This window comes from Pseudovibrio sp. Ad26 (assembly GCF_001623285.1).
Classification (GTDB): Bacteria; Pseudomonadota; Alphaproteobacteria; order Rhizobiales; family Stappiaceae; genus Pseudovibrio; species Pseudovibrio ascidiaceicola.
In genome coordinates, this window is sequence record NZ_LMCE01000047.1 from 1 (window position 1) to 57,501 (window position 57,501).

Genomic DNA, 57,501 nt, shown 5'->3' on the forward strand with positions numbered 1-57,501 from the left:
TCAGACAAACCTGAGATCTTCAACGTATGTTTTGCAGCAAACACAGTCGCAAAAATCGACTTAACATCATAACATGACCGTCACCCATGTCCCCGAACAAACGTCAACCATCTCTCCGGGACAAACACTCGGGGGCCCAGGTGATGGCTTGCACGCTTATGGGTAATCCTGTTCTCACGGATTTCCTTTTGCTTGAGCCAGTCGAATACAGCTTCCCAGCGATAAAACATCCGCCGTCGAGTGCGCGCACATGGTAGACCAATACGCATGGTCTGCCTGCGGCTCAGCGTATTGACACAAACGTCGAGTTCCTTGGCAAGCTCAGCCCGTGTCATCCAACCATCGAGGATGGCCCTGAGTCGTGTCTGTTGAGGTTCGAGTTCCGGGGTAGGGATGTTGTCTTCCATGTGCTCCTCCAAAGCAGAACCGCTCGGGCTCAAACAGTTTGCGGAAAAGCTCAGCATGGAGGGCAAATGGGCGTATAGGCGTTCATAGGTGCTCAAACATTAAGGCAACGCCTATTGAGGACAATCGAACCGCTTCCTGAAGGTGCTCCCCGGCACCCTCCCTGATGTATCGGTGGCCTCAAACCAAGGGATGCAACTGCTCCTGCAAGTACTTGAGAGTCTGAAATATCTCATAGGTATCAATGGCCAGTTTTAGAGATCGAGTTACAGCAAGAACTTTCAGTGTTTCAAAATATCGATGCCCAGGTCAAATCAACTCTGCTGGACTTACTAATTAGAGAAGTTGGCCTGTTGTTAGTCGGTAAAGGTTTTAAGTTTTTCTGGAAATAGCCTGACCTATACGGCAGGCTGAATGCGAACTATATGCGGTGATGTGTTCTTTGATGGGGCCCAATAGAAGCTGGATGCCACAGGAGGGAAACCAATGATGCTGCCATCAAAGGAGTATTTCACAGTTTTTGAAGCCGAGGCGCGTTGGGGCGTTCCTGTTGCCACCATTGCAGGCTGGGCGGACGTGGGCGATTTCGTCTCGTCACCAGCGCGCCAATGGTTGTGTGCGGGGCACAAAAAGTGTGTGGAAGGGTGGAGTTGTGCGGATCGGATTTGTTCAAAATTCTGGGAACCGCGGGGGTGCCTGCTTTGTGCACTGCATGATCCCTTTGCGCAAGAAAGGTGCCGAACTGCTTTATGTTACGTGCCCAAGGTAGCCTGGCGGTACAGCTGATGAGCTTTGGATTTCAGCGACTGATCTTTATCGTTTTGAAGAAAAGCTTGTTCTTGGTCAGCGTGATGGCAGGTATGGTAATCGGGGTGGACGTGAACTGAAGTATGACCGGGAAGGGATGTGGGTACCGCTTTATGTCCATATGTTTGCGCAAGGCCTCCCAAATACCCTGAATGAGCTCGCCAGCGCGATGCTGGACTGGCTTATTGGGGTCTCTCCAGCCGGAGAGGTGCCTGATATGAGTACTATCCGTCGCCGTATTCAGCCTCTTTGGCATACACTGAAAACGGCTCGGGAGAACTAGCAGTCAAGGTTGGTGCAAAAAAGACAGCTTGCTGCGTGTGTCGGCGCGACTTGGCGGTCTTCTAACCTGCAACTGCATTGACGCTTTCACGTAATGGAGATACTATAAGAAAGGCATAACGCTGTGTAGTATTCATCTGAGTATGGCTTAAGAGCCTACCGATCACCCCCAATGAAGCGCCTCCAGACACAAGAAGAGACGCAAACGTATGGCGCAGATCATGAATGAGGACATCGCAGATCTCTGCCTGTTTCAAGATGCCTTGCCAATAACGTCGCATTTCATGAACGGGTTTGTCTGGAACGTCTCCCGGAAACCGCCAGGGGCAGGGTTTTGGTACGACAGATGCCGCCTGACGACTAAATCCGCGACTTCAGGAGATATGGGCAGGCGGTGGCTACGCTTCTGCTTGGTATAGGTAGCTGGTTTGAACCAGGTCAGCAGTTCGAGGTTGAACTGCTCAAAATGGGTAAATCTTACTTCGCAAAGATGTGAGCCTGTGAGAGGGCAGAGGCGGATCACATCAGCCCCGCGTTTGTCTTTGCTGTTCTCAAGAGCTTTTGGCAGACGGTTGATCTCGTTAAAGGATAGAAAGCGCACGCAGGCATTCTCGGTCCTCTTGTGGAACCCTTGCGTAGGGTTGTCGATACGCATCTTCCATTGCACCGACAAATTAAACATTTTTTGTAGGATCTCGCCAAGACGATTGGCGCGGCTCGGTGTGGATTTTGGTTTGCTTCGGCGTTTTGCTTTTTTGCAGGACGATGTCGCCCAGCGGCCACTACGCTGAGCAGCTTGTTGACGTTCGCAGATAAAATCCCGTGCACCAGAAGGTTCTTCCACTGTGGCAGCACCAATTTATTCAGCATGAAAATTTGGTCTGTCTGATTGCGAGCGGCAAGTTTGGGTAGGTGCCCTTCTATGTAACGCTCAATTAGATCACTCACACGCTGGATAACACGTTCTGCTTCCTGGTTGCCCAGCGGGTCACAATCGAGTTCAATCTCTCGGCGGATTTTTTTTGGCTCGCTCTCGTGTTGCAACCACACTCCATGCAGGCCATTGGCCGATCGTGTAACGATGCTGGCGGCCATTGACGCGGTAGGACACGTTAAACGTCTTGGTGCCGGACTTGTAAATTACCAGGCACAGCCGGGCACCACGCTGTCAAACAGCTGGTACTGACGAACTCCACGGGTGGCATTGCGGGCGATCTTTTCTGTAAGGCGATGTCGGCGTGACACTCTTCCCCCCAATAAGGCTGACAGTAATGCGAGGTGTGCCAGAACGTGCAAGATCAGAATTTATTAGTGTTGCATGTAGGCAGGTTCAGAGAGTGTGGAGTACGGAGTTTTATGCGTATAAGCGTTCAAAAGTAGTCAAAGATGTTGGAAGGTGAGTGGGCTGTATAATTGAAGGGAGGATGGCGAAGATACGAGGCAAGAGAAGCACTCGAGGGTGTGCAATCATATTGCTAGCAGGAGGGTAATGCGTGCCTGAAACAGCAAAAATCACTGGAAATGCAATCAGGATGATATGTGTCGACAATGACCCTGAAAATGTTAATGAAACCATGCTGTCCGGTCTTGGCAAAGTCTATTTCAAAAAGCGCATCTATTCTCAGAATCAGTTGCTTAACTAATGGGATGTCAAAATTAGCAGTGCGTACTTCTTAAAAGCTATTTTAGAGAGTTGCCACGCTATAGTGATGTTTCCAAATGTAATGAGTCAAAACATAAAGGCAATTAGCGATGCCATTGTGAGGGCCGCCCTTCCGCGCTATTGTCTTTTCATTGCTTGTACATATTGTAAAGTGTCCTCGAAGTTTGTTGTTTTGCCCGTTCCAGGATTCAGGTAGATGGCTCCTTTCAGATACGCTGCGTAGAATACTTCCTCAACACTGCGTGCTTTCTTGCGGCGGGGATGTTCCTCTAAGTCTTGCGTGATGCCCCATCCAGCATAGAAAGGGGAGCCTGCAACGCGAACTTTTGCACCTCTGATTGCAGCTTCAAAACCTGCCAACGAAGTGATCACATAGACTTTGTCAAACTTAGGTAAGTGAAGCCAGACAGGGTAATCGCTTGGTAGCAATTGGATTCGATCAAGGTATGGGGTGACATCTGATTTAGAAGGTCTAAGCCCAGATGTAATATCAGGGTGTTCACGATAGATGATTGCAGCGTCAGGATTTTCGATTAATGCCAGATCAATCAAATCGGTGTTCAGTTTAAATTGTCCTCCTCCATATTTGAGGGAGGCGTCCCCTTCAAACTGACCAAACACCAAAATTAGCGGTTTGTCCGGTAGTTTTACGTCCTTGCAACCATTTTCACTCAAGTTGTATTTGGTGATGTTTTTAGATGTTACTTCAGCTATACAATTGCGAGCAAATTGTCGCTGCTCTTCTGAAAAAATAGTGTCGTTCAGAATTCTTTCCACTTGAGACGGCACTCGGGGGTCAAAGTAAAGCCCACCAGTCTTGTCCAGTATAAAGCTGGCGAGAGGAGCATATTGAACGCCCAAACCGACAGATCGGATAAACCCGTCTTCCAGTCGCCAAACTTCCCATTTCTTTTTCTTAGCTGCTTTCAACAGATGCTTGTTGCCACCATAGCCCCATACAGCGACTATTGGCTCGGTCTTGTCGCGAAGAAAACGCTCAATATCTATCTTAGAGGTATTATTTTCGACAAAATGAATAGTTTGATCAAAGTTATCGAGAAAGTATTCGGCTATGGCACGTCGTTTCCATTGTAGAACGTTGGTCAGGATAATATGTTGGCGCGGTGCTACTTTATTAAGGCGTCGCTTCAGCAGGCGCAGTTTTACCGCGAAATATTGTGGATCGGTATACGAAATATACCAGTTGTTCAGGCGTTTCCGCCATTTTCTTCTGACTTTCAGCGAGAACAGCAAAATCTTGTCACTCCTAGAAGCAAGAGGATCTAGTGGCTCAATGTATGAGTATTGTTAAAGGGGTTTTTGTCAGAACTGGAAGGTTCCTAGAATGTGCTCTGCATAATTAGGGTTATTAGGCTGGTCTATTTCAGTAGGAAAGTTACGCTTACACGGTTTGAAGTCACAAATATCTTTCCGTAGAAGTGTGAGTTCCATTGTGGTGGGGATTGGGTAGCCGCCAATTATTCTGAGTTCAGAGTTGTTATTTGCATGAACATGAACAACTTGATGCGTCTTTGCCAGTTTCTCCAAACCAGGCAGACGAGTTCGTTGCCATACGAGTTTGTCTACATCTTTTAAGCCATGGATCTCTACTAAAATTTGGGAAAAGCAGCGAATATTGTCTTCTGCAATGTCGTTAAACACGCTCCATTCATGCCCTTCTATATCCATTTTTAGAATCATTTCTGTTTCATTAAAGTGATCATTTTCTTTTATTTGTCTTGATAAAGATGAAAACATTCCGTGGGCAGATGTTTCGCCAGTAATACCTTGCTTTCGGAAATTAAAGCAGGGATGTTCAAAAGGTAAGGCATCAATCGTATGATCGTACTGAAAAATTTTGTACCCGCGTTCAACCATGCCGATATCCCAGGAAACGTCTGCCTTGATACCAAGTGAATAAGCAATCCCAGATTCGGCATAGTGCTTTGCCATCACATAGCCTCCGTCGAGGTTTCTACCAACCCGTTCAAAAAACAAGCCAACGGGGTCCATTGGGGTTAAGTGTTTGCAAAAATTTTGAACCATAGAGCGCGCGCGTAAACTTGTTTCAGGCGAATATTCTTGCTTATATTTGCGCTCTAGTTGACGAACTCGTTTTTCTAAATCGTTCAGTCGTTCAGTGGTCTTTTCTCCGGACCACGTTTCATCCGCGCCTGAGGCTGACTTCAGTGAAGTTTCGGAGTTTTTGCTCAATGTCAACATTGCTAACTTATGCCCTTTAAGTGAACTCCAAATAAATATATTCTAGTTCGATATAAAACGCTCATACGATCCTGTAATTTAATTGGTGTCATCATATTAGGATGAATTTTCATAGTAACTACCGCGATTTATATTGGCTTATTGCTATCAGCTTTATTTCGCGGGTTGAGCATAGGCAATACGGCAACTAATCAAGTTGTGGCGTTTCACTGTTTTTTATATTTGGGGGGCTCGTCGTGGGATTTCAGATGAATGTTGCTCCTATCTTTGTTGGATTTGATCCCCGAGAAGCAATAGTCTTTCATGTGCTTAGCCAGACCATAATTCAAATTTCAACTATACCAGTCGCGCTCGTACCCATTGCATTGTCGCATTTGAAAGACGGAAATTGGTGGGAAGTACATCCCCCTAAAGTCAACGCAGTTTTCGTTCAGTCGGTTCTTGGGTCCTTATCTCTCTCAATATGAAGGATGGAGAATTTTCATGGACTGCGACGAGACATTAGAGATTTATGGGGGCTACGCGGCGATAAATATGCGGTTATGTTCTGTAAGCATGATTATACGCCATCAGAAAAAATAAGGTTTCTGCAATCCCGCAGACACGATATGAGAAAAAATGGTCGAGTGTAATGCTGTTCAATAACACGAAATATGGGAATCTTACTAAGGAATATGTTAACATACGTAATGGTTTAGAGTTGCATCAGTTCAAATGGCTATTAAGTGATGATGACATTGGTGCTTTGCCTCTGGAATGGAACCATTTGGTGGGCGTTTACGAGAAGAACCCAAATGCCGCCTTGATCCATTACACTATAGGTGAGCCTTATTTCAGTACATATGAGAATACTGATTGGCTTAAATACAAACAGCAAATGCTTTTCGCAGTTGATGAGGAGCCAGCTAATGTGGCTTAGTTCTATCAAGAAGAAACGAATAGCCAGTTTTGCAGCAGTGACAACGTTTAATCGACAAGGATATGAGAAATACGGCAAGAATTTTCTACGTAGCTTTATTAAATACTGGCCTCAGGAGGTGAAACTATTTGTGTATGCTGAAGGTGCCAAGGTAGAATTTGATGCGCCGAATGTTGTTGTTTTCAATCAGCGTAAAGTGCTCAATGATCTTGTCTCTTTCAAAGAAGACTACTCTCGCAATAAGTTTGCGAATGGCATCAATCCGGTTGCGCCCGACATGGAGAAGAGTTTCAGATGGGATGCAGTGAGGTTTTCGAACAAAGTATTCGCAATTCATGATGCCATCGAGCGATCAATAGACATCTATGATCACTTGATTTGGCTAGATGCAGATATTGTAACCCATGACGCCATTCCTCTCACTTTTCTGGAAAAGCTATCCCCTTTAAAGAGGGAGTTGGCTGCTTACCTGAACCGGAAAGGGTGCCCCGAATGCGGATGGGTCGATTTCAACCTCCGTCATCCTCAAATCAAGAATTTTGCAGACTCTTTCAAGAAAATCTACTCAGATGGTTTATTCCTGCGTTTTAAGGAGTCTCACGACAGTTACGTGTTTTGGGAACTAGTGAAGCAATTTGAGCGCCAAAAACGCGTACGGTTTAAGCATCTCGGATCGCGATGGGCATCAGGCCACGTCTTCGTGAATTCTGAGCTCGGACGCTACATGGACCATCTGAAAGGTACTCGGAAGGATGTTGGGCATAGCAAATCTTCAGATCTCTATCGAAAACGTTCGGAGGTTTGGTGGCAAATAGCCAGCTAACTCTTAGCGAATTAGTTAGATCCCTTTACGTCGGGAGTATGCAAACATGTCGCTTCGTCGATACGGCTTTGATAATCAAGATCACTCCTTTTGGCAAATTCTTGTTGTTTGTAGTGGTCAGGAGTTCAAAGACCATGCAAAGGAGTTTATCGCATTCTGTGAAGCAAATTCTCCAGGATTACGACTTGTTTTTTTGCTAACAGATCAGAGCGAGGAAGCGCGATTACACTTGAAATGTTTCAGTGAAAATCTTCTCTCGACAATTCTATATGTGCTTGATCTGGATGTGTCTAAACACAAACTCTCCAAAGAAGTAGTCGCGTATCTTGGGGTCGAGTGGTTGATAAGAAACACCTTACTTTCTGTCGTATTATTGGATCTGAAGTGTAGAGTGGTTCGTGATTTAACGATTTTACCGATAGAGTTTCAAAGAACTCACCTTTCTTTTCCCAACATACAAAATCTAGAAGATGTTTACTCCCCAACTCGGCCTATGTGGTTCCAAGCAAGCGTCAAGGGGGCCAAGTTTGCCAGAGCCTTGGTATCAAAGCTTCCAGATGGTTGCGATAGCTGGTCTTCTGAGGATCACCGTGCTTTTCTTATGAAACAACTCAAGTTGATCGCACCAAGCCCCAATGTTGTCGACTTTCCAAGAAAATATTGGGACGAAAATGCGGTATCCCCCTACATTTCGTCTCCCCATGCTGCCAACTCTCACTCATTAAGTCTTGTTAATGACTTAGACTGCAAGCCATCTGTGATTGTTCTGATGTTGCGTCAGGACATTGAGACAAAAACGCCGTTTGCCAATAGTAGTTCCAAAATCAGAGTAGAACGTCTTTCTAAACTCCATCGTATGGGATGGCGATATGCAACAGCTTTACTCGCGGATACAAGCCGTCAAGAACATCAAAATGTCAGAGTGGTACCCTTATCTCTATGGGAGATCAATGATCAACTTATTGCCCGTCTCGCATTTGCTAAGAAAATATTCGTTCCGCATAAAACGCGCATGCAACTTTCTGATCCAAGATTGTGGTTCTATATGCAAGAGTTTTTGCCATTACTCTTCACCACTTCAAAAGAGGGATGGGGAGCTTCCGCATTGTGGAATGGTTCCGGAGCTTATAGCAATGTGAAGGTTGACCCGAGGCTAGCACTATTCAAAACTCAATTTAAGAAAGCCAAAATCACGAAAGGGCCACAGCGAAAAATTGCTGAAGCTAGAATACCGAGTTTTGAGATCTTGGTCCCTTTGCAGATGCCTGGCGATGAGGCGTTGGAATTACACGCCAACTGCTCACAAGAAGACTTTGTCGCGCAAGTTGCTGAGTTTGCAGAGCGTCGGAAAATTCCTATCTTGGTTCGGCCTCACCCATTAGACCGAACGAGTTTCTATGCAACTTTGAAAGAAAGGTGGGCAAGTGACTACGTGTATTTTCGAAGATCAGGTCACATTCACGATCTTATTAATAGAGCACAGGTAGTCGCTGTGATTAACAGCGGTGTTGGCTTTGAAGCAATGTTACTCGAAAAGCCAGTTATGTCCTTTGGAAAAGCTGTATACGACGAAGCTGTTACACCCGTATTGGGGGACAGGGAAATTGATACTGCTTATGATTCACTGCTGCGCGAGCCGCGAGATAAATATCTTAAGCGCTATGATAAGTTCTTGTCCTGGTATCTTTATGATATCGGGCTCAAACTCGATGAACCTATGGTAAAGGACCGTCTTCACGCAACTGCCGACAGATTGCTCGAAAACAAAGTACAGTCGTCTCTTCTTGAGGAGTTATCGATTGGAAAGAAAGGATTACGTAGCTCTAGAGCTGTCAAAAAAGGAGCCGCAAGTTCCATCAAACAGGTGATTGGTGCGATTACAGGGGGGTATGATGTTACCCAAAATCGAGTGAAGAAGGTAACTAGAAAACACATAGCGCAAGTAGTGGCTAGAGCAATAAATAAGCGGCTTTTACCCGTTTTGGATGAAAATATCTTTTTAGATAAACGTGTTATCCTAGTTGGGAATGCATCAAGCCTTCTTCGGCACAAACTTGGCTTGTTCATCGATGGTCATGAAATTGTTATTCGTATGAACCTTGGATGCCCGTATCTTGTTCGTTCTGATGCAACAGCTGCAATGTTTCCGAAAGAACATGTCTATGGAGAATTTACGGATCAACGATCAAGCGGTTTAGAGAAATATACTGTTTTATCGCCCGATGCACCCCAAAGTACTCTGGAAAAACACACAGCTATTCAAGCTACAGGTGGCAAGACTGATATATGGTCTTGTTCAACAGCAGATCAGTCACGTCAGCATTTTTTTGCAAATGCATTTCCTGGTGCGTTGCCGGTTGCGTGTCATTCAAGCCTTCATTTTCTTTCGCACAAATTCATCATGCGACATGAAGTCAAGCGACTAGAGGGAAGCATTACCGGGGAACTGAGGCGAAGACTAAAGTCGGAGCCAACCTCGGGCTTGATCTGGATTGAGTACCTAAGCAAACAACAGTTTAGCGAGTTATCCCTTGTTGGATTTGATTTTTTTCAGTCTGGGCATACGATACGTGCGGCACCGGGTTCGATGGATGCTGCTGGCCGTTCTAGACACAAACCCCAGATTGAAAGAAATTATGTTATCAATTCCATCTTATCACAGGATCCAAGAATAAAATTAGTTCAGTATGAAAATACACATCTCGCTCCTAAGAGGGAAGCAGGCTTAAAGGCTTATCATACCGAAAGTGCTTAACTCGTATTTGAAGTACATCTGCCCGCAAGCGCAAAATTTCTATTACTAGATTGCAGCTTTCCGCTCCTTTGCCTCCTTATAGAAGAGCGATTTCCTTTGTCAGCTAGTTTATTTATAAATGTGATTTCTTGTAGGAGTTTCAAGATACTTGAATGTCGAACATTCTGCGTCAACATTACGTCAACCGCCATACGCATTTTGAACTGCAGAAGATGTCGTTTAATCTCGTATACTTCGTTACCTTTTGTGAGAGTTGCTGCACTGTATCAAGCGCTTGTGGGCTAAGTCGCTGATAAATACTTTATCGCAGACTTTTCTAAATTAGGCTCATAACCTGAAGGTTGTAAGTTCAAATCCTACCCCCGCAAACAAATATTAAACCCGCTAAACCAAAAGCTTAGCGGGTTTTTTGTTGCCTAGATTCTGAAAACATTACAACACGTATAATTGCAGCCTAGCTGTCCTTTCTGAATGACTTGTCGCCATAGACGAAGTGGGGGCCACGGCCGTAGCTGGAGGCGGCGTCGCCAGCGTTGTAAAGCTCGCATTTGTCCAGAGACAGGCAACCGCATCCCATACAGCCTTCCAGCTGCGATCTCAAACGCTCCATGCGGGCGAGGCGCTCGTTCTGATGTACCTTGAATTGCTGGCTCAGCCGTCGCCATTCAGCTTTGCTCGGCGTCCGGCCCGGCGGAAGCGTCCCAAGCTGCGTCGCGATCTCCTTGTTGGTGAAGCAGAACGTCTAAGTGATCAACGCAAATGATAGGCAGCGGATGTCTGCGCATGAAGCGGCGTAGTACAGTATGTGTAGTACTAAACGCAGTCGAAATGGTGTTACGTTCTTATCTGCGTTCGTTTGTGTTATTGGAGTTGAGATTGCGTTTTTATGTCTGTCGGATAACTTCAGCAAACATCGGCTCTGCACTCAAGCCACAAAAGGGGATAGAAAAAATCTATCCCCCTACCTCGGATGGTGTTGTTGAAACGCTATGTAATGCACTCCGAGGATAAGTGATTTGAGCTTTTCAAATCTCGGATGCTGTTATCAAGCAACTGCCCAACTCCATCTTGCCAGTTTTTGAGTTCCTCACACTTGCTGAAGTTACTTAGTGCCGTCCTAATACGCATTAAAAGCAACTGCTGTGACTATCCTGTTACACTCAAGAGGCGAGGCTTACTGCGCCCAGAACCTTAAGCTCTCACAAGTCATTTATCACACGTCAGTAGCTAGGAACAACCAGCCATACCAAGCAACTTGCCGAACACCCCAACAAACCCGGGGAGCACCCCGCAGTTACATCCCTTACCCAAACATGTCCGCAGTCATGCCAGCGTACCAGCCGAGGCTTTCCTCAAAGGTTTGCTTGCGCAGGGCGTCGTCCTCGTTGTTTTGGGAGATGAAGCCATCCACTTTGGCGATCTTCTCATCCGTGGCCACATAGCTTGCACCAACCTTCACGCCGTTGTCTGGTGAGATCAGCGACCAGCAGGTGTTGGAGAACCGTGGTTTGAACGCGCGGGAGCCGGTAAGGGCATGACGGATCGCCATGGCGGCAGCTTTGGCCTGGCTGTTGGCAGAATAGCCGGACTTGGGCATATCACCGTTCTGGGTCGCATCACCAAGCACATGAATGTTTTCATCCATCTGGCTTTGCAGTGTTGCCGGAACGATCGGACACCAACCTGCCTCGTTGGTCAGGCCTGCCTGATGTGCGATGCTACCAGCCTGCATCGCCGGGATCACGTTGCAAACATCCGCTTTGATGGTCTCGTCTTCCAGCACAATTTCCATGGTGTTCGGGTCAACACGCTGAACACCTCCGGTAAACTCGTCGGTCAGCCAGTCCACCATACCTGTGTAGTGGTTCTCCCAGCCTTCCATGAACAGGCCTTGCTTGGAGAACTTCTCCTTTGGATCAAGAATGAGGATCTTGGCAGTCGGGTTTCGCTGTTTCAGCACATGAGCAACCATGGAGACGCGCTCATAAGGGCCGGGAGGACAGCGGTACGGGTTGGGCGGAGCGACCATGGCAAAGGTGCCACCTTCCGGCATGGCCTCAACCTGCGCCTTCAGCAGCTGTGTCTGTGTACCAGCTTTATAGGCGTGAGGCATCTTGGTCTGGGCAGTCACATCCCAGCCTTCAATCGCCCCTTTTACAAAGTCGATACCCGGAGACAGGACAAGGCGATCATAGGAGATGGCATCGCCGCCTGCGAGCCGAACCACCTTTTTCTCACGGTCCACGTCAGAGGCCCAGTCATGCACGACGGTTACACCATACTCGCTGGCCAACGTGCCGTAGGAGTGTGCCAGCTTGGACATGGGCTGGAAACCGCCAATGGCCAGGTTGGAGAAGAAGCAGGTGTAGTAAGTACGGGAGGGTTCAATGAGGATCACCTCAATCGCACCATCGGAATCCTTGGCAATGTAGCGGGCAGCAGTTGCCCCGCCAGCACCGCCGCCAATGACGACCACACGGGGCCGTTTTTGCCCCAGGGCGATAGGAGAGGACAAGAGCGCCGCGCTTGCCGCTGCAGTCCCTAAAAAACGACGTCGGTTCAGTCTCATATGTCAATTCCTCCCCTAAAGCGTATGCCCGGAAATATCTCCGGTTTTGATAGGAATACGCGTGAAAACAATTATTTGAGCAAAGCCAGTCAAAGAGGCCCCGCTCTAATGCAATTCTTTAAAATAAGCCGCCAGCGCAGCAATCTCCTCCTCCGAGAGCCGTTTGGCGATCATCTGCATGACGGGATGAGGCCTATGTCCCTTTTTGTAGGCCCGCAGCGCAATCACAAAGTCTGGTTGCGACCAACCCGTGATGGAAGGGATCCCTTTGTCCGCTCCGCTGGATTGATGGCAACTGGTACATTCACCTGATAGATATTCGCCATATTCAGCATCTCCATCCAGATAAGTTTCTTCGTGAAGACTTGGAGCATCCTGCTGCAAAAGGCTGGCAGAAGCCTCTGGAATGTTGGCAGGGCTCACGGAAAACTGGCGCAGATAAGCGAGCAGATCAGAGCGATCCTTTTCCTTTCTCATACCCCTGTAGTTCATGCGTGTACCGGAGACGAGATTCTTAGGGTTTTGAATGTAGATGTTCAGCGTGTCGATTGTCCAGCGCAGGCCATCAGCGCCCGCACGCTTCATGGCCTTTGAGTATGTCGCGCCTTCAATCGTTGCAGCCTTCCGGTCAAACACGCCATTCAGGTGAGGGCCAATGCGGTTCTTGGCATCCTTGCCAACATCGTGGCATCGCAAACAGGCATTGAACAGGCGTTCCCCGCGTGCAATATCCTGAGCAGAGGCGACCGAAGTTGCCCCTGACAGAAAGCCAAGTGTGAGGACGAGGGCAGGTATCAGTGCTCTCATTGGGAGTGACTCTTCAGGAATTCGATGAGCGCAATGCGGTCTTTTTCCTTCTTCAAACCAGCGAATGTCATTTTGGTGCCCTTCACAAACTTTTTCGGCTTGGTCAGGAAAACATCCAGATTTTCGTCAGACCAGACAAGGCCGTCGCCATTGAGCTTTTGCAGGGCCTTGGAGTATTTGAAGCCGGAAACCACAGCCGCCTGCTGACCGATGATATCGTTCAGGATCGGGCCAACCTTGTTCTTGGCTTTCTCTCCAACCTGATGGCAGGCCTTACATTTTTTGAAAACCTTGGCGCCCTTCTTGATGAGTGCATCATCAAGAACAACGGGCTCCGGAGCAGGCTCTGCAACTGGTGCTGGTTCTGCGGCAGCCACAACGTCGGCTTTGGGTTCTTCAGGTGCTGCTGCTGCTTCCTCAGCTGCTTTCGTCTCTTCCGGTGTCACATCCAGAACCTGAGCCCGTGCGGTGATCTTGACTTCCGCTTTGCAGTCTTTCATGCAGACATCGCGTTTCTTGAAGACCGGCGACTCTTCGCGATCATCCATGTAAAAGCCGTCTTCATTTGGCAGGCGAACGGAGGTGAAGTTCTCCTGGCTCAGCTCAAAGTCATCCTCAACAAGATCGTTGGCGTAAAGCAGGAAGGCCGTGATGGCGTAGACTTCATCTGGCTTCAACGACTGCGCCTCGCCAAACGGCATGGCGCGGTTCACATAGTCAAACACGGTTGAGAGATACGGCCAGTAAGAGCCGATGGTCTTAACCGGGCGATCGGATGTCAGTGTACCGTCCCCGCCGGAAAGAACCGGCCAGCGATCAACACCCTCGGCGAAGTCTCCGTGGCACACGGCACAGCGTTCGGCAAAAATCTCTTCGCCTTGCTCCACGTTTCCACGCCCGGCAGGCAATCCCTGTCCATCAGGGCGTACATCAATATTCCATGCGGCCACTTCAGCAGGGGTGGCTGCACGGCCAATATTGAAAGAACCGGCTGTCGCCGCGTTGGTGAGCAGCAGCGTTCCAGTCGCAAGAACACTAAGAAATTTCAACATTTTCCGCCTCACCATTTTCGCTAACGTACCAGGTGTGGATTCCGTTGTTGTGGTAGATGGAGTTTTCGCCGCGAACAGCGCGAAGTTCGTTTTTCGTTGGCTGGATGTAGCCTGTGGAATCATGCGCACGCGATTGCAGCAGCAGAGGCTTTCCATCCCAGTCAAACTCGAAATAGAAGCGATGCATGGACTTGTCGAAGCTCAGGCCATCCATACGGGCAGCATGCCAGTTCTTGCCGCCGTCCAACGTGATGTCCACGCGCGGGATAGTGCCGCGACCAGACCATGCCAGACCAGTCAGGACCGTATGACCGCTCTTGTGCAAAATAGGGGCCTGAGGGCTTGGATTGGTGATGATGGACTTACAGTCCATTTCCCATGTAAACCGTCGCGCCTTTCCGTTTTCCATCAGGTCAGTGTATTTGGAGGTCTCTTCCCTGTGGTGCCACGGCTCGTCGCCCACCTCGATGCGGCGCAGCCACTTGATCCACATATTGCCTTCCCACCCCGGAACCACCAGTCGCAGCGGGTAGCCTTGCTCGGGACGCAACGCCTCACCGTTCATCTTAAAGGCGACAAGGCAGTCATCCAAAGCCTTTTGCAAAGGAATGGAGCGGGTCATGGCAGAGGCGTCAGCGCCTTCCGGCATCAACCACTTGGCGTTGGTCTTCAGGCCAGCTTCTTCCAGCAGCAACCGCAGTGGAACGCCGGTGTACATCACGTTATGGATCATGCCATGGGTGAACTGACAGCCGTTAAGCTGCGCCCCGCGCCACTCCATGCCGGAGTTAGCCGCACATTCCAGAAAGTAGATCCGGTTCTCCCGTGGGAAGCGCAGAATGTCCTCCATGGTGAACACAAGCTCTTTGTCCACCAGACCGTTGATCATCAAACGATGCTGGGAAGGGTCAATATGAGCAGCCCCGCCATGGTGCCGCTCAAAGCACAGGCCGTTCGGTGTGATGATTCCGTCCAGCTCATGCAACGGCGTAAAGTTGATCGAACTCACGCGGTCAGCCGTCAGCCATTCCACAGTGCGCCGTTTCACATGCGCTTCATATTGCGAGGGCACGCCATAAGGCATGGCATCAACACCGTCTCCCAGCTCCTGCATCCACGGCTGCAGATTGGTGATGGCAGGGTCATTCGCCCTTGCCGGAAGCGCAGCGCCAGTCAAGGCAGCTCCACTCAGCAAGGCCCCGCCTTTCAGGAGGTTTCGGCGGGTAGGTGACTTTAGTCTTTCACTCATGTCAATTACTCGTCATCTCAAAATCCGTAGGGGTTCGCCTCACACGCCTGTGACGCGAACGGTAGAATTGGGGTCCATTGTGATGGTGCCTTTGCGGCTGATGTAATCTTCAACCACTTGCCAGATCTCAGGCCCCTCGGTGTCCTCTCCAACAGAGGCCCAGCCCGAAACCACATAGGTCTTGGCAGGATCAATGGTCTCGCCGGTTTTCAGCAACGTCATGTTGGTCACGCGCTCACCCACTGGCTTGGAAACGTCGATGGAGTAGCCCATGCCGCCCACACGCACCATGTCGCCACCCTGCTGGTAGTACGGGTCCGGGTTGAACAGGTTGTCGGCTACATCCTCCAGAATTTCATGCAGGTACTGACCGGTCATCTCTGAGCGGTAAGCATTCGGGTAAGTCATGCTGGTGGCGTTGTGGATGTCTTCGCGAGTGATATTGTCACCCGGCAGCAGGGAGGGCCCCCAGCGGAAGCCCGGAGACAGCGCAATGTCCGCTTCCCGCTCCTCAATCAGCGCCTGACAGATCAGGTCATCCCACGTGCCGTTGAAGTTGCCACGGCGATAAAGCAGGCTGTCGGTCGTGCCGATGATTTCTTCCAGCTCCTCCTTGAACGGCGCGCGTTCTTGATCAATCAGCGTTGCCATCTCAGGGTCGGGAGCAATCACATCAGCGAACACCGGGATCAGCTTGTAGGTGAAGTCTTTGATGCCGTTCTTGTCCACGTCCAGATCCAGACGTGACACAAACTTGCCGTTGGACCCGGAGGCAATGATCATGGTCTCATCGACCTTCACCGGCTCCGGCACCGCATCATGGGTATGACCGCTCAGGATCACGTCAATGCCGGAAACCTGCTGCGCAACCTTGCGGTCCACGTCAAAGCCGTTGTGGCTGAGCAGAACGACAACATCAGCGCCTTCCTGCTTCACTTCCGCAACCATCTCCTGAATCCGAGCTTCACGAATGCCGAAGGAAAGGTTCGGGAACATCCAGCCCGGATTGGCAATCGGCATATACGGGAAGGCCTGACCGATCACAGCAATCTTGGCACCGCCACGCTCGAAAATCTTGTAGGGCTCGAACGCTGGTTCGTCCCACTCATTGTCAAAGATGTTGGCTCCCAAAAACGGGAAGGGCAGCTCCTCGACGATCTCGTTGACGCGATCAATGCCGTAGGTGAATTCCCAGTGGGAGGTCATGGCATCCGGCTTGAGTGCGTTCATCAGGTTGACCATATCCTGACCTTCAGTGCGCAGCGCAGTCATGGACCCGTGCCACGTATCACCTCCATCAAGGAACAGCGCATCAGGACGTTCTGCTCTAATCGACTTCACGATGGTCGACACCCGGTCCAGCCCGCCCATCTTGCCATAACTACGGGCCAGCGAGACAAAATCCTCAGAGGTGAGGGCATAGGCTTCCGGCGTTCCGGTCTGGTAGTTGAACGCCTTCAGCAGGTCCTGACCAGTGATGTGCGGCAGCAATCCCTTTTGGGCACCCACACCAATATTCACGGAGGGCTCACGGAACCAGACCGGCTTCACCTGAGCATGACAATCCGTAAAGTGGATGATGGTCACGTTGCCGGTGGTTTTGAAGTCTAGAAGTTGGTTCTGTGTCAGGGACTGGCGTGCGGCCAGCACTGGAAAATTCCCAGCCCCAAAAATAGCGGCTGCAGCGACACCAGCCTGCAAGAAATCACGGCGCGAGATCATCTCCGCACCCTCCGTAGGTTATTAGAATTTCGAAAATTGTTTTAGATCAGGAGGTTGCTATAAGTGAGCAACCTCCAAAATCACTTAGTTACGAACAGATGGGGTCTCGACTGAAAGTCCCATCCCGCGAGATGTTACATAAGCTTCCAGAGCAATGAACTCATCACTCCCGCGCTTGTAAGGCTCAGCTCGCACCTGATCCATGCAGCCTTTAAACCGGCGGTGAATGGACCCAAGCCCACCCCATTTCAGACGATACACCGGGAACCCGTTGATCTGACCCTGACTCAAATGGTCAGCACGGATCATGTTGCCGTAATTGTCTTCATGGCAGTTGGCACAGGCCATATTCAGCAGGCCAACACGGGTGTAGTAAAGCTCTTCACCCTTCTTGACCCAGTCTGCAATTGGTCCGTCGGTCTTTATAGCGACTGGCATGCCACGGGATTGCAAACCGATCAGAGCCGTCATGGCCAGCATCTCGGCGCTCTCCCACTTCCACGGCTCTGCTCCCTGATGTGTCTCGATAGACGCATTGATCAGCATTTCCATGGTGGCTGGCTTGCCCATCTCGTCATTCCAGCGCGGCAACTTGGTTCGCAAACCGGTAAAGTTATCCGCATCTCCATGACAATCCGCGCAGGATTGATTGGATTTTCCGGCGGGCGTTTCCCAAATTTCCTCTGCATACTCAATGGCGACAAACGCTGGATTCTCGAAATCATCCATTTGCAGTGCCTGAGTTTCAGCAGAGCGAAAACGCCAACCTGAAATCAGCTCGTCCAGTGGATGGTCATCCGCCGGAACAGCAGTGGTTGCAATTGTTTCGCCGTCGATGACAAGTTCGCGTCCGTCATCTGCAAGCGCAGCAGTGCTAAGTGTGCCGAAAAGAAGCCCCCCAGCGAGTATTGAAACCGTCCTTTTCATACCCTTCTCCTCCCAAAGAATGGCTGCCTAGGCGACCGTGATTTTCTTTTCCATGTCGTAGACCGAGCCGTCATCATCGGTCCATTCAAACCGAACCGCTCCAGACTCTGGAATCCGCATCTGAAACTCGATGTAAGGATTTGCAGAAACAGAAGGTTCAATATCTGCCATGAACACGGGCTCGCCATTGAAGCTGGCAGCAAACTTATTGATGATCTTGCGTGGAATGGTCTCGCCGGTTTTCTTGTCCTTGCGCTGACCAGATTCCATCGGATGCGAGATCAGTGTCTTGATGGTCACGACCTCGTTTACGCTTGCCTTTTTAGGCACTTTGACGCGTGGTTTTACCTTTGCCATGTGTTTCTCAATGCCTTTTCTGATTAACCGCCACAGCCACCGATGGTGACCTTGACACTACGCTTTGTCATGATGGCGGACCCGTCCGGCATCTTTGCAATGGCGACAATGTCCTGCGTTTTCGCAAGGCGAATACGGGTCTTGGCTTCCTGAGCACCGGAAAGAGCGCTGAAGTGGAATGTCGCAACACCTGGGCTCGGGTTGCCTGCTGCAAGCAGCATGATGGAGGCTGCACCCGGCGCAGATACTTCAATCGGAACAGTGTTCCCGTTTTCAGCAATCTCTGGCGCACCAATGGTAATGTCACCGCTTCCCGGCTTTGCGCCGCCAGTGAACTCCACAATTGCATCTTCAACAGCATTGCCTGCTGCAAACGCCGGCGCGGTAAAACGCAGTGTCGTCAGAGCGGCTGCGCCTCCCACTGCCAAACCAAGCGCTTCACGTCTGGTAACAGTCATTAAAAATCCTCCTTGGAGCGTATCTCCCCAACAGGCGCTGAGCACTCTTTGGGAAAATACGCTTAAGCAATAATTCTGAGCGTGATGCGGAACCGGTCAGCAACGCAGCACGCTCAAGGCAAACGCGCCTATTCTTTCAAAGTCGCCAGATAAGCGACGATGTCTTCAACTTGTTCTGCTGAAAGAATGGTCTTTCCCGCAAACTTCTTTGCCACGCGGTTCAAACCTTCGCTCTTGTAGAAGGCAGGCATAATGGTCGCTTCCCCGAAGACTTCCTTCGAGTTGACAACAATCGCCCGCAATTCCGCTTCGGTATAGGTGTCTCCGATACCCTCAAGGTACGGACCTATCTCTCCGTGGAACTGCTCTTCAGCAAGATCATCATTCGCGTGACAGGCAAGGCAGTTTCCCAGTTTCCGGTTGGCGAACCATTCCCGTCCTTTGGCTGGGTCACCAACCGCACCGGTCAAAGACACCGGCACAGCCGCCTCGACAAATTGAACGTCACCTGGAGCAACAACTCCGGCAACGGCACTTCCTGAAATTAGCAGCGTTGCAGCCGCTATAGTTTTGGCAATCGCCTTCATTGCTCCCTCCCAATTACAGCGATTCAATATTTTTATGCTACTCAGATACGTAGAAACACTCAACTTAAAATTCACATAATTGAATATGTTAATATATCGACCTTAGTCTAAATAGTTGAGTGAAAACGCTATTCTGAGGCTGCTTTTTGTTTCAAAAATTCACGTGCATGAAATTTTTGAAAATGTTCTTCGCCCTCATAGCCCTTCTGTTTGACCCAGCGGAGCATGTTGAGGGTGGTCCATTTTCCAAATGAACCAGGCATGGTCTGCACAGAGGCAGTCCCTGCTGTTTTGCCAGTCCCAACCTCTTCAGGCAGGAACAGGAAGGTGGGCGTGAACACAACGCCCCAGCGACGTGCGATGTTCTTCTCGGTTTGAACTTCCCCGTCGAAGTCCGTCACCTCTTCATCGCCAAACAGGTTCATCTGAACCACGAAGTAGTTGTCTTCAATGAATTTGCGAACCTCCGGGTCGCTGAAGACATTCTTATGCAAGCGCGAACAGTAAATGCAGCCGCGTTGCTCAAAGAGAATGACCATGCGTTTGCCTTCTTCATTGGCAGCGGCAAGGTCCTCTCTAAGGTCTTTGAAGGTAAGGCGAAGCCATGGCTGTTTGTGGAGACCGTCCTCTCCAACCTCAGCAAAGCTCAGTGTCATGCTGGCGAAAATCATCGCTGCAGCAAGCATTAATTTTTTAAGCATCGATCCCTCCCATAACGCACCGCTCCCAAGAACCCCTCTATGGTTTCAGGACGCGGAAACGCCTCAGCTTAAAGATGTCAATCCTGGCGCATACTCAATCATCTGCTCTGCAATCCAGGAAACGGTGTTCGTCCCAATCAACACCGCGAAAATAATCAAAAGAACGCCCATGCCTTTTTCGATGGCACCAAGGTACTTTCGAAAACGGCCCATGAAACTCAGGAATGGCCTTGAGAAAACAGCTGCCAGAATGAACGGCAACGTCATGCCAACCCCATACGCAAACAGCAGCAACATGCCCTGAGAAACATCATCACTGGCACCAGCCGTGAACAAAATAGTTGCCAGAACCGGACCAACACAGGGCGTCCAGCCAAAGGCAAAAGCCAGTCCCACAAAGTAAGCGCCAATGATTCCAGCTGGGGCCGAAGAGCTGTCGAGCCGGGCTTCTCTCAGCAGCAGGTTGAGCCGGATGATGCCGACAAAGTGCAGGCCGAGAATGAAGATGACAGCAGCGGCCATGTAGCGCAGCACATCAAACCAGTCTCGCAGCAACTGGCCGAAAACCGTTGCCGTTGCACCAAGGCCGACAAAGATTGTGAGAATACCGGCAGCAAAGAAAAACGACGTAAAAACAACACGTCGCTGGATGGCAGGAGTAACCCCGTCACCGGAAAGCTCGTTCATTCCAATGCCTGCAATATAGCAAAGGTAGAACGGCACAATTGGTAAAATACAAGGCGATAGGAACGAGAGTAACCCCGCGCTCCCCGCCGCAATGATAGTTAGATCTGGATACATATGGGCACTTGCTAAAAACACATTCTATTATTAGAATATTTAGATATCATAGATTTTAAAATGTCAATCGTGGATATCATGAGCAATTTTGGTTGGATCTCATTTGTCATTTTCGCCCTTCTTTTCAGCAGCGCTCAAGCGGCTGGTTCGACCATGAAATTGCTCATGGTCGAGGACGAAATCTGTCCTTGGTGTGAACGCTGGGAAGAGGAAATTGGTGGCGCCTACGGCAAAACAGAGGAGGGGCAAAAAGCCCCTTTGATGCGGATGGATATTGATGATCCGATTCCCAAAGACGTGACCCTGAAAGGAAAGGCGCGGTTTACACCAACCTTCATCCTTTTAATTGACGGCGCCGAAGTCCAGCGGATTGAAGGTTACCCGGGAGAAGACTTCTTCTACCCCGCCCTGAACCAGATGCTTCAGTCTGCTCAATAACAATATTGAAAAGAAATTCATCTTTCCCGGCCAGTCCGGGGCATAATTCAGTTGGGAGAACTCCATGAAATCATTCATCACAGGGGCGGCATTGCTCGCAATGTCCGCAGGCTTCAGCGTTGCGCAGGCAGAAGATGAATCCGCCTTTGTCAGCTTCAAATCTTTGAAGCCGGAAATCGCCATGAAGCTCGCTGTTGCCACCATGGAAGCTTGCCGCGAAGGCGGATATCAGATCTCTGCTGTTGTCGTCGATCGCTTCGGCCAGACACAAGCAGCAATCAGAGATCGTTATGCTGGCGTTCATACAGTCGACACAGCACGCGGAAAAGCATGGACAGCCGTCAGTTTCCGTGGCTCTACACTGGAAATTCAGCAGGAGATCAAGGCAGGAAATCTGTCGGCAGGTCTGCGTGACATCCCGGGCGCTGTGGCATTGGGTGGTGGCCTCCCAGTCGAATCTGCAGGTGCAATTGTTGGTGGAATTGGTGTCTCCGGTGCGCCCTCTCCAAAAGTTGATGAGGAATGCGCCCAAAGTGGCCTAGAGGAAATCGCGGATTTGCTGGACTTCTAAAAGGTATTCGCGGTGCAATGGTTGAAAAATGATTGCATTCAGCGTATGCCACCACTTCAAAGGTGTGCTGTAAGGTCAGCTGTAATTTATTCAACTTTAACTGACCTTGCTCACTCCGTTCCAAATGGTCTGCAGGATTTGGTTTAATGGCTATACCCATGATTGAACGTGGGATGAAAGAAGAAGACATCGAACGCATGGTCGGCCATGCCAAGGATGCAACTGATTTCCTGAAAGCATTGACACACGAAGGCCGATTGATGATCCTGTGTCATCTCGTTATGGGCGAAAAGTCAGTAACAGAGCTGGAGCAGCTTCTGTCGTCTCGTCAGTCTGCGGTCAGTCAGCAACTTGCACGTTTGCGCTTGGATGGTCTGGTAAATTGCCGAAGGGACGGCAAGGCAGTCTATTACAGCCTCAAGGATGAACGCGCAGCTCGGGTCCTGGACCTGATTTTCGAGTTGTTCTGCACCGAAGAAAACAGCGATAAGTAATATTTAAGCTCCGGCGTTTTGGTCTTGGGAGGGATCAAATGTCCGAGGATATTCTGGCGGCACTCGCAGGCCTTGCGGGTGGTGTTTTGCTTGGCCTTGCTGCACGTCTTGGCCGCTTCTGCACACTTGGCGCGATTGAAGACGCCCTTTATGGCAAAGAATGGCTGCGCATGCGCATGTGGGCCTTCGCCATTGCCATATCCATCGCATCGACGTTTCTGCTGGCGGATCTTGGTCTGATCGCGCTGGACCAAACCATCTATCTCACCCAAAGCTGGAACCCGCTCGCCTGCATCGTCGGTGGCCTGATGTTTGGCTATGGCATGGCAATGGCTGGCTCCTGCGGTTTTGGCGCTTTGGCACGCTTGGGCGGCGGGGATATGCGGTACTTCGTGCTCTCTCTGGTGATCGCCATTTCAGCGGCCATGGCCGTGGGTGGCCCAACAGCTTACTTGCGTGTGTTCCTGTTCCCGACTGAACTCTCGGAGGCAAGCTCAACAGGCATCGCGCACGCTCTTGCCCAACGACTGGAGCTTTCCGAACTGACAATTGCCCTGGTCATTGCCGGAGCCATTGGCCTTTTCGCTGTCAGCAACAAAGAGTTCCGCCAAAGTCCAAAGGCCATTATCGCTTCATTGACAGTTGCTCTTGCGATCCTCCTCGGCTGGGTTGCAACCAGCTATCTCTTTGAAGAAAGCTTTGAAGAAGTTGCAGTGGCCAGTCACTCCTTCACAGTCCCGGTGGGCGATACCCTCATGTATCTCATGACCGCATCTGGTGGTGGCCTGTCTTTTGCCGTGGGCTCGGTCATCGGCGTTCTCAGTGGGGCGTTTCTTGGCTCACTCGTCAAAGGCCATTTCAGATGGGAAGCCTGTGACGACCCGCGCGAACTAAGACGCCAGATCCTCGGAGGTTTTTTGATGGGCACTGGTGGCGTGATTGCTCTGGGCTGCACCATCGGGCAGGGCATATCGGCCTTCTCGACACTCGCAATCAGCGCGCCAGTGGTCATGCTCTCAATCATCGCCGGAGCCGCTATCGGCCTTCGTCAACTCGTTGTCGGTTTTCAGTTCGCCTTCTGGAAGCAGTCATCCTGACGGAGTACCCGCAGTGACTTGTGCATAAAGATGCCCTTGGAGTAAGGCGGCTAAGACACACATTGCCTAAATTATAGATTTTACCTCTGGTTGCGGATTAATCCCGCATATTTTGCTTGAGTTTGGCGGAGATTATCGCAATATTTCGCGCTGGCCACTTCGGTGTATCTAAACGTCCTCGCATTTTGCTCTGCGAAACTCATACAGGACTACTCATCGCGAACAGGAAGCAACCATGACACGACCGACAAACGAAGCTCTGATTATGATTGATATTCAGAACGATTTCTGTTCGGGCGGAGCTCTGGCTGTGAAGCACGGTGAGCAGATCGTCCCCTTGGTCAATGAGCTGCAAAACGAGTTTGCCGTCAAAGTGTTGACGCAAGACTGGCACCCGCAGCATCATAAATCCTTTGCGGACAATCACGATGCCAAGCAGCATTATGATATGACCGATATGCCTTATGGTCCTCAGGTCCTCTGGCCAAACCATTGCGTGCAGGGCACAAACGGCGCAGCGTTTCACAAAGACCTGAAGACCGACAGCGCCGACCTCGTCCTGCGCAAAGGCTTCCGTCCGCACATCGACAGCTACTCCGCGTTCTTCGAGAACGACCACACCACCCCAACCGGCCTGTCAGCTTACCTGCGCGAGCGCGGTGTCGATACGCTACACATGGTTGGTCTGGCCACGGATTTCTGCGTCCGGTTCTCAGCCGTGGATGCAGCAAAGCTGGGGTTCAACGTGATTGTACATCTGGATGCCTGCAGAGCGATTGACCTGAACGGATCCCTGAAAGAGGCTTTGAATGAGATGCAAAGCCACGGCGTCAAATTCTCTGGCGAGATGGTTGCACAATGATTGATATTGCCTCCCGCGTTTATAACCACAATTGGAAAATCGATCCGATTGTTCGTTCCCTGATCGACACCGACTTCTACAAGTTGCTCATGGCGCAGTCGGTCTTTCTGAAAAAGCCGAACACGCAGGTCACTTTCAGCCTCATCAACAGAGCGCAGCACATTCCGCTGGCAAAGCTCATTGATGAAAAGGAACTCCGCGACCAGCTGGACCACATCCGCACGCTCTCCCTGTCTCGCGGGGAAAGCACATGGCTGCGCGGTAACATGTTCTACGGCAAGCGGTCCATGTTCCGCGCCGAGTTTCTGGAGTGGTTTGAAAACCTGCGCCTGCCGCCCTATCATCTGGAAGTCAAAGACGACCAGTACGAGCTCACCTTTGAAGGCGACTGGCCTGCCGTGATGCTCTGGGAAGTCCCGGCTCTCGCTGTGCTGATGGAACTGCGCTCCCGCGCGGTGCTCAAAAACATGGGCCGGTTTGAGCTGCAGGTCCTGTATGCCCGCGCCATGACCAAACTCTGGGAAAAAGTCGAATGCCTGCGCAAGGTTGAAGACCTCTCACTGGCAGATTTCGGCACCCGCCGCCGCCACTCCTATTTGTGGCAGGACTGGTGCGTGCAGGCCATGATGGAAGGCCTCGGCAAGAAGTTTGTCGGCACATCCAACTGCCTGATCGCCATGCGCCGCGAAGTAGAAGCAATCGGCACCAACGCGCACGAATTGCCAATGGTCTATTCCGCTCTGGCAGAAAGTGATGATGAACTTGCCGACGCCCCGTATCAGGTGCTGAATGAGTGGCAGGAAGAGCACGACGGCAACCTGCGCATTATCTTGCCCGACACGTTTGGGACCGAAGGCTTCCTGAAACGTGCTCCGGGATGGCTGTCCTCCTGGACAGGCATCCGCATCGACAGCGGTGACCCAGTCAAAGGCGCAGAAGCAGCAATCAAATGGTGGAAAGCCTGCGGTGAAGATCCAACACAAAAGCGCGTCATCTTCTCTGATGGGTTGGACGAAGACATGATTGCCCACCTCCAGCGCAAGTTCCATGGCCGTGTCCGGTGTAGTTTTGGTTGGGGAACCATGCTCACCAACGACTTCCGCGGGTTGGTGCCAGATGATGCCTTGGCGCCGTTCTCACTGGTCTGCAAAGCCATTTCTGCAAACGGCAAACCAACGGTCAAGCTCTCCGACAATCCCAATAAAGCTATGGGATCACGAGAAGAAATTGAACGCTACAAGCGCGTTTTTGGGGTCGGCAAACAGATGAGCCAGAAAATTATCGTGTAACGCGGTGTATTTTGGCCATCACTCAAAATAATCCACTTGCATAGTTTCCCTATGCGTAAACTCTGTGTAGCATGCGTCACGCAGCACAGTTTATACGTGTGGGGGAGCGACGAAGATGAGAAGATGGAACGGTTGGGGCGATGATACGCACCAGGCGGAGCTGGCCGATTTTGCTAAGGCCTTGATCGCAGAGCTTTTAGGCAAGACTCATCCGCTATCTGACGCCACCTTGCAAAGCGCCATTGAGCGTGTTCCGGCGTCTCGCGCACCAGACCATCCCTTACTGGATAAAACGCCCTCAACGCGCATCAGGCATGCATCTGGGCAGAGCTTTTCGGATTGGCTGCAAATGCGCAGTGGCATGTTTGAAAACATCCCCGATGCAGTCGCTTTCCCGGAAACCTCCCAGCAAATCCGTGAGCTTATGGACTGGGCAGCGCAGCAAGATGTCATCCTCGTCCCGTATGGCGGAGGCACGTCCGTTGTCGGCCATCTGGCATGTCCTGCTGGCGAGAAACCACAGATCACCATCGCACTCACGCGTATGAATCGCCTGCTGGACTTCGACAAGGAAAGTCAGATCGCGACTTTCGGAGCTGGCGTGCGCGGGCCGGATCTTGAAGCTCAACTGGCAGCCATCGGTTACACGCTCGGCCACTTCCCGCAAAGCTTTGAGCTTTCCACCGCAGGCGGTTGGGTCGTCACACGTTCCTCTGGCCAGCAATCTCTGCGGTATGGCCGCATTGAGCAGCTCTTTGCCGGTGGTACGCTGGAAACGCCAAAGGGCACATTGGAAATTCCAAGTCTCCCCGCATCATCTGCTGGCCCTGATCTGCGGGAAATGGTGCTCGGCTCAGAAGGCACACTTGGCATTCTGACTGAAGTGAAACTGCGCGTCACGCCATTGGCTGAGGCGGAGCAGTTCTACACGGTCTTCATGCCGGATTGGGAAAGCGGTGTTGCAGCAGTGCAGGCCATCACGCAGGGCCGCATTCCGCTCTCCATGATGCGCCTGAGCAATGCAACAGAAACCGATGTCAGCCTGAAACTGGCCGTGCCGGAGAAGAAGCTCTCCAAGCTCAACATGCTCTTCAAGCTCAAGGGCCTGACAGATCAAAAATGCATGCTCACCTTCGGGCTGACAGGATCAAAGAAGCAAGTCTCGGTAAACCAGAAACTTGCGAACACCTATCTGAAGCAACACGGCGCCAAGCGCGTTCTCTCCAAGATGCTGGGCGACAAATGGAAGGAAGGCCGCTTCAAAGGACCATACCTGCGCCACCCATTATGGGAACATGGTGTGGGCGTCGATACTTTTGAGACGGCGATGGATTGGTCGGCCCTGCGCCCCTACATCAACGTGGTTGAACAGAACGTCACCAAAGCATTGAAGGAGCAAGGTATTCCAGTGTTTGCGTTCACGCATCTGTCTCACGTCTACCCGCAGGGCTCCAGCGCATACACCACCTATCTGTTCCCCGTTGCCAGCACCTACCAAGAGACGCTGGAACGCTGGAAAATCATCAAGAAAGTCGCGTCTGAAACCGTGGTTGCCCATGGCGGTACCATCAGCCACCAGCATGGTGTAGGGCGTGACCACGCACCGTACTTGCCTGCAGAAAAAGGCGCGCTGGGCATGAGTGCCTTAAAAGCACTGAGCCACAATTTCGATCCTGACCAGCGCATGAACCCCGGCGTTTTGATCTCCGAGGAAACCGTAGGCAACACAGAACCCGCATAACTCTCAATATTGGAGGAGGGTGCAATGGCAAATACAGGGCAACTCAGCAGGCACGAAAAACTGTCGCTCATAAAACAGCGCAGTAAGCCTTGGGACATGGTTGTTGTTGGTGGTGGCATCACCGGAGCTGGTGTTGCGTTGATGGCAGCGCGAGCTGGCCTCGATGTTTTGCTGCTGGAAAAGCAGGATTATGCATGGGGCACGTCCAGCCGTTCCTCCAAGATGGTGCATGGTGGCTTACGTTACCTGTCTCAGGGCGAGTTCCGGCTGGCACGGGAATCTGTGCGCGAGCGCGAAAGACTGATGAAGGAAGCTCCCGGCCTCATTGAACCCATGAGCTACCTTTTTCCGTTCCGTGAAAAGCAATTCCCAACCCGTCGCGCCTTCTCTGTCCTCCTCAACATCTATGGATACTTCGCCAGAAAACGCGACCACAAATATTTGGACCGCGACCAGACCATCGCTGCTTTGCCGGGGCTCAATGAACATGGTTTGCTGGGCTCAGCGCAATATACTGATGCCCTCACAGATGACAGTCGCCTTGTCCTGCGCGTCCTTGCTGACGCCAGTCGAAGCGACGCAACCACGCTCAACTATGCTGCTGTGAAGATGATCCATAGTGACGGGGCAGGATCAAAACTCCTTGAGGTGCAAGATCAGGAAACCAGCGAAGTCTTTGCAATCTCAACCAAAACAGTCATCAACGCGACCGGGGTCTGGGCGGATGACCTGCGTGAGCAGCTAGGCCAGACCAAACGCATTCGCCCTTTACGGGGCAGCCACATAGTCGTCCCGTCCTGGCGCATGCCAGTCCATCAATGTCTGACCTACCTGCACCCGCAGGACAAACGCGGCGTCTTCATTTACCCATGGCAGGGCCGCACGGTGATTGGAACGACCGATCTGGATCACTCGGAGGATCTGGATCAGGAAGCTGCGATCAAGCCGGAGGAGGTGGCGTATCTTCTAGCTGGTGCCAACCATAACTTCCCCGGCACAAAGCTTACTGAGAAAGACGTCATTTCAACATGGTCTGGCGTCCGGCCAATCGTAGGCAATGAGGGCGTCGATCCCAAAGAATTACATCCGTCAAAAGCCAAACGCGACCATGTGGTGTGGGATGATGATGGCACCATCACTGTCACAGGCGGAAAGCTCACCACCTTCCGCGTGATGGCAGAGCAAGTGCTGGAAACCTGTGCGACCTATCTGGAAGGGAAGAACACGGCGCGTGCTGGAGACTATGTGTTCGAACCCCAGCAAAGCACCCTTGACGACAAAGCCAGTAGGGACCTGCCAGAAGCAGAACTCAAACGGCTTCAGGGTTACTATGGCGCTGATCTTCCAACACTTATTGCAGCAATGTCTCCCAATGGCCTTTCCTTCATCAGCGGTACAAATCGTATTTGGGCAGAGCTTGAGTGGGCAGTCATGCATGAAGAAGTCGTGCATTTGGACGATCTCCTTTTGCGCCGCACGCGAATTGGCTTAGTGTTGGAAGAAGGCGGGGCAGCATTAGCTGGTGAGCTGGAAACACGGCTGAGAGATAAATTGGGGTGGTCCATGGACAAATGGCAGGATGAGTGGTCGCGATATCGGAAGATTTGGCGAGATCACTACAGCTTGCCGTCAACATGTACATCGCAAGAGCAGGAAATGATGCATGAGGTGACTGCTGGATGACGGAAACACTTCTCGCCATCGACTGCGGCAGTCAAAGCATCCGGGCCTTGCTGTTCTCTCCAGACGGGACGCTCCTGTCCAAGGTGCAAAAGCCGATCACGGATTATCGAAGCGACAACCCCGGTTGGTCAGAGATTGACCCGCTTATCCTCTGGGAGCTGCTGGGTCGCTGTTGCCGTGAGTTATGGGACCGAGGAGCTGACCCAGCTGCCGTCAAAGCCATGAGTGTCACCACACAACGCGGCACCCAAATCTCAGTTGATGAAAGAGGCATCCCTTTGCGCCCTGCCATCACATGGATGGATGAACGCATTGAGGACCAGCAGAAACCATTGCCACTGCTTTGGAAAACAATCTTCGGCGTGGCAGGCTTGTCCCGGTCCATCAAGAGTGTACGCAGCGAATGCGAAGTCAACTGGATCGCGGTGAACCAACCCGGAATTTGGAAGAAGACCTATAAGTTCCTACAAGTTTCCGGCTACCTCAACTTCAAGCTAACGGACCTCTTTCGCGATTCAACAGGCGCTCAGGTTGGCTACATTCCCTATGACTACAAAAAGCAGCAGTGGGCGAGTGATAACCACTTTCTCTGGAAGCTTTTCGCATTCAAACGCAGCCACCTACCAGAGCTCATAGAGCCCGGAAATCCCATAGGATATGTGAGTGAAGAAGCCGCGCAGCACACTGGACTGCCAGAAGGTTTGCCGGTCATCTCCGCAGCTGCTGACAAAGCATGCGAAGCCGTCGGCTGCGGCGCAGTAGATGCCAGCGTTGGCTGCCTGAGCTACGGAACACGGGCAACGGCGACCATTCATTCCAGAAAATACTTCGAGGTGGAACGCCCTCTGCCTGCCTATGCTGGCGGAATGCCGCGTATGTTCACGCCAGAAACCTCTGTCATTCTGGGGTACTGGATGGTCAATTGGTTCAAGGAAGAGTTCGGCCACCCAGAGCAGGAAAAAGCCAAAGAGATTGGCAGCCCGGTCGAAGTGTTCTTTGATGACCTGCTCAACAGCACGCCTCCTGGTTCCCATGGCCTGACCCTATTGCCCAAATGGGGCCGCGATAACGGACGCTCTACGCCAGTGAAAGGCGCGATTATTGGCTTTGGAGATGTCCATACCAGAGGCCATATCTACCGGGCTATCATTGAAGGTATCACGCTGGAACTGCATCGTGGTCTGAAGCGGATCGAACGCAAAAGCGGCGAGAAGATCAAAGTCTTACGTGTCTCCGGCGGCGGCTCTCAATCTGACGCCATCATGCAGATCACCGCAGACATCTTCGGCCTGCCCACTGAGCGCCCGCATACCTTTGAGACCGCAGGTCTGGGCGCTGCCATTGCCGCAAGTGTGGGTGCTGGAGTTCATCCCGACTTCACGCAGGCCATGAAAGCCATGACACGGCAGCATGAAGTGTTTAAGCCGGACCCGAAAACGGTCCAGCTCTACAAGAAGCTATTTGAGGATGTCTACCTGCCCATGCCGCGCAGGCTTGCCCCGCTGAACAAAGCACTCAGAAAGATTGTCGGCTAGGCAACATCGCTCTTGGGCTGAGACGCTGTTTGCACAACACCAGCCTTTGCGAGCGCCTGTACGCGTTTGGACGCCACAATTTCCTTTTTATTCGCAAATACTTCGTGGTTCTGCGAGATTTTTTGCAGGTCATACAGGTAGTTCACCATCACCCCTGCCGATTGCTTTTTGCCATTCTCGGAAGTGTCCGCCCCCACATGCACATCATGCACCAGTGCGCCGTTATAAAGATGGAACCGTGCTACCGGATCAAACGGCATATCGTTCTTCCGCTTGCCTTCAAGAAGGTAATAGGCGGCCAGTTCCTTCAAAGCTGCATCAGTCTCCGGCATTTCAATCTCTTGCTCTTTAACCCACTTACAGAAGGTCGGGAGCGGAGACAGCGTCACAAACGTCTTTAACTGGCTGAGTTCACGCGAAAGATCCTGCACCACCTGTTTGATCAGAGAGTTACCAAAGGAAACACCGGCAAGTCCGCTCTGACAGTTGGAGATCGAATAGAAAACCGCCGTATCCACGTCATCAACTGGCACAATATCCCGCTCTTCTGCAAGCACGCCTTGAATGGAGGAGGGAACCCCTTTGGTCAGCGCCACTTCCACAAAGATCAGCGGCTCATCTGGCAAAGACGGATGGAAGAACGCAAAACAGCGCCGGTCTTCAGGCTGCAAGCGCCGCCGCAAATCATCCCAACTATCAATGGCATGCACGGCCTCATAGGCGATGATCTTTTCCAGTATCTGCGCCGGACTATCCCAACTGATAGGCCGCAGTACCAGAAAACCACGGTTGAACCACGAGTTGAACAGGTGCTGAAAATCCAGATCTGTGCGTGCCAGATTCGGCTGCTCCTTCATGAAACCCAGCAAGTCCTTGCGCATATGCACCAGTTGATGAGTGGCACCGGGAACCTGATTGAGCCGCCGCGCCAACTCCTGCCGCTTAGGCTCCGCAGCCTCTACTAGCTTTCGGTAATTGGCTTCCGTCCGCTCTGTTTTATAACTGGAAACAACGGTCTCCAGCTTATCTGGATCAATGTCCATTTCGCGGTTCAAATGCTCAAAAAACGACCGCTTTCCCTCAGTGTCTGTGGTGGCATAACCATCCAGAATCTCGTGAGCAATGGCAGCACCGGAAACGTCTCCCTGACTGCTCATCAAGGCATTGCAAAGCTCGGTAAGGGGGCGCTCATCCCGCTTGCCCATAAAAACATAACGACGATCGAAAAGGGTAGAAAGTAAATCTGCCAGCAGGCTCATGGTCAGGCGTCCCGTAGTTGCACAGCGCAGTGCATCAGAAAATCGCCGGAAGCCTAACAAGGGACTGCTGGGAACGGAATGCAACAAACAGCTTAACAATGAAGTGATCCCTAACAGCACGCTAACATCTGTAAATGAGCGACAAGAGTGCTTAACTTGAGAGCATCATGTGATGGAGGCTTCAGTGAAGATCAACGGTGATTTTTCAAAGCGAGTGGTTGAGTTCAGCGACGATATTCCTTGGGTCGCGTCCCCAATGAAAGGCGTTGAGCGTAGACCGCTTGATCGTTTGGGAGATGAAGTTGCACGAGCAACCACCGTTGTTCGCTTCGCACCGGGCAGCCATTTCTCTGAGCATGTCCATACAGGCGGAGAAGAGTTTGTTGTACTAGCGGGAGTATTTCAGGATGAGCACGGGGATTTCCCGGCTGGCTCCTACATCCGCAACCCACCTGAATCCAAACACACACCAGCCTCTGAGCCCGGCTGTACCATCCTCGTCAAGCTCTGGCAGTTCGACCTTGCAGACCGCACCCATGTGCGTGTGGACACCAACAAACTTGGCCGCGTAAACGATGCCACACGCGAAGGCGTTGCTGTCTCACCTCTGTTTCAGGATGAACGCGAGAACGTGCGCATGGAGCACTGGCAGGCAGGTGCAAACCACGCGGTTGAGGCCGAAGGCGGCGCAGAGATCTTCGTGCTGGAAGGCTCAATCATCGAAGACGGAGAGGACCTTCCCAAACACGCATGGCTCCGCGTTCCCGTCGGTTATGACCTCAACATCACAGCAGGAGAAGAGGGGGCCAAGCTCTGGATCAAGTCCGGACACCTCCCCTATGTCACTGCCCCGCATGGGGGATAAGAGGACCGCCTAAAGCTGCTCCTGCAACCAGACCCGACTGCTTTCTTCCAGTGCGTTGCGAGCTGATATGATGTTCGCAACATGCTCCGGGAAAGAGGATAGCTCATAGCGCAGCGTATATTCCAACTGTCCTTGCTCCCCGTCAGGATGCCACGTCACCTGCTGCACCGCAGGTGTGCTGCCATCTAAAACCGCTGGTTTCTCCAGCCACGGTAAAGCAGAAAGCGTTGTTTCTTCAGAGAGTTCAATCTCAGGCGAAACCCCTTTTGCAACATCCATCCGCTGCGAGACCTGCGTCGAAATCGGCAAAGTCCAAAGCACGGTGAGAAACCAGAACAGAGCTGGAACACGCGCGACCTCAACAAAGCGCAGTTGATATTTGCCCTCCAGAAACTGCGAGATCATCACGAGACCAGCCAGAATAAGCACCACACCAAACGCCAGCTCCCGCGCACTCAGTTGTGGGGACAGGAAGATAAACATGGTCACCAGCAGCACCAGCAACGCAAATGAAATTCCACAATACAGCTTGGTCAGCGGTGAGATCTCCGGATCAAATTTAGGGCGATTGGTGACACCTGTTTTCTGTAGTTTACTGGTGTTCCGCCGCCTGTCTTCCGGTCGCCATCCCGTTGGTTTGAACCACAGCCGGGCCTTGTCCCACCAGCTGCGCGTGTGAAGGCTGTCGCGAAACAGCATGGACCAGTGCTGCAAGTTGGCTTTCACCGGATTCCACGTTTTCAGCGGCGTTGTGGTGCCATAATGGCAAGGGTGCTCTGCGACCTCCGGCTGCCAGCTGCCAAACATACGATCCCAAATCACCAGTGTGCCGCCGAAGTTCTTGTCGATGTAAATCGGGTTCTTGGCATGGTGGACACGATGGCTTGAGGGCGTGGAAAACACACCTTCTATAAGGGGGATACGATCAATCGCCTGGGTATGCAGCCAGAACTGATAGGCCTTCAGCAGCATAAACTGGATCAGAAACACTTCTGGCGGGCAGCCAAGGAAGGCGAGAGGCAGATAGAAGACCCACGAGAACGCATACTGAAACGCACTCTGCCGCAGCGCCGTGGTCAGGTTATACTCTTCACTTTGGTGGTGCCCTACATGAGCGCCCCAAAGGAAGTTGTAGGTGTGTGCAATGCGGTGGAACCAGTAGTAACAAAAGTCCACGCAGAAGAAGGACAGGACCCACGTGATCCAGCTGATGGAGCTGAAATCAAACAGCCGATAAGACGACCACGCCCAGATAAACACCGAGAATGTAAAGGTTTTTAGCAGTGCATCTGATACGAGCAGACAAACGCCCATAGAAAGGCTGGCAATGTTGTCACTAAACCGATGCAGATCTTGCCCACTCATGCGCAGATAGGCGTATTCCATCAGCATAAAAAACAGAAACAGCGGAATAGCCAGCGCTGTCACATTATACTCTGCCATTTTACTCCCCCTCGCACTGCATTCCAAAGAATGGTCGCGCAACAAAAAAGCTTAGAGCTGCAGGCCCTTGTGTATACCAACGAGGTACTGCAAAGGCGCTTATGTTGACTTTAACGTAAAGGCAGAGAGGTGGGCTGACAATACAAATCTGAGCTCATGAAAATGGCGATAAGTAGAAGTCCTGTAAGAAAACGCAGGAGTTTTGCGCAGAACTAACATAAATGATTGCTGATCAACATATTGATTTAACTCAGCTAATTAAAACAACAGTGCGGCAACTGATCGCATTTTGAATATTTTTTCTGCAAATGATTTTTTTTGCGTTAAAAGTGCAATTACAGGGTAGGGCCCGCCTTGTCGGGCGACCTGAATATTCAAGGACCTTAGCTGGCTGTCCTTCACGGTTTTCGGTCATACACTCAGGGGACTGCAGGGGTATGGGCGCGCAGTAAAAGCAGGGGCTGTAGTTCAAAGAAAACAGAGTTTTCTGAACAATAAGAAAGAATTAACGGGAGACACCATGGCTGAACTGCTTATGTCAACACTTGCTGGCTTCATTATTGGAGCGATCTTCACCGCAATCAAACTGCCTATTCCCGCTCCACCAGTTCTGTCTGGTTGTGTAGCGATCCTTGGCGTTTGGGGTGGTCATCAGATCATGCTGCAGATCACTGAGCGCTTCTTCTCCTAAAGTGCGTTCGGTTTGATTGAGGCCAATCAAACCCTACAGCGTATCTCTGAAAAGTGGAAACCGGCTTTCGGATAAAGATACGCAAAAACAAAGACTAAAGCAGTGCAAGTGTTTCAGTTTAAATGCGAACTGCTTTAAGTGTTCGCTAGAATAAAGAAGTGTTTACGGTCAAATTTCAAAAAGCGGTGCTGAAGTTTAGTACCGCTTTTTTGTACTTGCATAAAAAAGAAACAAATATGTATATAAAAATAAAAATATTATCATATGGAGTTTCCCATGCATATCCTCCTCATCTCAGGAAGCACCAGAGAAGGCTCGTTGAATAAGAGCCTGCTGGATGCCGCTGAAGAAGAAGCGCATAACCTGAGCCATCAGACAACCAGCTTGCCGCATCAGCTTGCTTCATTTCCTCTCTTCCACTCCGATCTTGAAGCAGATGCCGCCGTTCAGAACCAGCTCTCGATGCTACGACAACAGATTGAAGCTGCTGATGTAATTCTGATCTCCTCTCCCGAATACAACGGCTTCCACACCCCGCATCTCCATAACATATTCACCTGGGCGTCCAGGCGTGCTGCTGGCAAATCCCACTCCGTGCTTGAGGGAAAAGTAGTTGGTCTGCTGGCCGCTGCACCGGGTCCGTTCGGGGGGGTAAGAATGCTTCCGCGACTGTCGTCGTTTGCAGCTGATCACGGTTGTTGGGTGCATCCGCGATATGTCGCTGTCGGCAACATGGCAGCAAAGACTGATGAGAGCGGTCAGCTAACCTGCTCTGAAACCAGACAGAAACTGCGCAATCTGATCAACCAGACATGCAAAATGGCCGAACCAGTACAGATCGCAGAACCTGCCTGAGCTGATCTGCGACATCTCAGAGAACGACAAACCCGGTGCCTGAAACGCCGGGTTTCTTTATGTCTGATTGCTTAGCAGGCAGGCAGACTGACCAAACAATGGGCAGTATTATCGATTTTCAATTCTCGTAAGATACACACGGAAGACGTCCTAGTGCCGCAATATAATCAGATTTACCAATGCCTTATGAGTAAATTCGCGCACCCTCAATAATTTGGCATGCCCCTTGCTTTTATGCGGACCAACAGAGTTTGCACAAACAGCGCGCGGAGAGGGGGCAGCCAGGGAAACTCACAGTGCCACGTTTGGAGAGGCGGGCCTTAAGGCTTACGGCAAGTGAATTTCTAATCCGCGCGCGAGGGGAGATGAACCATCAGTCATCTCCCCTTCGCATTCCCATTTCTGATTTGCGTTCGTTTGTGCGTTGCTTTGCGTTTTTTATGTGTTTCTAGCGTTGAAATGGAAAAACCATGGAGCTTCTCACGTCTTTTGACGCCACTTTGGTGTTTGGGTTTGTCGTCACCTTCATGGCGCTCAACTTCACACCCGGTCCCGCAGTCCTGAAAGTGGTTGGTGACAGCATCACAAACGGTATTGGTAAAACCCACGCCAGCATGGCAGGTGTCTTCGGAGCCAACCTCATGTACGCGCTCCTTGCTGCCGGAGGCATGAGTGCGCTTTTGCTGTCTTTCCCGGTTCTGTTTGAGACGGTCAAATGGATTGGCGTAGCTTATCTATTGTATCTTGCATATGGCTCCTTCAAAGCTGCCTTCTCAGCCTCACTGGGCGAAGCGAAAGAACAGAAACCAGCATCGGCTCTGAAACTGTTTCTCACCTCTTTTGCAATGCAAGGCGCCAACCCAAAATCCGTCCTGTCCTTCGGGGCTATGCTGCCTGTGTTTGCCGGGGAAGGTGATGGCATGGCTCTGCGCATGATGGCGCTGGCCGTCTTCAACATCGCCCTCGAATACCCGGCTCTGCTGTTCTACGCCTATCTTGGAACCCGCGCGTCGAAATTCGCCGTCTCTGCCCGATCCCGCGCCGCCATGGACGCTTTCGCCGGCACAGCATTGGCAGGTGCCGCTTACATGATCTCCAAAAGCACACTGAAAACGCAGTAGGAGCTATTTCAAATAACCTCAACCAAGAATTGAGCTGTCAGTTTCTTATTAAGTGTGCTGATTGTAACTGACCGGTTCTGCAACGAATGCTTTCTTTCAGATCAAGATTTCTGTCGATTTGATTTAGGAGCATACTTTGACCGTTGAAAACGTACGTGCAGCCATCACCCAACTTGGAGTTTTTCAGTCCGACGGTGGTGCCAAGCTGGATTTTGACTTGGAAACCTCCCACCGTACCTTGCTGAGTAACAAGCACAAACTTGTTGTCAGTGATGCATCCGGTATATCGGGCAGTTCCCAGCCAGACTTAAAGCAGGAATCTGGTGTCTATAAGAAGTTGGATAAACTAATCAGCTTGATTGAGAAAAATCAGGGTGGCTTGGATCGAGCCTCTGATTTGCACAAACTGTCAAACCTTCACAAACTGGTTTCTCAGTCCCAGACATTAACTGATGCTCATCGTGCGTCTATCACAGGCCGTTTGGAAGGTCTTGATGTTTTGAGCAACCTTGCAGATGACAAAGCTCACCATAAGCAGGCAAGCTGGGAGGGAAGCCAGTATGCGCAGTTTGCTCAGTCCGTCCAGGCTCGTACTGGAGGGAAAGTTGATAATCTCTCGGAAAAGCTTCTATATGGCGAAACTGGAATTAAAACGCAGAGTGAAGTCCTCAGCGAAGTGAAAGCAGGTCTTGATCTTTCAACTCCTGATGAAAAGCGCGCTCACGATTTTCTGTCTGATCTGGAAAAGAAAGCTGATGCAGGTCAGACTGTGAATATTCCCAAGTACTATCATTGCACCAGGGAAGATGGTTTGTTTGGTGTCGCTTCTGAAGGTAAGATCAAAAAGCTTCAGCCAAAAACAGGAACAGGTGCACCGGGAGCTTGGGTATCGACCAATCCTCAACCAGGCGCTTATGGCCAGAATATTTATGCTCTCTCAGCGCGCTTGGAATATCTTAATTCTCCAGCCAATCTTCCTACCCATGAGATGATGAAACCGTCACAAAATGAAAATGGGGGTACCAATATCGGGCTGCAGCAGCATATCTATATTTCAGAACAGAACTCTCAAAGTGTAACCAACACAGCGCTTTCGCTTGTTGGTGTTGATGATCGACTGCCAAATTTTGATAGCAAAAAGCAATACCTTGCGCTGACCCTTGGGAATGAGCTGCGCTTTGAAACTCCTGAAGGAGGCGAAGATTTTGCAGTGTTTAAAGCATCAACGGTCCTTAAACTGCACCAGTTGATAGAAGCCAGCCAGCCGTCGCTGACAACAGAAGCGTGGAAAGCGGTATGATTAGCAAACGACGGCTGTCCCAAGATATTTGGAGAAAGAAATGAGCAAAGCTTACTTCAATGAGACTATGGCAAAACTTGCAGCTTCCTGGCAGGGCGCCCATTGTCGTGAGTTAGACGATGCCAGTTGGCTTCTTGTTTTCTCGCAAGACCTGACGGCCTCAGCAGATTATTGTCCATTTACTGAGCAGCTGGTTCTCTTCGCTCCTGTTATCACGTTGGACTCGCAAACCAGAAATACCGATTTTTTGCTGCGCTTGCTCAATGCAAACTTCAGTTGGGATGAGACAAAGGGTGCCTGCTTTGCAATTGAGCAGGATATTATTGCTTTGGTGTGGCGTCACCCTCTCAAAATGCTGGAACAGATAAAGTTGCAAGACGCGCTTCTTAGTTTCTCTGAGACAGTTAGTCACTGGAAATCCAGAATGCAGGAGGTTGAGCAAACAGCAGAAACGATGGCGAGTTCTGTGCCTGACAATGGAGTGTTATGCTGAACTGGCTCATTCACGAATTCAGAAAACCCAGTGCCTTCTCATTAAAGAGCGCTGGGTTCTCGAGCATCAGGAAGTGACTGCCTCTTTCGGCCTCACTGAAAACCTCTAGTGAGGCATTTGGGAGTGTTGAGGCGATGAACTGTTGCGATGCCAACGGATGCCAGCTGAGTTCCCCGGTGAACACCAGAGTAGGCTGGTGAATGTTGGGCAGCAGAGGGCGCCAGTCCTGCATCATGAGGTTTTCTATAAGGGAAGCAGCATATTCTCTGGGCAGCTTCAGGTTTTCGGCAGCCAACTCACGCAAAGCGGCAGGATTGACCTTGCTCGTGAACATCCCGCCAATGATTTCGAGATGATCCTCAATACTGCGCGTCTGGCGAATAGCCGTCACCATCTCATCAAGTGACTCCAAGTTGGGATGGATAGAACCTGCCTCGTTGATCTCTTTTTCTGTCCAGGAAGGCCTTGCCATGAGGGCCGCGGGCTCGTCGATGCAAATCAGACGGCGTGCAGGGCGCTCGGTCCCGAACATCTCCATATAATCCCAAAGCATTGCAACACTAAGAGAATGCCCAACCGCGTCGAAGTCGCGAAGGTCCAGAGCCTCCACCACATCAAACAGATCCTTGGCAAACCGTTCGATGCGGTAGCCACCTGTAGGCTTTTGCGAGTCTCCATGCCCCCGGTTTTCAAGAGCATAGGCCGTGTGACTCTGGCAAAAGTCAGCGAACTGTCCCGCATATACAGCCGCAGTCTGCGACCAGCCTCCCAGCAAAAAGACAGGCCGCCCTTGCCCTCCTGTCAGATAGGAGAGCTCCACGCCATCGCGGGTTTGCACAGTCTTGCGTTCCATCCTCATTGGCCTTTCGCAGACAACTCAACACTCTGCTGCGAGTATAAGGCCGAACCCGTTACTCAGCCGCAAATGAGACCTCAACTGCGAAATGAAGGGTCTCACCTTGAATAACTGGTCCTAGATTTTGCAGGCAGATTGCATAACAGCAGCCAAGCTCTTTCATCCGCCACACCTTGTTCCAGCAATGCAAAAACGGGAATGCGTGCCACGTTAGAAACAGAATTGCAGTCAAAGGCTTACACAACCTGAAAAGCCTGGAGTTGTCATATGACCAAGAATGTTCTGATAGGTTTTATTTGAAAGAGTTAAAGTAATTATCTGCTCATTTCAAATGTAACACCAATTCTAAAATATGGATCTATTTAGGTGACAAGGTGTTGACAGATCCAGTTGAGAAGAAGTTATGCTAGTGTTTGTTCTTGCAGAAGTGAAACGCAAAAATCTGCCAAGAGCAGACGCAAATTCAAGCAGTTAGCACATGCACTCAGGCAACCCGTTGCATTCGACGTGCTCACTGCAACATCCAAAAATTGGTGAGGAGTCGCAGGCATGGAAGCTGTAACCTGTGCTGATACTACAATCAGAATGGAAACATGGAGAACGGAGGACCGGCAGGTCAACTGCATTCTCTCTGCCAAGTGTGATGCGCCCATCTCCAATTACACCCTGTGCTTCAGCATGCTGGCTCCTTGCGAAGTAGTTGAAGGCGCCACTTCCAAGAAAATGACGGCGGGCTACATTGAGCTTGGCTTCGACAGAGATGTTCTTGGAACAGGCCAAGCACTCGCGTTTACACTCAAGTACAAGCGCAATATGAACCCGTCCAACCGCAGTTGGCTTCCAAAAGGCGCCTATCTGCGTCTGGAGGACGGCAGTATCCTGCCAGTGCAGATTGCACCACGCGGCATCGATCAGGCTTTCAGCACCAAGTTGCCAGAGCAGCAAGCCGATCCTTTATCTGATCAACTCATGCTCGTCCCAGCCCCGCAAAGCTGGAAACCCTCCGGCAATCAGTTGGACGTGAGTGCCGGTTTTAAGCTGGATCACTCATGGGAGGGGGACGGCGAAACCGACAGTGCTGCCTCCGTTGAAGCTCTCGCAGAGCGCAACAACATCGGACCATTCCTGCACGAGGATGGCGTCACCCTCCGCTTTGCCATAAACGAAGATCTTGCGGAGGATGCCTATGAGCTCACAATCACGCCAGAGGGCATCACACTTTCAGCGTCCGCCGCTGCTGGTGTATTCTATGGTGCGATCACACTCCTCAATCTCAAGCTGATTTACGGTGGAGCCATTCCTTGTGGCCATATCGTAGATGCTCCCCGCTTTGAGTGGCGCGGCCAGCATCTGGACTGCGCACGCCACTACTACGAGCCGGAAACACTGCTTCGGCTTGTCGATATGCTGGCCTTGTTCAAACTCAACCGCTTCCACTGGCACTTCTGTGATGATGAAGCCTTCCGTCTGGAAGTGGACAGCTATCCGGAGCTCTGGAAGAAGTCAGGCATGCGCGGTGAAGGTCGTGTCGTGCCGGGCATTTACGGTGCAGCAGACGGACCACAAGGCGGCACCTATTCCAAAGCCTTCGCCAAACGACTGGTTGACCACGCCAAAGCATTGAACATCGAAGTCTTGCCAGAAATCGAAGTTCCCGCTCACTCTTGGGCCGTTCTTCAAATCCACCCGGAACTACGCGATGCAGCGGATGAAAGCGGTGAAATCTCCGTTCACGGCTACCTGAACAACACCATCAATCCCGCCTTGCCAGAAGCGTGGACCTATATGGAAACGCTGGCCAAGGAAATCTCTGGCATCTTCCCATTCGCTCACCTTCACCTCGGTTGTGATGAGCGCCCGCCAGCAGCATGGACCAGGTCTCCTGCCATCGAACAGTTGAAGGCAGAGCAGGGCCTCAAAACAGCGGATGACGTGCAGGGCTGGATGATGGACAAGCTCGCCTCTTACGTCAGCACTCTCGGGGTACGCCCCGCAGCGTGGGAAGAAGCTGCCAAAGGTGTGAATGGAGGCATCAACAACGACGCCATCCTGTTCTCGTGGACACAGCAAGGACCGGGTCTGGAAGCTGCCCGTAAAGGATACTCGGTGGTGATGACCCCAGCTGCGCATGCCTATTGGGACATCGCTCCCTCCAGCAACTTCAATGAGATCGGCCTCAACTGGGCCGGCATCACCAGCCTTGCAGACAGCGTGAACTGGGATCCGGTGCCGGAAAATGAACCAGAGCTGGAAGGCAAGATCATTGGCGCCCAGGGCTGCTTGTGGTCAGAGGTCGTCCTACGGGATGCCAACATGGAAACCATGATGGCCCCGCGCATTCTGGGTATTTCGGAAATTGGCTGGGCAGCTCGCGCCAACAAGCCGGATGCAGAGACGATCACGCAAAAGGCGGCATGCTACAGCAAGCTGTTCTCGGCTATCGGGTGGCGTCAGGATGTAAGAGACTAAACAGCAAAAACCCCGCTCCAAACCTTGGCAGCGGGGCTTTTTGCATCTTACGCGTTGCGCAATTCTGCAACGAAATCATAGATATCACCGCGATACACGCCCGTTGTCAGCTCAATCACTCGGCCACTCGGCAGGTAGGCAGTGCGGTCAATATAAAGCGCGGCATCCCCCTCACAAACTTCCAGCAAGGCAGCTTGCTCTTCTGTCAGCTTGCAGGCTGAGATGCGCTGAATAGCACGGGAAGGGCGCATGCCTTCCAACGACAATTTTTCATAGAGCGACGTTTCAATCCGCGATGGATCAGGCACAAACTCGGTTGAGAGCGAACTGGTCTCAATCGCCAGAGGAATGCCATCCGCACGGCGCAGACGGGTAATCCGCGAAACCTGACCGTCAGACGCAAGCCCAAGCGCAACAATTTCCTCAGGTGAGGGAAGATAAATCCCGCAGGACAGCGTCTCGGAGGAGGATGTCTTCCCGCGCCGCTGCATGTCCTCGGTAAAGCTGGTAAGCGCCGACAAGGACTGCTCCATGCGCTTCATCTGCGGAGCCACATAAGAACCTGAGCCCCGGCGCTGAATCACCAGACCATCCACCACCAACTGCGAAATGGCTTTGCGAATCGTCACGCGGGACAGCCCGGTCAGTGTCGCCAGCTCACGCTCTGCCGGCAGAGTGGTCGCCGCTGCTAACCGTCCATCTTTAATGGCAGATTCAAGGTGTCGGTAAAGCTGTAAGTAGCGTGGACCGCCACTCCTCTGCTGCCAGGATGTCGTTGAGAACAGATCGGTATGGGTATCTTCTTGTGCGCTCATTCTGCTCTTCTTTATGTGAATCCGTATTATCTATAATACCTTTTTGATACCAATGCAAAACAATACCGATGGGATACCAATGAAAGAAATGAAGCTTATCCCCTTGCGATTTTCTTGAAAAATCGGAGTTTTTTCGTCTGAAACAGAAATATTTCACAGGAGGTACTGAAATGGTAGACAAATGGATTTGTTTTGGTATTATTTTGGTGCTCGCAAAAAACACGCGGTTCGTCTCCCTGGCGATAACAAGACGCAAGCGGCGAGTGACAAGCGATCACCTTTGGGAATTGGGGAGAGCGCATGACACATGCGTCAGGGGACCTGCTGCCTTATCAGGGCGAGCGCGGCGGTTCGGCACAAAAGAAACAAGGGATGCTGCAAGGGCTTATGCGCTCACAGGCAACCTTTGCATGGCTACTGATTGCTCCGGCAGCATTGTATCTCGTATTAGTCGTGGCCTGGCCGCTGGTAGAGACAGTCCGTTTGTCTTTCACCAACGCCAACATTGGCGGCGAAGCCTACATCGGCACTGCCAACTATGAGAAGCTGCTCAGCTCTCGTAAATTCGGTCAGACAGTGTCCAGAACGTTCTATTGGATGTTCCTGTCTGTCTCATTCAAAATCATTTTCGGTCTGATTGGCGCAACGCTGCTCAATGCGGCAATTCCGGGGCGGGGGCTGTTCCGCATGCTGGTCATGCCGCCGTGGATTGTGCCTGTTGCGATTGGCTGTTTCGGCTGGTTGTGGCTCTACAACGGCCACTTCGGCATCATCTCAGGAGCCTTGCAATACGTAGGCATTCTGGATGGCCCGTTTGAGTTCCTCGCCTACAAACAAAGCGCGTTTTACTCCGCCGTTGTGACCGATGTCTGGGTCGGCCTGCCCATGGTGACCATCTTCATGCTGGCAGCCATGCAGGGTGTGCCGCGCGATTTGTATGAAGCAGCCTATGTGGACGGGGCATCCCGTTGGTACCGCTTCCGCCGCATCACCATTCCGCAAATTCTGCCGGTGATCATCACCATGTCGATCCTGTCGATCATCTGGACCTTCAACTCCTTTGAGATCATCTGGATCTTGACGGAAGGCGGTCCGCGCAACGCAACCACAACGCTGATCATCGACACCTACAAGATGGCCATTGCAAACTTCAAGTTCGGGCAGGGGGCTGCCCGTGCTGTGATCGTGGTGACACTGCTTAGCGTGTTCTCGCTGGTCTATCTGTTCGCACTTCACCAGATCAAAAAACGTTTCGAGGCAGCCTAAAATGATGGATCGTTACTCGCTGCCACATAAAGTATTTCTCTACTTCTGCGTGGTGCTATTCCTCGGCTTCATTCTGCTGCCGTTTTTTGAGATGTTCATGACCTCGCTGCGGCCACTGGAACACCTGTTCCGCTCGCCCTACCAGTTCTGGTCAGACGACTTCTCGTTCAAAGCCTACTCCCAGATGTGGGAGACAGTGCCAATGCTGCCGCGCTACATCGCAAACAGCATGCTGATCTCCATCTCGGTGACAGCTCTGGCTTTGGCGTTCGTCATTCCCGCCGCTTATGCCTATGCCCGGTTTGATTTCAAAGGCAAATCACTCAGCCTCGGCATCTTTCTGGCGGTTAACATGTTCTCCGGTGCTGTCCTGCTTATTCCGCTGTACAAGCTCCTGAGAAACTACGGCCTGCTGAACACCTACTTCGCCATGATTGTTCCCGGTGCAGCGTTTCTGGTGCCAATGGGAATCTGGCTCCTGAAATCCTATCTGGAGAAAATCCCGCGCGAACTGGAAGAAGCAGCTTTCATGGATGGCGCCAGCCGTCTGTACACTCTGCGCCGCGTTGTTCTGCCTTTGGCGGTTCCCGGTCTCATTGTGGTGGGTGTGGCTGTGTTCCTGTCAGCCTACGCACAGCAGTTCCTGTTCGCGATCACGTTCAACAGCGTCAAGGAGTTCATGCCTCTGCCAGCGGGCATCCTCGAGTTCATTGGCTATCAGTCAGTCAAATGGAACCAGATGATGGCAGCAAGCATTGTTGGAATACTGCCCGTACTCGTAATTTTCCTATTTTTACAACGCTACTTGGTGGCCGGCCTCACAGCCGGTGCGATCAAGGAGTGATTTTTAAAAGTGTCAATGGTTACTACTGGGAGGAGAAACCATGAGAACCAAACTACTATTTGCAGCGGCTGCAGGGGCAGGCGCAATGATGGCAGCAACATCTGCACAATCAGCTGAACTACATTTCATCCGCTGTGGGGACAACGGGTTGGATGAAGATCGCAAGGTTATTGCCGCATTTGAAGCCGCCCATCCCGGCAACACCGTCAACATGGAAAGCCTTCCATGGGGCACCTGTCAGGATAAGTCTTTGAAACTTGCATCCGCAGGCAGCCCGCCATCTGTGTCCTACATGGGCTCTCGTACGCTCAAACAGCTGGCAGACAACGACCTCGTTGTTGATGTGAAGATCTCTGAAGATCAGCAGAAAGCCTATCAGCCGGGCGTTTTGAACACCGTGAGCTATCGCGACAAGTTCTGGGGCTTCCCGCGTGCATTTTCCACCAAGGGTCTGTTCCTCAACTGTGACATCTTCGAAGAAGCCGGTCTTGCATGCGAAGCACCAAAGACCTGGGACGAAATGTACGCAGCTGCGAAGACCATCAAAGACAAAACCGGTAAAGCAGGTGTGGGTCTGACGGGCAAAGACTTCGACAACACCATGCACCAGTTCCTTAACTACCTGTATTCCAACGGCGGTCAGGTCATCGATCCATCCACCAACGAAATCACTCTGGATTCCAAGAACACTCTGGAAACTCTGAAGTTCTACGGCAAACTGGTGGAAGTTGCTCAGGAAGGTCCAACCGCATTTGAGCGTACGCAGGTCCGCGATTTGTTCAACGACAACAAAGTCGGCATGTACATCGACGGCCCTTGGGCACGCGGTCAGCATAAAGAAGGCATCACCACCAAGGCTGCTCCAATTCCAGCTGGTCCAAGCGGTGTCAGCGGTACGCTTCTCATCACTGACTCCCTCGCTGTCTTCAAAGGCTCTGGCCATGAAGAACTGGCGATGGAATTTGCGCGCATGATGACCACAGGCGACTCTCAGTACACACTGGACAAACCAGACGGTTGGGGCCTCACACCAATCCTGAAATACGAAGAGCTGGGCTATGAGAAGCCTTACTACATGGATGACCCATACTGGGCAGTCTTCGTAGACTCCATCCCAACTGGTGGTCCGGAGCCTCTCTTTGTTGATTACAAAGCGATGCAGACAACCATCAACTCCATGATTCAGGGCATCATCCTGAAAGACGATACCGCTGAAAACCTGGTGGCAATCGCCGCTGAAGAACTCGAAGAGTTCAAGTAAGCAAAACCCGGAGAGGTTGGCGACAGCCTCTCCCCGTTCCTTAGTGCGAGAAGACGAATATTATGGCCACGCTCCAGCTACAAAACATCGAAAAATCATTTGGACCAACAACCGTGTTGAAAGACGTCAACTTGTCCATTGAGGATAAGGAATTCGTCGTCTTCGTTGGCCCTTCTGGCTGCGGAAAAACAACGCTCCTGCGGATCGTGGCAGGTTTGGAAATAGCCTCTGAAGGCTCCATCATCATTGATGGCAAAGACGTTTCCGATGACCACCCTATTGACCGTGGCATCTCCATGGTGTTCCAGAGCTACGCGCTCTATCCTCACCTCTCAGTTTTCGAAAACATCGCCTTCCCGCTGCGCGTCGCAAAACGCCCGGAAGAGGAGATCAAGGACCGCGTCAACAAGGCTGCTGCAATCCTGCAACTGGAAGAGCGCCTGAACCACAAGCCGGGACAGCTCTCCGGTGGTCAGCGCCAGCGTGTTGCCATTGGCCGCTCTATTGTTCGCAATCCAAAAGTGTTCCTGTTTGACGAGCCGCTCTCAAACCTTGATGCAGCGCTGCGCGGGGACATGCGTGTAGAACTCTCCAAGCTCCATAAAAGCCTCGATACCACAATGATTTACGTCACCCACGATCAGGTGGAAGCCATGACCATGGCCGACCGTATCGTGGTGCTCAACGGTGGTGTGGTGGAGCAGTGCGGCACCCCGATGGACCTGTACCTGCGCCCGCGCAACAAATTCGTGGCTGGCTTCATCGGCCATCCAAAAATGAACTTCCTACCCGCCATCGTCAGCCGTGTTGAAGACCGCATGCTGCACGTGAAGCTCGCCAATGGCGGTGTCATGAGCATGCCAGTGTCGTCTGAGGGCGTGAAGGCCGGTGACAACGTGGATATCGGCATCCGTCCTGAGCATATGCAGCTTGATGAGAATGGACCAGTTTCCATGCATGTAGAAGTGCTGGAGCGCTTGGGAGCGCATTCCATCGCCTACGGTAAAGTAGAGGGTGACGGTGCGTTTTGTGCATCTTTGCCAGGCATGACAGAGATCCCTGAAGGCACATCTATAAAACTCAGTATCAAGCCGGAGGATGCCTACGTCTTTGACGAAAAAGGTATTGCACTGCAACGCCTTGGTGCTCTGGAACTGGCATAGGAGAAACACATGCGTATCATCGTTGTTGGTTTGGGTTTGCGAGCTGTCAGTGTTCTGGAAAGACTGCAGGCTCACATGAGTGAAGCGGAAGTGGTGGCCTATGTAGACCCCAAACCGCACCAGATTGAACGCCTCAGAAACCACGAGGCCATCAAGCCTTACGGCACGCTGGAAGAGATGCTGGCTGGTGAAAAGGCGGACCTGTTGTTCGTCAGCTCTCCAAACCATATGCATCTGGAGCACATCCGCCTCGGGCTGGAAGCTGGCATCCGCATGTTTGCAGAAAAGCCTGTTGTGATCTCCATGAGCGAGACCATGGAACTGGCAGAGCTGCTTTCCAAACACGGTGCAGATCAGGTGCTCATCGGTCTGGTTCTCCGCTACGCCCAGCATGCAAGAGATCTGCGCGCAGCGCAGGCGGCTGGCCAGATCGGTGATGTGGTTTCCATTGAGGCCAACGAGCATATTGCGCCGTATCATGGGGCTTTCTTCATGCGTGACTGGCGCCGTCATGAAAAATACTCCGGCGGCTTTATGCTGGAAAAATGCTGCCACGATCTTGATATCTACAACATGGTGACCGGCTCACGCCCAAGCCGTGTAGCCAGCTTTGGCGGCAGAAAGTCCTTTGTCCCAAGCAATGCACCAGCAAAAGAAACAGATACGAAAGTGTATCATGTTAAAGAGTCCATCTGGGAAGCTGCGGAAGACCCGTTCCTCTCCGATGGCGATATCGTCGATCACCAGACCGCGATCCTCGAATACGAGAGCGGCGCCACCATGGCCTTCCACACCAACATCAACGTACCGGACGAACACCGCCGGTTCTGCGTGATTGGTACCAAGGGCATGGCAGAAGGTGACTTCGTGCGCGGTTACCTGAAAGTGACCGATGCCCACACCCGCGGCACATTGGTGGATGAAGATTACAACAAGTCCATCGACCGCCCCGGCGCACACTACGGCGCTGATGACATGATGTGTCAGGACCTCTGCGCCTATCTGCGCGGTGAAATGGACAGCCTGCCAGTTTCCGTCGTGGATGCGCTGGAAGCAGGCGTTGCCGCACTGGCTCTCGATCAGGCGCGCACAATCGGTCAGGTCGTGGACCTGACGTCCTATTGGCAGAAATTCGATAGTTTCAACCTGCGAGAAACCGCAGCAACAACAAAAAAGATGGAATCAATACAGTGACCAAACTCCCCGGCGCGTACATGCGCGCTGAGATAGATCAGGCAATTCCGGCATTCGCAGAAGGGGTCCGTCAGGACCTCACAGAGAGTGTCAAAGCAGCAGCGCTGGACAAGCTCGACACGTTCTACACCATTGCGCGTGGAAGCTCAGATGCAGCCGCCAACTTGATCTCCTATGAACTAATGGCCGAACTGCAAAAGCCGGTAACAACACTGCCGCCCTCTGTGTTCAGCCTGGGGAATGGATTGCAGTTGGGCAATGCTGGCGCACTTATTTTCTCCCAATCCGGAGGAAGTAAGGATCTGGTCAGTGCTGCAATCGGGTTTAAAAGCGGCGGCGGTAAAACGCTCGCCATCACAAACACACCGGGTTCTCCGTTGGCAATTGAAACGGACGCCTGTGTCGATATCAAAGCAGGGCTGGAACAAGCCGTTCCAGCCACCAAAACAGTTATCTGCACCATTGCCGCCGGAATGGCTCTGCTGGCAGCCCTCAAACCAGACTACGCTAAAGCCTGTGAAGCAGCAGCAAAAGCCATGCTGGCCAGCGCTGAGGCGAAACTTGAGCAGGCTGACGAGATCATCGAGGCTGTGAAGTCCACGCCGCATGTGTATGTGATCGGGCGCGGGTGTGGGTTCGGCGCAGCGCAGGAAGTTGCGTTGAAACTGAAGGAAACAACAGCCATTCATGCAGAAGCGTATTCCGCTGCTGAAGTGCTGCACGGTCCGCTGCAACTGGCCACAAAACCGCTGTGTGTTCTCATTCTGGATACGGGAGAAGAGGTCAGCAACCAGAGTCTGAGCCTGGCTGAAGAGCGGTTCCGCTCTGTCGGCGCAAATGTTTTCCGCCTGACACCAGAAACTGTTGGTGCGCAGGGCCTTACCCCCGCAGCAAGCTCGGCCATGCTGCTGCGTGCATTGTACCCAGTGATTTTGGAAACTGCTCTCCAGTTGGGTCTGGACCCAGACCAACCGGAAACACTTTCTAAGGTAACTGTAACTATTTGATTTTATGAAGGAATGCTGCGATGGTTGATCTGACCAAATGGGCAACTACGCGCGAAATTCAGGCGCAACCGCAAATCTGGGCAAGCTGGGGGCAGGAACTCGCTGCATCCTTAAGTGAGCTGAGCGAGTGGGTGGTCAACTCCGGGGCTACGGAAGTCTGGTTCTGTGGGGCAGGCACATCCGCTTATATCGGCGACCTTCTCTGCAGAGCACTGGATGCAAACTCCGTGTTGCCAATGCGCTCAGTTCCTTCAACTGATCTCGTCAGTGCCCCGCATGCGTTTAAACGCAACGGTGTCATTCCGCTGGTCGTTTCCTTCGGTCGTTCCGGCAACTCCACCGAGTCCATAGGCACGTTGGACCTGCTGGATGCGATCTTCCCCGAAGCCCCACGGCTGAACATCACCTGCAACAAGGACAGCGCACTGGCGACCCGCCAGCCTGCTTCAAAGGCCAGCCAAGGTGCTATCGTTCTGCCAGATGAATGCCACGACAGCGGCTTCGCTATGACCTCCAGTTTCACTACCATGATCCTGACAGCCATGGCAGTTTTCGGGCAGGAAACACCGGAAGAATTCACCGCCAACATGAATGAGATCAGCCATGCAGCTGAGATTGTGTTGACGCAAGCGGATCAACTGGCAGACAAACTCACCATCCCCCAGCGCGCCGTCTTCGTAGGCTCCGGCCCGCTTGCCTTCGTTGCCCGCGAAAGTGCGCTCAAAGTGATGGAGCTGGCTGCAGGAAAAATCCCGTCTATCTGGGATAGCTCCCTCGGCTTCCGTCACGGACCAAAGTCCTTTGTCGATGACCAGACCCAGGTCTTCGTGTTCCTCTCCAACAACCTGCATTCCCGCCGTTACGATGAGGATCTGGCAGACGAGGTGAGGGCGCAGTTCGGCGAGCACACAGTCATCGCCATTGGCAATTCTGCAAAGGCAGATGTGCACATTCCATGCAAACTGGAGGATGGCTGGATGTCCGTGCTCCATGTACTCATTGCCCAGTGGCTGGGTGTGGCTTGGTCTGACAAGCTTGGTTTCAACGTCGACAATCCGTTTGAAGGGCAGGGCACGCTGACCCGCGTTGTCTCTGGCGTCAAGCTCTACGCATTGGAAGAGGCCTGATATGGTTCGAGCTGGCGGCATTGATCTGGGTGGCACCAAAATCGAGGCAACAGCCTTTGATGAGGACTGGGCCTTGGTTGAAACCAAGCGTATCCCAACGCCGCATGATTCCTACGAAAATCTGGTTGATGCGCTCTGCGAGATGGTCGTATGGCTGGAAGAAACCTCAGGCTCAAAAGGCTTGCCGGTGGGCGTTGGCATTCCCGGCTTCCATTCCAAACGAACCGGCAAGTTCCTCACTGCCAACCTGCTCGCCTCGGGTCGGAAGGTCCATCAGGACCTGATCGATAAACTGGGCAGAGCCGTCGCGTTTGAAAACGACTGTAACTGCTTTGCCCTTTCTGAAGCCATGTTGGGCGCAGGCCGCAGCTATGCCAGCGTCTTCGGCCTGATCATCGGCACAGGTGTTGGCGGAGGCTATTGCTCCACCGGCACGTTGATCTCGGGTCTGAATGGTGCGGCTGGTGAGTTTGGTCATCTCGGCATTCCCTACATGACCATGAAGGAACTAGGGCTCGACGCTATCGAATGCGGCTGTGGTCGCACTGGCTGTTTCGAAACCTACCTCGCTGGCCCCGGCATGCGCCGCTTAGCGAAACACGTCACCGGCAAAGAAGCCGATGCGAAGACCATCACCACGGCAGCCGCTGCTGGTGATCCGCTGATGCAGGAAGTCATGCGCATGTGGGCCCGTATCGCGGCTGAACTGGTAGCAGCGCTCCAATGCACGGTAGATCCGGACTGCATTGTGCTCGGCGGTGGCCTTTCCAAGATCCCGAATATCGACCAGATCATCTCCGAAGCTCTGCCGGGCCACTTGCTGGACCAGACTGAGCCACCAGAAATCCGTGTTGCGGAATATGGTGACAGCAGTGGGACACGCGGAGCAGCGCTTGCTGCGGTCCAAAACTATCAAAGACTGGAGGAGCCGTCATGAGCAACCCTTTGCTTGAGGTGATCACTGCCAACCGTGCAGGCGCCAGAGCCGCGCTTCCCTCCATCTGCTCCGCGCAGCCGGATGTCATCCTTGCTGCTGCTCTGCTCGCAGCAGAAAAAGGCACGACCCTACTACTGGAAGCGACCAGCAACCAAGTCAATCAGGACGGTGGCTACACAGGTATGAAGCCTGCTGATTTCGTCAGCTATGTCAAAGGCATTTGCGCCATTGCCGGATTGCCGGAGGACGCGCTCATCCTCGGCGGTGACCACCTAGGCCCGCAAGCCTGGCGCTCCATGTCTGCCGATCAGGCCATGGCAAAAGCCAAAGAGCTGATGAAAGCCTACGTGCAGGCTGGTTTCACCAAAATCCATCTGGATTGCTCAGAAGGGTGCGCAGGTGAAGAGGCTCAGGTTGGTGACGCACTAAGCGCCAGCCGCGCTGCGGAACTGGCTGCGATCTGCGAAGAGTTTGCACCAGACCCAAGCCGCCTCAACTACATCGTCGGTACGGAAGTTCCTCCTCCCGGAGGCGCGCGTGAAGAAGGCGAGGCTCATAGCATTGAGCCAACCCCACCCGCGCGTGCCTCCCGTACCTTGCAAATGCATTTTGATAAGTTCGATGAGCTGGGCTTGCAGGATGCCAAAGACCGCATCTGCGGCCTTGTCGTGCAGCCGGGCGTCGAGTTCTCACCCTTCCACATCGACCATCTACCAGCAGATGACGGCAAAGCTCTGCGAGCAGCGCTTGACCCGTTCCAGAATGTAGTCTTCGAAGCGCACAGCACCGACTACCAGCTGGACAGCGCTTTCCCACGCCTTGCCCACATGGGCTTTGCTATCCTGAAAGTCGGCCCTGCGCTCACCTTCGCCTACAGGCAGGCCATCTACGCGCTGGACCAGATGCTGGATTGGCTGGAAGAAGACAAACGAACAGCACCAAAAATCTCGAAGATTTTGGAAACAGAAATGCTGTCAGAGCCCAAATATTGGAGCTCTCACTATCAGGGATCTGATCAGGAACTGCGCTTGCTGCGTCACTTCAGTTATGCAGATCGCATCCGCTATTACTGGCCTCAGGAGAAGGTACAGGATGCCCTAAAGGCACTCTTTGCCGCCTTACAAACCCATGAGATTCCAGAAACGCTGCTGCTTCAACTGTTTGCATCTCGCACTGTTGAACGTGCACGGGCTTTGCAGAGCCACGGTTTTGGCATAGAGAAGGCGCTGGTGATTGCTGAAATCCAGCAGGCACTGGACCCATATTTCTTTGAGAGAGTTGAGACACCTCAGCTTGAGGAGGCTCTATGAGCACCGCACCGGGCAACCAAGATATCTGGCTGTGTCCAGATCAGCTGTTTGATGGCCAGAACCTGCTGACCGATACCGCCATTCATCTCGTGAATGGCAAATGCGTTGGCCTGTCTTCAGCAGACCAGTTGCCCGCCGATGCGACCGTGAAAAAACTCTCTGGCCTCATCACACCGGGCTTCTTTGATATCCAGATCAACGGTGGCGGTGGGGTTCTTTACAACACCTCTCCAACTCCAGAAGGTCTGGCTGCCATTGCGGATGCGCACCGTCAGTTCGGTACCACAGCCTTGCTACCAACAGTCATCACCGATGCACCAAATGTGCTGGAGGAAGCTGTTGAAGCCATGAAGGATGCTTACGGCACTCATGGCATCAAAGGCATTCATATCGAAGGCCCGCACATCAGTGTGGAACGCAAAGGCACCCATGAAGCGAGCTGGGTTCGCCCACTCAACGAGCGCAGTTTACAACTGGTACGCGATCTGCGGGATCGGGACATCCCTGTTTTGATGACAGTCGCACCAGAAGGTGTTGCAAAAGGCGATGTTGCCAGACTGGTTGAGATGGGTGCGGTGGTCTCTATTGGCCACACCGATGCAGGCGCGGCGCAGATCAAACCTGTTTTGGAAGAGGGCGCAAACCTCTTCACACACCTGTTCAACGGCATGTCCCAGATGGTCAACCGAGAGCCCGGTGCAGTTGGAACGGGCATCAACAGCACCGCCTATTGCTCGCTGATCGTAGACGGGCATCACGTCGCCGACGATATGCTCCGCCTTGCCATTCGTGCGCGCCCTGTCAAAGATCATATGATCATTATAAGCGATGCCATGCCAACTGTCGGCGGACCGGAAAACTTCAACCTTTACGGTCATCAGGTCTATCTGGAAGACGGCAAGCTCATCAACAAAGCCGGTTCTTTGGCGGGGGCACATGTCACCATGCTGGACTCTGTAGCTCGCATGATAACGAAGCTTCAGTTCCCGGCAGAAGAAGTGCTGCGAATGGGCCTGTCCAATCCAGCTGCCTTGTTGGGACTTCAACAGTCCGTGGCTTCTCTACGAAACACCGGTCTAAGTGATATGCTGCTGATCGCGCCAGACTACAAATCCTTTTCGTTCCTCTCGCATATGCTCTAGTTTTCTGCGGGGGAAGCCTCCGCATTACCGCTCGCGAAGTGCCTCTGCCTTCACCTTAAGCAGCGGTTTGGCGATGTAGCTCAGCACGCTCTTCTCGCCTGTCAGGATGTCAATGCTGGCCGTCATGCCCGGCGTGATGGGCAGTGGGTTCTCCTCTGATCCCAGATGGTTTTGCTTGGTCCGCACAATCACCTTGAAAAACGCCTGTCCCCGCTCGTCCTCTGAGGTGTCTGGACTGATCCGCTCCAACACTCCGTCCAATCCGCCATAAATAGAATAATCATAGGCCGTGATCTTCACGCTCACATCCTGACCCGGATGCAGGAAGGCCACATGTTGCGGCTGGATTTTTGCAGCAATCAGCAAAGTATCTTCCAGCGGAACAATCTCTATCAGTGGCTCACCAGTCTGAACCACCGCGCCGATGGTACTGACATTAAGTTTGTTGATCACCCCGCGCACTGGTGCCACCAACGCACTGCGATGCACCCGATCCTCCGCCCCGCGCAGCCGCTCCTCAATCACAGCAAGTTCCGCTTTGGTCGCCACCAGATCCGACTGTGCCTGAGAGGCAAACGCCGTCTGCGCGGAAGCTACCTTCTGTAGAACTTCTTCCTTGGCAGAGCGGGCACTTGCAAGAGAAGCCTCCAGCATCTGCCGTTCTCCCTCCAGAGTTGTGTACTGCCGCTTGAGCCGCAAAAACTCGATTTCAGGCAGCACACCACGTTTATAGAGCTGCTGGTTGATCTCCAGCTCCCGCGCAATAAGGGTGAGGTTGGCACCTAGCATCTGCGCTTCAGCTTCAAGCTGCTTCAGATCCTGCTCTTTTTGGCTGAACTGACTTCGAAGCACTGCAACTTCCGCGGTGAGCTGCTCTTTGCGGGCCTTGTATACCGCGAGTTCCCGCTGCAAAAACGCAGCGATGTCGGCAGGCGTGTTTGAAAGATCAAGCGCCAGATTTGCCTGACGAGCCTCAGCGGTCAACCGTGCAAGGCGAGCCTGCAATGCATATTTCTTCTGCTGAAGTTCCCCCAGCTGCGAGGAAAAGCCGGTATTGTCCAACTTCACCAAAACAGCCCCTTGTTCTACGATTTCACCCTCATAGAACAATACCTCAGAGACAATCCCGCGCTCGGGTGCTTGCACAACCTGCATCTGGCGTGAAGGGATGATGCGCCCGTTGCCTCGCGTGACTTCCTCCACATGCGCAAATGCTGACCAGACGAACAACAACAGCATAATTGCGGCACATGAGAAGATCAGAACTCTGGACTGCTTTGGGCTGTGAAACTCTGGCAAATGCAGCGGTGTAACGGGAAGCGACCAGCCCTTCATGCTCTCAGCCTTTCCTCAATCGGCACCTGTGCAGGCTGCGGCACTTCATGCAGACGCGGTTGCTGCATGGACTGCTTCACTTCCTCGCTCGGCCCATCTGCAATGATACGGCCTTGATCCAGAGCGATTAGCCGATTGGTGAGCTTCAGGAGGGATGGACGGTGCGTGCTGATAATGAGCGTCAGTGATCCGTTGTTATAGCGCCGCAAGCCACGCAGCAACCGCTGCTCAGCGGAAAGGTCCAGCTGACTGGAGGGTTCATCCAGAAACAGGATCTTAGGTTTGCGCAAAAGAACACGAGCCAAAGCCACACATTGCCGCTGCCCGCCAGAAAGCGCAGCCCCGTTTTCACCGACAATCAGATTGTAACCAGCCGGATGTCTGTTCACGAGGCTATGCAGCCCCGTTACATGGCAAACCTCCTCAATCTCCTCGTTGGAAAGATGAGGTAACCCAAGGCAAAGATTGTCTCTCAACGTGCCTTGAAACAACGTGTTGTCCTGAGACAGGTATCCAACAAAATGGCGCAGGTCTGTGGGATCAAACTGGCGCGTATCAATACCATCAATGAGAACAGCCCCCTCGGAAGGATACCGAAGCCCACTCATCAGCCGCCCCGCAGTCGATTTGCCGGACCCGACACACCCAACCAGCCCAATCGTATCTCCCGGCTCAATCGAGAAATTGCAACGGGTCAGGCTGGCTTTTTCACTGAGCGGATAGGAGAAACTGACATTTTGAAACTGGACTTCACCACGACAGTGACGCAGGTTCGCAGTTGCTTTCCCTGTCTTGCGTTCTGTTGGCTGGCTTAGGAGATCTCCAAGCTGACGATAGCTGTGCAGGACTTGACGAAACCGGACCAACGCATTGGCGATAGAAGAGATTGGCGCCAACACACGGGATGACAGCATCATCGCAGCAATCAGCCCGCCCATGTTCACAGCACCTGCCTCAACCTGATAGACGCCCCAGACAATAATCAACACCGACACCATGCCTTGCACATGCCCTGTTCCCACCATCGCCAGATTGGACCAATGACGGCTCTGCAACAGGATCTCGCTGCTGCGGTCAACGGACTGCTCCCAGCGGGATTGCATGTGGGCTTCTGCATTTAGGGCACGCACAGTCTCATGCCCGCCCAATGTCTCCATCAAAATGTTCTGCCGCTTGTTCCCTTCAAGGCTTGAGGCTTGAACAGTTCGCTCCAAAGGTAATTGAGCAGCCAGATTAAGCAGGCAAACCACGGGCACAGCGAGTAGAGGGATCCAAGCAATGGGGCCAACGATAAAAAACAGGATACAGACGAAAAGCCCGACAAAGCAGAAGTCTAGCAGGGCGATCAAGGCTGTTGAGCTGAAGAACTCACGGAGCTTTTCATAGTCATGAACAGTCCCGGCATATTCTCCGGCACTCTTGGTTTTGGCAGAAAAGTCAATGTTCTGCACATGAGAGAAAATCTTGGAAGCCAGCCGCTGATCTGCCTTTTTACCAAGGCTGTTGAGGATGGACGATCGCGCCACCTTCAGCAAACTATCTCCCGCCAGTGCCAACGCCACGCCAATCGTCAGAGCCCATAGCGACGCCACAGCGAAGTTGGGCAGGATGCGGTCATAGACATTCATGATGAACAAGGGAGAGGCGAGGGCAAGGCAGTTGATCAGCAAGGTCCCGAGCGCAACATTTCCATAGTCAGGCCAGAACCGCGTGAATTCGGACCAGAACCAATGCTTGTTGTCTTGATGAACCTGCCCACTGCTGTCACGTGCATGAAGAGATGAAAACAGGATCGCATACCCGGAGTACGCGCGCTGCAAAATATCCAAGCTGAGATACTGCGGTCTTTCCAAGTCCAACGGGTCCAGCAGTTTAGCCTGCCGTGTGGCTGCGTCATAACCCACCAGCAGGCGCAAGGCTCTGTCATGAAA

The 57,501-nt window shown here is 52.1% G+C and carries 53 protein-coding genes (1 of these 53 only partly in view); 31 read left to right on the top strand and 22 right to left on the bottom strand.

Annotated features, from left to right (window positions below; all coding sequences use genetic code 11):
- Window positions 1-80: 80 nt before the first annotated feature.
- On the bottom strand, window positions 81-407 hold the full coding sequence (locus tag PsAD26_RS06490) for a hypothetical protein (protein WP_193758264.1): 327 nt from the start codon (window positions 405-407) through the stop codon (window positions 81-83).
- A gap of 902 nt (window positions 408-1,309) precedes the next feature.
- Between PsAD26_RS06490 and PsAD26_RS29815 the strand changes: the two genes are divergently transcribed.
- On the top strand, window positions 1,310-1,495 hold the full coding sequence (locus PsAD26_RS29815) for a hypothetical protein (protein WP_206599997.1): 186 nt from the start codon (window positions 1,310-1,312) through the stop codon (window positions 1,493-1,495).
- A gap of 252 nt (window positions 1,496-1,747) precedes the next feature.
- Here PsAD26_RS29815 and PsAD26_RS29925 read toward each other — a convergent pair whose 3' ends face one another.
- Entirely contained in the window at window positions 1,748-2,338 is a 591-nt protein-coding gene (locus PsAD26_RS29925; protein WP_063309753.1) for a hypothetical protein, read from the bottom strand.
- A 649-nt stretch (window positions 2,339-2,987) separates the two neighbouring features.
- Here PsAD26_RS29925 and PsAD26_RS29640 point away from each other — a divergent pair.
- On the top strand, window positions 2,988-3,137 hold the full coding sequence (locus PsAD26_RS29640; protein WP_159437997.1) for a hypothetical protein: 150 nt from the start codon (window positions 2,988-2,990) through the stop codon (window positions 3,135-3,137).
- Between the two features lie 137 nt (window positions 3,138-3,274).
- On the opposite strand, the gene PsAD26_RS06500 is transcribed toward PsAD26_RS29640, so the two are convergent.
- Both PsAD26_RS06500 and PsAD26_RS06505 read right to left on the bottom strand, forming a co-directional pair.
- On the bottom strand, window positions 3,275-4,411 hold the full coding sequence (locus PsAD26_RS06500) for a hypothetical protein (RefSeq protein ID WP_063309754.1): 1,137 nt from the start codon (window positions 4,409-4,411) through the stop codon (window positions 3,275-3,277).
- A 69-nt stretch (window positions 4,412-4,480) separates the two neighbouring features.
- Entirely contained in the window at window positions 4,481-5,380 is a 900-nt protein-coding gene (locus tag PsAD26_RS06505) for an FkbM family methyltransferase (RefSeq protein WP_084403596.1), read from the bottom strand.
- A 631-nt stretch (window positions 5,381-6,011) separates the two neighbouring features.
- Between PsAD26_RS06505 and PsAD26_RS30135 the strand changes: the two genes are divergently transcribed.
- The 3 genes from PsAD26_RS30135 to PsAD26_RS06520 are packed head-to-tail and all read left to right on the top strand — an operon-like array spanning window position 6,012 to window position 9,877.
- Complete coding sequence (locus PsAD26_RS30135) at window positions 6,012-6,299, top strand: hypothetical protein (protein WP_206599998.1); 288 nt, start codon at window positions 6,012-6,014, stop codon at window positions 6,297-6,299.
- A complete protein-coding gene (locus PsAD26_RS06515) occupies window positions 6,289-7,122 on the top strand; it encodes a hypothetical protein (RefSeq protein ID WP_063309756.1) in 834 nt (277 codons plus the stop codon). Before PsAD26_RS30135 ends, PsAD26_RS06515 begins: the two co-directional genes overlap by 11 nt.
- Window positions 7,123-7,168: 46 nt before the next feature.
- Window positions 7,169-9,877 (top strand): hypothetical protein, encoded by a 2,709-nt coding sequence (locus PsAD26_RS06520; RefSeq protein WP_063309757.1) that lies wholly within the window; start codon window positions 7,169-7,171, stop codon window positions 9,875-9,877.
- 454 nt (window positions 9,878-10,331) lie between these two features.
- On the opposite strand, the gene PsAD26_RS29935 is transcribed toward PsAD26_RS06520, so the two are convergent.
- The 12 genes from PsAD26_RS29935 to PsAD26_RS06580 all read right to left on the bottom strand — a co-directional run bounded on the left by PsAD26_RS29935 (window position 10,332) and on the right by PsAD26_RS06580 (window position 21,107).
- On the bottom strand, window positions 10,332-10,487 hold the full coding sequence (locus PsAD26_RS29935) for a hypothetical protein (protein WP_208985545.1): 156 nt from the start codon (window positions 10,485-10,487) through the stop codon (window positions 10,332-10,334).
- Window positions 10,488-11,180: 693 nt separating this feature from the next.
- The gene (locus tag PsAD26_RS06530; protein ID WP_063309759.1) at window positions 11,181-12,446 is read right to left on the bottom strand and encodes an NAD(P)/FAD-dependent oxidoreductase; all 1,266 of its coding nucleotides are present in this window, start codon (window positions 12,444-12,446) and stop codon (window positions 11,181-11,183) included.
- Window positions 12,447-12,551: 105 nt separating this feature from the next.
- Complete coding sequence (locus tag PsAD26_RS06535) at window positions 12,552-13,253, bottom strand: c-type cytochrome (RefSeq protein ID WP_063306479.1); 702 nt, start codon at window positions 13,251-13,253, stop codon at window positions 12,552-12,554.
- Entirely contained in the window at window positions 13,250-14,305 is a 1,056-nt protein-coding gene (locus PsAD26_RS06540) for a c-type cytochrome (RefSeq protein WP_063309760.1), read from the bottom strand. Before PsAD26_RS06540 ends, PsAD26_RS06535 begins: the two co-directional genes overlap by 4 nt.
- A complete protein-coding gene (gene soxC, locus PsAD26_RS06545) occupies window positions 14,289-15,554 on the bottom strand; it encodes a sulfite dehydrogenase (protein WP_084403597.1) in 1,266 nt (421 codons plus the stop codon). Before soxC ends, PsAD26_RS06540 begins: the two co-directional genes overlap by 17 nt.
- Before the next feature lie 39 nt (window positions 15,555-15,593).
- Entirely contained in the window at window positions 15,594-17,276 is a 1,683-nt protein-coding gene (gene soxB, locus PsAD26_RS06550) for a thiosulfohydrolase SoxB (protein WP_063293634.1), read from the bottom strand.
- 84 nt (window positions 17,277-17,360) lie between these two features.
- Window positions 17,361-18,203: a sulfur oxidation c-type cytochrome SoxA gene (soxA, locus tag PsAD26_RS06555; RefSeq protein WP_063306483.1), complete on the bottom strand. Its 843-nt coding sequence runs from the start codon at window positions 18,201-18,203 to the stop codon at window positions 17,361-17,363.
- Between the two features lie 27 nt (window positions 18,204-18,230).
- The gene (gene soxZ / locus PsAD26_RS06560; protein WP_057463825.1) at window positions 18,231-18,560 is read right to left on the bottom strand and encodes a thiosulfate oxidation carrier complex protein SoxZ; all 330 of its coding nucleotides are present in this window, start codon (window positions 18,558-18,560) and stop codon (window positions 18,231-18,233) included.
- Between the two features lie 23 nt (window positions 18,561-18,583).
- On the bottom strand, window positions 18,584-19,018 hold the full coding sequence (soxY, locus tag PsAD26_RS06565) for a thiosulfate oxidation carrier protein SoxY (RefSeq protein WP_063287072.1): 435 nt from the start codon (window positions 19,016-19,018) through the stop codon (window positions 18,584-18,586).
- Window positions 19,019-19,146: 128 nt separating this feature from the next.
- Window positions 19,147-19,605 (bottom strand): sulfur oxidation c-type cytochrome SoxX, encoded by a 459-nt coding sequence (soxX, locus tag PsAD26_RS06570; RefSeq protein WP_057463823.1) that lies wholly within the window; start codon window positions 19,603-19,605, stop codon window positions 19,147-19,149.
- A 128-nt stretch (window positions 19,606-19,733) separates the two neighbouring features.
- Complete coding sequence (locus PsAD26_RS06575; protein ID WP_063287073.1) at window positions 19,734-20,306, bottom strand: thioredoxin family protein; 573 nt, start codon at window positions 20,304-20,306, stop codon at window positions 19,734-19,736.
- Window positions 20,307-20,369: 63 nt separating this feature from the next.
- The gene (locus PsAD26_RS06580) at window positions 20,370-21,107 is read right to left on the bottom strand and encodes a cytochrome c biogenesis protein CcdA (RefSeq protein WP_063309761.1); all 738 of its coding nucleotides are present in this window, start codon (window positions 21,105-21,107) and stop codon (window positions 20,370-20,372) included.
- Window positions 21,108-21,167: 60 nt separating this feature from the next.
- Here PsAD26_RS06580 and PsAD26_RS06585 point away from each other — a divergent pair, with 60 nt between their 5' ends.
- The 9 genes from PsAD26_RS06585 to PsAD26_RS06625 all read left to right on the top strand — a co-directional run bounded on the left by PsAD26_RS06585 (window position 21,168) and on the right by PsAD26_RS06625 (window position 30,817).
- Window positions 21,168-21,545, top strand: coding sequence for a thioredoxin family protein (locus PsAD26_RS06585; RefSeq protein WP_244271727.1), 378 nt, complete (start codon window positions 21,168-21,170; stop codon window positions 21,543-21,545).
- Between the two features lie 64 nt (window positions 21,546-21,609).
- On the top strand, window positions 21,610-22,116 hold the full coding sequence (locus PsAD26_RS06590) for a heme-binding protein (protein ID WP_063309762.1): 507 nt from the start codon (window positions 21,610-21,612) through the stop codon (window positions 22,114-22,116).
- A gap of 146 nt (window positions 22,117-22,262) precedes the next feature.
- Window positions 22,263-22,610, top strand: coding sequence for a metalloregulator ArsR/SmtB family transcription factor (locus PsAD26_RS06595; RefSeq protein ID WP_063309763.1), 348 nt, complete (start codon window positions 22,263-22,265; stop codon window positions 22,608-22,610).
- Between the two features lie 38 nt (window positions 22,611-22,648).
- Window positions 22,649-23,707 carry a YeeE/YedE family protein gene (locus PsAD26_RS06600; protein WP_063309764.1) on the top strand — a complete coding sequence of 353 codons (1,059 nt, stop codon included), beginning with the start codon at window positions 22,649-22,651 and terminating at the stop codon, window positions 23,705-23,707.
- Window positions 23,708-23,942: 235 nt separating this feature from the next.
- Window positions 23,943-24,569, top strand: a complete 627-nt coding sequence (pncA, locus tag PsAD26_RS06605) for a bifunctional nicotinamidase/pyrazinamidase (RefSeq protein ID WP_063309765.1) — start codon at window positions 23,943-23,945, stop codon at window positions 24,567-24,569.
- Complete coding sequence (gene pncB, locus PsAD26_RS06610; RefSeq protein ID WP_063306487.1) at window positions 24,566-25,858, top strand: nicotinate phosphoribosyltransferase; 1,293 nt, start codon at window positions 24,566-24,568, stop codon at window positions 25,856-25,858. The genes pncA and pncB overlap by 4 nt, the downstream gene beginning before the upstream one ends.
- Window positions 25,859-25,973: 115 nt before the next feature.
- Entirely contained in the window at window positions 25,974-27,599 is a 1,626-nt protein-coding gene (locus PsAD26_RS06615; protein WP_063306488.1) for an FAD-binding oxidoreductase, read from the top strand.
- A gap of 24 nt (window positions 27,600-27,623) precedes the next feature.
- Window positions 27,624-29,282, top strand: a complete 1,659-nt coding sequence (locus tag PsAD26_RS06620; RefSeq protein ID WP_063306489.1) for a glycerol-3-phosphate dehydrogenase/oxidase — start codon at window positions 27,624-27,626, stop codon at window positions 29,280-29,282.
- Window positions 29,279-30,817, top strand: coding sequence for an FGGY-family carbohydrate kinase (locus PsAD26_RS06625; protein ID WP_063306490.1), 1,539 nt, complete (start codon window positions 29,279-29,281; stop codon window positions 30,815-30,817). Before PsAD26_RS06620 ends, PsAD26_RS06625 begins: the two co-directional genes overlap by 4 nt.
- Here the strand turns inward: PsAD26_RS06625 and PsAD26_RS06630 are convergent.
- The gene (locus PsAD26_RS06630; RefSeq protein ID WP_063306491.1) at window positions 30,814-32,076 is read right to left on the bottom strand and encodes a malonyl-CoA decarboxylase; all 1,263 of its coding nucleotides are present in this window, start codon (window positions 32,074-32,076) and stop codon (window positions 30,814-30,816) included. The genes PsAD26_RS06625 and PsAD26_RS06630 overlap by 4 nt on opposite strands.
- 184 nt (window positions 32,077-32,260) lie before the next feature.
- On the opposite strand from PsAD26_RS06630, the gene PsAD26_RS06635 reads away from it, so the two are divergent.
- On the top strand, window positions 32,261-32,941 hold the full coding sequence (locus PsAD26_RS06635; RefSeq protein WP_063310067.1) for a cupin domain-containing protein: 681 nt from the start codon (window positions 32,261-32,263) through the stop codon (window positions 32,939-32,941).
- Between the two features lie 9 nt (window positions 32,942-32,950).
- Here the strand turns inward: PsAD26_RS06635 and PsAD26_RS06640 are convergent, their stop codons facing one another.
- The gene (locus PsAD26_RS06640; protein ID WP_063309766.1) at window positions 32,951-34,384 is read right to left on the bottom strand and encodes a sterol desaturase family protein; all 1,434 of its coding nucleotides are present in this window, start codon (window positions 34,382-34,384) and stop codon (window positions 32,951-32,953) included.
- 520 nt (window positions 34,385-34,904) lie between these two features.
- On the opposite strand from PsAD26_RS06640, the gene PsAD26_RS06645 reads away from it, so the two are divergent.
- From PsAD26_RS06645 to PsAD26_RS06665, 5 genes are all read left to right on the top strand, one after another.
- Window positions 34,905-35,075, top strand: a complete 171-nt coding sequence (locus PsAD26_RS06645; protein ID WP_057463812.1) for a DUF1427 family protein — start codon at window positions 34,905-34,907, stop codon at window positions 35,073-35,075.
- Between the two features lie 276 nt (window positions 35,076-35,351).
- Window positions 35,352-35,930: an NAD(P)H-dependent oxidoreductase gene (locus PsAD26_RS06650; RefSeq protein WP_084403615.1), complete on the top strand. Its 579-nt coding sequence runs from the start codon at window positions 35,352-35,354 to the stop codon at window positions 35,928-35,930.
- A gap of 470 nt (window positions 35,931-36,400) precedes the next feature.
- A complete protein-coding gene (locus PsAD26_RS06655) occupies window positions 36,401-37,051 on the top strand; it encodes a LysE family translocator (protein WP_208860127.1) in 651 nt (216 codons plus the stop codon).
- Between the two features lie 136 nt (window positions 37,052-37,187).
- Complete coding sequence (locus PsAD26_RS06660) at window positions 37,188-38,351, top strand: hypothetical protein (protein ID WP_063309768.1); 1,164 nt, start codon at window positions 37,188-37,190, stop codon at window positions 38,349-38,351.
- A 40-nt stretch (window positions 38,352-38,391) separates the two neighbouring features.
- Entirely contained in the window at window positions 38,392-38,844 is a 453-nt protein-coding gene (locus tag PsAD26_RS06665) for a type III secretion system chaperone (protein WP_063309769.1), read from the top strand.
- A gap of 10 nt (window positions 38,845-38,854) precedes the next feature.
- Here the strand turns inward: PsAD26_RS06665 and PsAD26_RS06670 are convergent, their stop codons facing one another.
- Window positions 38,855-39,697: an alpha/beta hydrolase gene (locus PsAD26_RS06670; RefSeq protein ID WP_208985546.1), complete on the bottom strand. Its 843-nt coding sequence runs from the start codon at window positions 39,695-39,697 to the stop codon at window positions 38,855-38,857.
- A 552-nt stretch (window positions 39,698-40,249) separates the two neighbouring features.
- Between PsAD26_RS06670 and PsAD26_RS06675 the strand changes: the two genes are divergently transcribed.
- Window positions 40,250-42,169, top strand: a complete 1,920-nt coding sequence (locus tag PsAD26_RS06675; protein WP_063309771.1) for a family 20 glycosylhydrolase — start codon at window positions 40,250-40,252, stop codon at window positions 42,167-42,169.
- Between the two features lie 47 nt (window positions 42,170-42,216).
- Here PsAD26_RS06675 and PsAD26_RS06680 read toward each other — a convergent pair whose 3' ends face one another.
- Window positions 42,217-42,984 carry a GntR family transcriptional regulator gene (locus PsAD26_RS06680; protein WP_063309772.1) on the bottom strand — a complete coding sequence of 256 codons (768 nt, stop codon included), beginning with the start codon at window positions 42,982-42,984 and terminating at the stop codon, window positions 42,217-42,219.
- Between the two features lie 387 nt (window positions 42,985-43,371).
- On the opposite strand from PsAD26_RS06680, the gene PsAD26_RS06685 reads away from it, so the two are divergent.
- The 10 genes from PsAD26_RS06685 (at window position 43,372) to nagA (ending at window position 54,235) form a co-directional block, all read left to right on the top strand.
- Window positions 43,372-44,250 (top strand): sugar ABC transporter permease, encoded by an 879-nt coding sequence (locus PsAD26_RS06685; RefSeq protein ID WP_208985581.1) that lies wholly within the window; start codon window positions 43,372-43,374, stop codon window positions 44,248-44,250.
- A 1-nt stretch (window position 44,251) separates the two neighbouring features.
- Entirely contained in the window at window positions 44,252-45,094 is an 843-nt protein-coding gene (locus PsAD26_RS06690) for a carbohydrate ABC transporter permease (protein WP_057463806.1), read from the top strand.
- 40 nt (window positions 45,095-45,134) lie between these two features.
- Window positions 45,135-46,355, top strand: coding sequence for a sugar ABC transporter substrate-binding protein (locus PsAD26_RS06695; protein WP_063293647.1), 1,221 nt, complete (start codon window positions 45,135-45,137; stop codon window positions 46,353-46,355).
- 62 nt (window positions 46,356-46,417) lie between these two features.
- Window positions 46,418-47,518 carry an ABC transporter ATP-binding protein gene (locus tag PsAD26_RS06700; RefSeq protein ID WP_063293648.1) on the top strand — a complete coding sequence of 367 codons (1,101 nt, stop codon included), beginning with the start codon at window positions 46,418-46,420 and terminating at the stop codon, window positions 47,516-47,518.
- Between the two features lie 9 nt (window positions 47,519-47,527).
- Window positions 47,528-48,712 carry a Gfo/Idh/MocA family oxidoreductase gene (locus tag PsAD26_RS06705; protein ID WP_063309774.1) on the top strand — a complete coding sequence of 395 codons (1,185 nt, stop codon included), beginning with the start codon at window positions 47,528-47,530 and terminating at the stop codon, window positions 48,710-48,712.
- Entirely contained in the window at window positions 48,709-49,719 is a 1,011-nt protein-coding gene (locus PsAD26_RS06710; protein WP_063309775.1) for an SIS domain-containing protein, read from the top strand. Before PsAD26_RS06705 ends, PsAD26_RS06710 begins: the two co-directional genes overlap by 4 nt.
- 20 nt (window positions 49,720-49,739) lie before the next feature.
- A complete protein-coding gene (locus PsAD26_RS06715) occupies window positions 49,740-50,846 on the top strand; it encodes an SIS domain-containing protein (protein WP_063309776.1) in 1,107 nt (368 codons plus the stop codon).
- A 1-nt stretch (window position 50,847) separates the two neighbouring features.
- Entirely contained in the window at window positions 50,848-51,783 is a 936-nt protein-coding gene (locus PsAD26_RS06720; protein WP_063309777.1) for an ROK family protein, read from the top strand.
- Window positions 51,780-53,093: a class II D-tagatose-bisphosphate aldolase, non-catalytic subunit gene (locus tag PsAD26_RS06725; protein WP_063309778.1), complete on the top strand. Its 1,314-nt coding sequence runs from the start codon at window positions 51,780-51,782 to the stop codon at window positions 53,091-53,093. The genes PsAD26_RS06720 and PsAD26_RS06725 overlap by 4 nt, the downstream gene beginning before the upstream one ends.
- On the top strand, window positions 53,090-54,235 hold the full coding sequence (nagA, locus tag PsAD26_RS06730; RefSeq protein ID WP_063309779.1) for an N-acetylglucosamine-6-phosphate deacetylase: 1,146 nt from the start codon (window positions 53,090-53,092) through the stop codon (window positions 54,233-54,235). The genes PsAD26_RS06725 and nagA overlap by 4 nt, the downstream gene beginning before the upstream one ends.
- Window positions 54,236-54,259: 24 nt before the next feature.
- Here the strand turns inward: nagA and PsAD26_RS06735 are convergent, their stop codons facing one another.
- Both PsAD26_RS06735 and PsAD26_RS06740 read right to left on the bottom strand, forming a co-directional pair.
- On the bottom strand, window positions 54,260-55,570 hold the full coding sequence (locus PsAD26_RS06735; protein WP_063309780.1) for an HlyD family type I secretion periplasmic adaptor subunit: 1,311 nt from the start codon (window positions 55,568-55,570) through the stop codon (window positions 54,260-54,262).
- A protein-coding gene (locus tag PsAD26_RS06740; RefSeq protein WP_208985547.1) for a type I secretion system permease/ATPase crosses the window boundary here: on the bottom strand, window positions 55,567-57,501 show its 3' portion. The gene runs 285 nt beyond the window's last position; the window shows 1,935 of its 2,220 coding nt (coding positions 286-2,220); its start codon lies beyond the right edge, outside the window — the gene reads right to left on this strand; its stop codon occupies window positions 55,567-55,569. The genes PsAD26_RS06735 and PsAD26_RS06740 overlap by 4 nt, the downstream gene beginning before the upstream one ends.

Excerpts from the sequence above, each read along its gene's own strand:
- PsAD26_RS06600 (WP_063309764.1), top strand. The coding sequence starts at position 22,649 with ATGTCCGAGGATATTCTGGCGGCACTCGCAGGCCTTGCGGGTGGTGTT.
- PsAD26_RS06685 (WP_208985581.1), top strand. The coding sequence starts at position 43,372 with ATGCGCTCACAGGCAACCTTTGCATGGCTACTGATTGCTCCGGCAGCA.
- PsAD26_RS06705 (WP_063309774.1), top strand. The coding sequence starts at position 47,528 with ATGCGTATCATCGTTGTTGGTTTGGGTTTGCGAGCTGTCAGTGTTCTG.
- PsAD26_RS06535 (WP_063306479.1), bottom strand. The coding sequence starts at position 13,253 with ATGAGAGCACTGATACCTGCCCTCGTCCTCACACTTGGCTTTCTGTCA.
- pncB (WP_063306487.1), top strand. The coding sequence starts at position 24,566 with ATGATTGATATTGCCTCCCGCGTTTATAACCACAATTGGAAAATCGAT.
- PsAD26_RS06540 (WP_063309760.1), bottom strand. The coding sequence starts at position 14,305 with ATGTTGAAATTTCTTAGTGTTCTTGCGACTGGAACGCTGCTGCTCACC.
- PsAD26_RS06625 (WP_063306490.1), top strand. The coding sequence starts at position 29,279 with ATGACGGAAACACTTCTCGCCATCGACTGCGGCAGTCAAAGCATCCGG.
- nagA (WP_063309779.1), top strand. The coding sequence starts at position 53,090 with ATGAGCACCGCACCGGGCAACCAAGATATCTGGCTGTGTCCAGATCAG.
- soxB (WP_063293634.1), bottom strand. The coding sequence starts at position 17,276 with ATGATCTCGCGCCGTGATTTCTTGCAGGCTGGTGTCGCTGCAGCCGCT.
- soxA (WP_063306483.1), bottom strand. The coding sequence starts at position 18,203 with ATGAAAAGGACGGTTTCAATACTCGCTGGGGGGCTTCTTTTCGGCACA.
- PsAD26_RS06720 (WP_063309777.1), top strand. The coding sequence starts at position 50,848 with ATGGTTCGAGCTGGCGGCATTGATCTGGGTGGCACCAAAATCGAGGCA.
- PsAD26_RS30135 (WP_206599998.1), top strand. The coding sequence starts at position 6,012 with ATGCTGTTCAATAACACGAAATATGGGAATCTTACTAAGGAATATGTT.
- PsAD26_RS06735 (WP_063309780.1), bottom strand. The coding sequence starts at position 55,570 with ATGAAGGGCTGGTCGCTTCCCGTTACACCGCTGCATTTGCCAGAGTTT.
- PsAD26_RS06630 (WP_063306491.1), bottom strand. The coding sequence starts at position 32,076 with ATGAGCCTGCTGGCAGATTTACTTTCTACCCTTTTCGATCGTCGTTAT.
- PsAD26_RS06590 (WP_063309762.1), top strand. The coding sequence starts at position 21,610 with ATGAAATCATTCATCACAGGGGCGGCATTGCTCGCAATGTCCGCAGGC.
- PsAD26_RS29815 (WP_206599997.1), top strand. The coding sequence starts at position 1,310 with ATGTGGGTACCGCTTTATGTCCATATGTTTGCGCAAGGCCTCCCAAAT.
- PsAD26_RS06490 (WP_193758264.1), bottom strand. The coding sequence starts at position 407 with ATGGAAGACAACATCCCTACCCCGGAACTCGAACCTCAACAGACACGA.
- pncA (WP_063309765.1), top strand. The coding sequence starts at position 23,943 with ATGACACGACCGACAAACGAAGCTCTGATTATGATTGATATTCAGAAC.
- PsAD26_RS06615 (WP_063306488.1), top strand. The coding sequence starts at position 25,974 with ATGAGAAGATGGAACGGTTGGGGCGATGATACGCACCAGGCGGAGCTG.
- PsAD26_RS06575 (WP_063287073.1), bottom strand. The coding sequence starts at position 20,306 with ATGCTTAAAAAATTAATGCTTGCTGCAGCGATGATTTTCGCCAGCATG.
- PsAD26_RS06515 (WP_063309756.1), top strand. The coding sequence starts at position 6,289 with ATGTGGCTTAGTTCTATCAAGAAGAAACGAATAGCCAGTTTTGCAGCA.
- PsAD26_RS06675 (WP_063309771.1), top strand. The coding sequence starts at position 40,250 with ATGGAAGCTGTAACCTGTGCTGATACTACAATCAGAATGGAAACATGG.
- PsAD26_RS06725 (WP_063309778.1), top strand. The coding sequence starts at position 51,780 with ATGAGCAACCCTTTGCTTGAGGTGATCACTGCCAACCGTGCAGGCGCC.
- soxY (WP_063287072.1), bottom strand. The coding sequence starts at position 19,018 with ATGACTGTTACCAGACGTGAAGCGCTTGGTTTGGCAGTGGGAGGCGCA.
- PsAD26_RS06520 (WP_063309757.1), top strand. The coding sequence starts at position 7,169 with ATGTCGCTTCGTCGATACGGCTTTGATAATCAAGATCACTCCTTTTGG.
- PsAD26_RS06505 (WP_084403596.1), bottom strand. The coding sequence starts at position 5,380 with ATGTTGACATTGAGCAAAAACTCCGAAACTTCACTGAAGTCAGCCTCA.
- PsAD26_RS29935 (WP_208985545.1), bottom strand. The coding sequence starts at position 10,487 with ATGGAGCGTTTGAGATCGCAGCTGGAAGGCTGTATGGGATGCGGTTGC.
- PsAD26_RS06530 (WP_063309759.1), bottom strand. The coding sequence starts at position 12,446 with ATGAGACTGAACCGACGTCGTTTTTTAGGGACTGCAGCGGCAAGCGCG.
- PsAD26_RS06700 (WP_063293648.1), top strand. The coding sequence starts at position 46,418 with ATGGCCACGCTCCAGCTACAAAACATCGAAAAATCATTTGGACCAACA.
- PsAD26_RS06680 (WP_063309772.1), bottom strand. The coding sequence starts at position 42,984 with ATGAGCGCACAAGAAGATACCCATACCGATCTGTTCTCAACGACATCC.
- soxZ (WP_057463825.1), bottom strand. The coding sequence starts at position 18,560 with ATGGCAAAGGTAAAACCACGCGTCAAAGTGCCTAAAAAGGCAAGCGTA.
- PsAD26_RS06715 (WP_063309776.1), top strand. The coding sequence starts at position 49,740 with ATGGTTGATCTGACCAAATGGGCAACTACGCGCGAAATTCAGGCGCAA.
- PsAD26_RS06655 (WP_208860127.1), top strand. The coding sequence starts at position 36,401 with ATGGAGCTTCTCACGTCTTTTGACGCCACTTTGGTGTTTGGGTTTGTC.
- soxC (WP_084403597.1), bottom strand. The coding sequence starts at position 15,554 with ATGAGTGAAAGACTAAAGTCACCTACCCGCCGAAACCTCCTGAAAGGC.
- PsAD26_RS06640 (WP_063309766.1), bottom strand. The coding sequence starts at position 34,384 with ATGGCAGAGTATAATGTGACAGCGCTGGCTATTCCGCTGTTTCTGTTT.
- PsAD26_RS06580 (WP_063309761.1), bottom strand. The coding sequence starts at position 21,107 with ATGTATCCAGATCTAACTATCATTGCGGCGGGGAGCGCGGGGTTACTC.
- PsAD26_RS06595 (WP_063309763.1), top strand. The coding sequence starts at position 22,263 with ATGGCTATACCCATGATTGAACGTGGGATGAAAGAAGAAGACATCGAA.
- PsAD26_RS06690 (WP_057463806.1), top strand. The coding sequence starts at position 44,252 with ATGATGGATCGTTACTCGCTGCCACATAAAGTATTTCTCTACTTCTGC.
- PsAD26_RS06620 (WP_063306489.1), top strand. The coding sequence starts at position 27,624 with ATGGCAAATACAGGGCAACTCAGCAGGCACGAAAAACTGTCGCTCATA.
- PsAD26_RS06585 (WP_244271727.1), top strand. The coding sequence starts at position 21,168 with ATGTCAATCGTGGATATCATGAGCAATTTTGGTTGGATCTCATTTGTC.
- PsAD26_RS06695 (WP_063293647.1), top strand. The coding sequence starts at position 45,135 with ATGAGAACCAAACTACTATTTGCAGCGGCTGCAGGGGCAGGCGCAATG.
- PsAD26_RS06670 (WP_208985546.1), bottom strand. The coding sequence starts at position 39,697 with ATGGAACGCAAGACTGTGCAAACCCGCGATGGCGTGGAGCTCTCCTAT.
- PsAD26_RS06650 (WP_084403615.1), top strand. The coding sequence starts at position 35,352 with ATGCATATCCTCCTCATCTCAGGAAGCACCAGAGAAGGCTCGTTGAAT.
- soxX (WP_057463823.1), bottom strand. The coding sequence starts at position 19,605 with ATGAAGGCGATTGCCAAAACTATAGCGGCTGCAACGCTGCTAATTTCA.
- PsAD26_RS06645 (WP_057463812.1), top strand. The coding sequence starts at position 34,905 with ATGGCTGAACTGCTTATGTCAACACTTGCTGGCTTCATTATTGGAGCG.
- PsAD26_RS06665 (WP_063309769.1), top strand. The coding sequence starts at position 38,392 with ATGAGCAAAGCTTACTTCAATGAGACTATGGCAAAACTTGCAGCTTCC.